Source organism: Microbacterium sp. PM5, assembly GCF_003293595.1.
Classification (GTDB): domain Bacteria; phylum Actinomycetota; class Actinomycetes; order Actinomycetales; family Microbacteriaceae; genus Microbacterium.
Window position 1 is genome coordinate 3,062,819 of the sequence record NZ_CP022162.1, and the last position, 54,174, is coordinate 3,116,992.

The 54,174-nt window shown below is 69.4% G+C and carries 54 protein-coding genes (1 of these 54 running past the window's edge); 45 read left to right on the plus strand and 9 right to left on the minus strand.

The genetic code is table 11. The features are described from left to right. The 9 genes from CEP17_RS14460 to miaA all read left to right on the plus strand — a co-directional run. Positions 1-402, plus strand: partial view of a DNA translocase FtsK gene (locus CEP17_RS14460; RefSeq protein ID WP_112932729.1) — the 3' portion only. 2,292 nt of this gene lie to the left of the window's left edge; only the last 402 of its 2,694 coding nucleotides appear in the window; the start codon falls outside the window, past its left edge; it ends in the stop codon at positions 400-402. A gap of 49 nt (positions 403-451) precedes the next feature. Beyond that, positions 452-1,042 carry a CDP-diacylglycerol--glycerol-3-phosphate 3-phosphatidyltransferase gene (gene pgsA, locus CEP17_RS14465; RefSeq protein WP_112932730.1) on the plus strand — a complete coding sequence of 197 codons (591 nt, stop codon included), beginning with the start codon at positions 452-454 and terminating at the stop codon, positions 1,040-1,042. After that, positions 1,039-1,611: a CinA family protein gene (locus tag CEP17_RS14470; protein WP_036287237.1), complete on the plus strand. Its 573-nt coding sequence runs from the start codon at positions 1,039-1,041 to the stop codon at positions 1,609-1,611. Before pgsA ends, CEP17_RS14470 begins: the two co-directional genes overlap by 4 nt. A 168-nt stretch (positions 1,612-1,779) precedes the next feature. Further along, a complete protein-coding gene (locus tag CEP17_RS14475; RefSeq protein ID WP_005048854.1) occupies positions 1,780-2,100 on the plus strand; it encodes a helix-turn-helix transcriptional regulator in 321 nt (106 codons plus the stop codon). Between the two features lies 1 nt (position 2,101). After that, entirely contained in the window at positions 2,102-2,326 is a 225-nt protein-coding gene (locus CEP17_RS14480; RefSeq protein WP_036287224.1) for a DUF3046 domain-containing protein, read from the plus strand. Between the two features lie 266 nt (positions 2,327-2,592). After that, positions 2,593-3,648: a recombinase RecA gene (gene recA, locus CEP17_RS14485; protein ID WP_112932731.1), complete on the plus strand. Its 1,056-nt coding sequence runs from the start codon at positions 2,593-2,595 to the stop codon at positions 3,646-3,648. A gap of 188 nt (positions 3,649-3,836) precedes the next feature. After that, complete coding sequence (locus tag CEP17_RS14490) at positions 3,837-4,409, plus strand: regulatory protein RecX (protein WP_239498543.1); 573 nt, start codon at positions 3,837-3,839, stop codon at positions 4,407-4,409. 65 nt (positions 4,410-4,474) lie between these two features. Beyond that, a complete protein-coding gene (gene miaB, locus CEP17_RS14495) occupies positions 4,475-6,031 on the plus strand; it encodes a tRNA (N6-isopentenyl adenosine(37)-C2)-methylthiotransferase MiaB (RefSeq protein ID WP_112932733.1) in 1,557 nt (518 codons plus the stop codon). Beyond that, entirely contained in the window at positions 6,028-6,942 is a 915-nt protein-coding gene (gene miaA / locus CEP17_RS14500) for a tRNA (adenosine(37)-N6)-dimethylallyltransferase MiaA (protein ID WP_112932990.1), read from the plus strand. Before miaB ends, miaA begins: the two co-directional genes overlap by 4 nt. 46 nt (positions 6,943-6,988) lie before the next feature. Here miaA and CEP17_RS14505 read toward each other — a convergent pair whose 3' ends face one another. After that, the gene (locus tag CEP17_RS14505; protein ID WP_051039695.1) at positions 6,989-7,444 is read right to left on the minus strand and encodes an ASCH domain-containing protein; all 456 of its coding nucleotides are present in this window, start codon (positions 7,442-7,444) and stop codon (positions 6,989-6,991) included. A 129-nt stretch (positions 7,445-7,573) separates the two neighbouring features. Between CEP17_RS14505 and dapF the strand changes: the two genes are divergently transcribed. Further along, positions 7,574-8,437 carry a diaminopimelate epimerase gene (gene dapF / locus CEP17_RS14510; RefSeq protein ID WP_036322049.1) on the plus strand — a complete coding sequence of 288 codons (864 nt, stop codon included), beginning with the start codon at positions 7,574-7,576 and terminating at the stop codon, positions 8,435-8,437. 98 nt (positions 8,438-8,535) lie between these two features. Here the strand turns inward: dapF and CEP17_RS14515 are convergent, their stop codons facing one another. Continuing rightward, a complete protein-coding gene (locus tag CEP17_RS14515) occupies positions 8,536-9,177 on the minus strand; it encodes a methyltransferase (RefSeq protein ID WP_112932734.1) in 642 nt (213 codons plus the stop codon). Positions 9,178-9,246: 69 nt separating this feature from the next. Between CEP17_RS14515 and hflX the strand changes: the two genes are divergently transcribed. After that, positions 9,247-10,770 carry a GTPase HflX gene (gene hflX / locus CEP17_RS14520; protein ID WP_112932735.1) on the plus strand — a complete coding sequence of 508 codons (1,524 nt, stop codon included), beginning with the start codon at positions 9,247-9,249 and terminating at the stop codon, positions 10,768-10,770. Here the strand turns inward: hflX and CEP17_RS14525 are convergent. Further along, positions 10,758-12,692, minus strand: coding sequence for a prolyl oligopeptidase family serine peptidase (locus CEP17_RS14525; RefSeq protein WP_112932736.1), 1,935 nt, complete (start codon positions 12,690-12,692; stop codon positions 10,758-10,760). The genes hflX and CEP17_RS14525 overlap by 13 nt on opposite strands. A gap of 149 nt (positions 12,693-12,841) precedes the next feature. On the opposite strand from CEP17_RS14525, the gene CEP17_RS14530 reads away from it, so the two are divergent. Continuing rightward, the gene (locus tag CEP17_RS14530; RefSeq protein WP_112932737.1) at positions 12,842-13,819 is read left to right on the plus strand and encodes a methylenetetrahydrofolate reductase; all 978 of its coding nucleotides are present in this window, start codon (positions 12,842-12,844) and stop codon (positions 13,817-13,819) included. A gap of 7 nt (positions 13,820-13,826) precedes the next feature. On the opposite strand, the gene CEP17_RS14535 is transcribed toward CEP17_RS14530, so the two are convergent. Beyond that, positions 13,827-14,834 (minus strand): hypothetical protein, encoded by a 1,008-nt coding sequence (locus CEP17_RS14535; RefSeq protein ID WP_112932738.1) that lies wholly within the window; start codon positions 14,832-14,834, stop codon positions 13,827-13,829. A gap of 2 nt (positions 14,835-14,836) precedes the next feature. Next, positions 14,837-15,502 (minus strand): transcriptional repressor LexA, encoded by a 666-nt coding sequence (gene lexA / locus CEP17_RS14540; RefSeq protein ID WP_036318601.1) that lies wholly within the window; start codon positions 15,500-15,502, stop codon positions 14,837-14,839. Between the two features lie 309 nt (positions 15,503-15,811). Here lexA and CEP17_RS14545 point away from each other — a divergent pair, with 309 nt between their 5' ends. The 6 genes from CEP17_RS14545 to CEP17_RS14570 all read left to right on the plus strand — a co-directional run bounded on the left by CEP17_RS14545 (position 15,812) and on the right by CEP17_RS14570 (position 20,297). Continuing rightward, entirely contained in the window at positions 15,812-16,192 is a 381-nt protein-coding gene (locus CEP17_RS14545; protein ID WP_112932739.1) for a LysM peptidoglycan-binding domain-containing protein, read from the plus strand. A 45-nt stretch (positions 16,193-16,237) separates the two neighbouring features. Beyond that, positions 16,238-17,344, plus strand: a complete 1,107-nt coding sequence (locus CEP17_RS14550) for a histidinol-phosphate transaminase (protein ID WP_112932740.1) — start codon at positions 16,238-16,240, stop codon at positions 17,342-17,344. A 58-nt stretch (positions 17,345-17,402) separates the two neighbouring features. Then, entirely contained in the window at positions 17,403-18,014 is a 612-nt protein-coding gene (hisB, locus tag CEP17_RS14555) for an imidazoleglycerol-phosphate dehydratase HisB (RefSeq protein WP_036318593.1), read from the plus strand. Next, the gene (gene hisH / locus CEP17_RS14560) at positions 18,011-18,709 is read left to right on the plus strand and encodes an imidazole glycerol phosphate synthase subunit HisH (protein WP_112932741.1); all 699 of its coding nucleotides are present in this window, start codon (positions 18,011-18,013) and stop codon (positions 18,707-18,709) included. Before hisB ends, hisH begins: the two co-directional genes overlap by 4 nt. A gap of 63 nt (positions 18,710-18,772) precedes the next feature. After that, complete coding sequence (gene priA / locus CEP17_RS14565) at positions 18,773-19,519, plus strand: bifunctional 1-(5-phosphoribosyl)-5-((5-phosphoribosylamino)methylideneamino)imidazole-4-carboxamide isomerase/phosphoribosylanthranilate isomerase PriA (RefSeq protein ID WP_036318587.1); 747 nt, start codon at positions 18,773-18,775, stop codon at positions 19,517-19,519. Further along, positions 19,503-20,297, plus strand: a complete 795-nt coding sequence (locus CEP17_RS14570; RefSeq protein WP_112932742.1) for an SseB family protein — start codon at positions 19,503-19,505, stop codon at positions 20,295-20,297. The genes priA and CEP17_RS14570 overlap by 17 nt, the downstream gene beginning before the upstream one ends. A 13-nt stretch (positions 20,298-20,310) precedes the next feature. Here the strand turns inward: CEP17_RS14570 and CEP17_RS14575 are convergent, their stop codons facing one another. Continuing rightward, positions 20,311-20,709: a DUF1844 domain-containing protein gene (locus CEP17_RS14575; protein WP_036318582.1), complete on the minus strand. Its 399-nt coding sequence runs from the start codon at positions 20,707-20,709 to the stop codon at positions 20,311-20,313. Between the two features lie 234 nt (positions 20,710-20,943). Here CEP17_RS14575 and infC point away from each other — a divergent pair, with 234 nt between their 5' ends. The 10 genes from infC (at position 20,944) to pheT (ending at position 30,328) form a co-directional block, all read left to right on the plus strand. After that, the gene (infC, locus tag CEP17_RS14580; protein ID WP_082013814.1) at positions 20,944-21,612 is read left to right on the plus strand and encodes a translation initiation factor IF-3; all 669 of its coding nucleotides are present in this window, start codon (positions 20,944-20,946) and stop codon (positions 21,610-21,612) included. 75 nt (positions 21,613-21,687) lie between these two features. Further along, positions 21,688-21,882, plus strand: a complete 195-nt coding sequence (gene rpmI / locus CEP17_RS14585; RefSeq protein ID WP_005048908.1) for a 50S ribosomal protein L35 — start codon at positions 21,688-21,690, stop codon at positions 21,880-21,882. A 30-nt stretch (positions 21,883-21,912) separates the two neighbouring features. Further along, a complete protein-coding gene (gene rplT / locus CEP17_RS14590; RefSeq protein WP_005048911.1) occupies positions 21,913-22,293 on the plus strand; it encodes a 50S ribosomal protein L20 in 381 nt (126 codons plus the stop codon). 75 nt (positions 22,294-22,368) lie between these two features. After that, the gene (locus CEP17_RS14595) at positions 22,369-23,169 is read left to right on the plus strand and encodes an RNA methyltransferase (RefSeq protein WP_036318576.1); all 801 of its coding nucleotides are present in this window, start codon (positions 22,369-22,371) and stop codon (positions 23,167-23,169) included. A gap of 148 nt (positions 23,170-23,317) precedes the next feature. Beyond that, positions 23,318-24,046, plus strand: a complete 729-nt coding sequence (locus tag CEP17_RS14600; protein ID WP_204359899.1) for an amino acid ABC transporter ATP-binding protein — start codon at positions 23,318-23,320, stop codon at positions 24,044-24,046. A 64-nt stretch (positions 24,047-24,110) separates the two neighbouring features. Then, positions 24,111-25,025: a glutamate ABC transporter substrate-binding protein gene (locus CEP17_RS14605; RefSeq protein WP_112932744.1), complete on the plus strand. Its 915-nt coding sequence runs from the start codon at positions 24,111-24,113 to the stop codon at positions 25,023-25,025. A gap of 84 nt (positions 25,026-25,109) precedes the next feature. Beyond that, on the plus strand, positions 25,110-25,757 hold the full coding sequence (locus CEP17_RS14610) for an amino acid ABC transporter permease (RefSeq protein ID WP_036317774.1): 648 nt from the start codon (positions 25,110-25,112) through the stop codon (positions 25,755-25,757). Beyond that, positions 25,754-26,704, plus strand: a complete 951-nt coding sequence (locus tag CEP17_RS14615) for an amino acid ABC transporter permease (protein WP_239498544.1) — start codon at positions 25,754-25,756, stop codon at positions 26,702-26,704. The genes CEP17_RS14610 and CEP17_RS14615 overlap by 4 nt, the downstream gene beginning before the upstream one ends. A 58-nt stretch (positions 26,705-26,762) precedes the next feature. Next, positions 26,763-27,803 carry a phenylalanine--tRNA ligase subunit alpha gene (gene pheS / locus CEP17_RS14620; protein ID WP_036317769.1) on the plus strand — a complete coding sequence of 347 codons (1,041 nt, stop codon included), beginning with the start codon at positions 26,763-26,765 and terminating at the stop codon, positions 27,801-27,803. Continuing rightward, positions 27,803-30,328 (plus strand): phenylalanine--tRNA ligase subunit beta, encoded by a 2,526-nt coding sequence (gene pheT / locus CEP17_RS14625; RefSeq protein ID WP_039416624.1) that lies wholly within the window; start codon positions 27,803-27,805, stop codon positions 30,326-30,328. Before pheS ends, pheT begins: the two co-directional genes overlap by 1 nt. 19 nt (positions 30,329-30,347) lie before the next feature. On the opposite strand, the gene CEP17_RS14630 is transcribed toward pheT, so the two are convergent. Continuing rightward, on the minus strand, positions 30,348-31,478 hold the full coding sequence (locus CEP17_RS14630; RefSeq protein ID WP_112932746.1) for an AAA family ATPase: 1,131 nt from the start codon (positions 31,476-31,478) through the stop codon (positions 30,348-30,350). A 59-nt stretch (positions 31,479-31,537) separates the two neighbouring features. Here CEP17_RS14630 and CEP17_RS14635 point away from each other — a divergent pair, with 59 nt between their 5' ends. From CEP17_RS14635 to CEP17_RS14690, 11 genes are all read left to right on the plus strand, one after another. Beyond that, a complete protein-coding gene (locus CEP17_RS14635; protein ID WP_112932747.1) occupies positions 31,538-32,308 on the plus strand; it encodes an ABC transporter ATP-binding protein in 771 nt (256 codons plus the stop codon). Then, positions 32,290-33,870, plus strand: a complete 1,581-nt coding sequence (locus CEP17_RS14640) for a hypothetical protein (protein WP_112932748.1) — start codon at positions 32,290-32,292, stop codon at positions 33,868-33,870. The genes CEP17_RS14635 and CEP17_RS14640 overlap by 19 nt, the downstream gene beginning before the upstream one ends. Beyond that, a complete protein-coding gene (locus CEP17_RS14645; protein ID WP_112932749.1) occupies positions 33,867-34,847 on the plus strand; it encodes an NAD-dependent epimerase/dehydratase family protein in 981 nt (326 codons plus the stop codon). The genes CEP17_RS14640 and CEP17_RS14645 overlap by 4 nt, the downstream gene beginning before the upstream one ends. Positions 34,848-35,067: 220 nt before the next feature. Then, complete coding sequence (gene argC, locus CEP17_RS14650; protein WP_112932750.1) at positions 35,068-36,117, plus strand: N-acetyl-gamma-glutamyl-phosphate reductase; 1,050 nt, start codon at positions 35,068-35,070, stop codon at positions 36,115-36,117. After that, positions 36,114-37,271, plus strand: a complete 1,158-nt coding sequence (gene argJ / locus CEP17_RS14655) for a bifunctional glutamate N-acetyltransferase/amino-acid acetyltransferase ArgJ (RefSeq protein ID WP_036287164.1) — start codon at positions 36,114-36,116, stop codon at positions 37,269-37,271. The genes argC and argJ overlap by 4 nt, the downstream gene beginning before the upstream one ends. Further along, positions 37,268-38,170, plus strand: coding sequence for an acetylglutamate kinase (argB, locus tag CEP17_RS14660; protein ID WP_112932751.1), 903 nt, complete (start codon positions 37,268-37,270; stop codon positions 38,168-38,170). The genes argJ and argB overlap by 4 nt, the downstream gene beginning before the upstream one ends. Beyond that, positions 38,167-39,447, plus strand: coding sequence for an acetylornithine transaminase (locus CEP17_RS14665; RefSeq protein ID WP_275427298.1), 1,281 nt, complete (start codon positions 38,167-38,169; stop codon positions 39,445-39,447). Before argB ends, CEP17_RS14665 begins: the two co-directional genes overlap by 4 nt. Continuing rightward, entirely contained in the window at positions 39,444-40,367 is a 924-nt protein-coding gene (argF, locus tag CEP17_RS14670; RefSeq protein WP_036317792.1) for an ornithine carbamoyltransferase, read from the plus strand. The genes CEP17_RS14665 and argF overlap by 4 nt, the downstream gene beginning before the upstream one ends. 25 nt (positions 40,368-40,392) lie before the next feature. Further along, the gene (locus tag CEP17_RS14675) at positions 40,393-41,481 is read left to right on the plus strand and encodes a DUF418 domain-containing protein (protein WP_112932752.1); all 1,089 of its coding nucleotides are present in this window, start codon (positions 40,393-40,395) and stop codon (positions 41,479-41,481) included. Positions 41,482-41,912: 431 nt separating this feature from the next. Continuing rightward, positions 41,913-43,349 carry an argininosuccinate lyase gene (argH, locus tag CEP17_RS14685; protein WP_112932753.1) on the plus strand — a complete coding sequence of 479 codons (1,437 nt, stop codon included), beginning with the start codon at positions 41,913-41,915 and terminating at the stop codon, positions 43,347-43,349. A gap of 46 nt (positions 43,350-43,395) precedes the next feature. Continuing rightward, positions 43,396-44,043, plus strand: coding sequence for a SatD family protein (locus CEP17_RS14690; RefSeq protein ID WP_112932754.1), 648 nt, complete (start codon positions 43,396-43,398; stop codon positions 44,041-44,043). Between the two features lie 17 nt (positions 44,044-44,060). Here CEP17_RS14690 and CEP17_RS14695 read toward each other — a convergent pair whose 3' ends face one another. Beyond that, complete coding sequence (locus CEP17_RS14695) at positions 44,061-44,654, minus strand: hypothetical protein (protein ID WP_112932755.1); 594 nt, start codon at positions 44,652-44,654, stop codon at positions 44,061-44,063. A 90-nt stretch (positions 44,655-44,744) separates the two neighbouring features. Between CEP17_RS14695 and tyrS the strand changes: the two genes are divergently transcribed. From tyrS to CEP17_RS14725, 6 genes are all read left to right on the plus strand, one after another. Beyond that, positions 44,745-46,076, plus strand: coding sequence for a tyrosine--tRNA ligase (tyrS, locus tag CEP17_RS14700; RefSeq protein ID WP_112932756.1), 1,332 nt, complete (start codon positions 44,745-44,747; stop codon positions 46,074-46,076). A 28-nt stretch (positions 46,077-46,104) separates the two neighbouring features. Next, positions 46,105-46,875, plus strand: a complete 771-nt coding sequence (locus CEP17_RS14705; RefSeq protein ID WP_112932757.1) for a DUF4184 family protein — start codon at positions 46,105-46,107, stop codon at positions 46,873-46,875. 30 nt (positions 46,876-46,905) lie between these two features. After that, on the plus strand, positions 46,906-47,967 hold the full coding sequence (locus CEP17_RS14710; protein WP_231560343.1) for a LacI family DNA-binding transcriptional regulator: 1,062 nt from the start codon (positions 46,906-46,908) through the stop codon (positions 47,965-47,967). Positions 47,968-48,108: 141 nt separating this feature from the next. Continuing rightward, complete coding sequence (mmsA, locus tag CEP17_RS14715) at positions 48,109-49,656, plus strand: multiple monosaccharide ABC transporter ATP-binding protein (RefSeq protein ID WP_036317820.1); 1,548 nt, start codon at positions 48,109-48,111, stop codon at positions 49,654-49,656. After that, positions 49,653-50,996, plus strand: coding sequence for a multiple monosaccharide ABC transporter permease (gene mmsB, locus CEP17_RS14720; RefSeq protein WP_036317822.1), 1,344 nt, complete (start codon positions 49,653-49,655; stop codon positions 50,994-50,996). The genes mmsA and mmsB overlap by 4 nt, the downstream gene beginning before the upstream one ends. 47 nt (positions 50,997-51,043) lie before the next feature. Further along, entirely contained in the window at positions 51,044-52,165 is a 1,122-nt protein-coding gene (locus tag CEP17_RS14725; RefSeq protein ID WP_036317825.1) for a sugar-binding protein, read from the plus strand. Positions 52,166-52,220: 55 nt separating this feature from the next. On the opposite strand, the gene CEP17_RS14730 is transcribed toward CEP17_RS14725, so the two are convergent. Then, a complete protein-coding gene (locus tag CEP17_RS14730; protein WP_112932758.1) occupies positions 52,221-53,489 on the minus strand; it encodes a CoA transferase in 1,269 nt (422 codons plus the stop codon). Between the last annotated feature and the right edge of the window lie 685 nt (positions 53,490-54,174).

The window sequence follows — 54,174 nt, forward strand, 5'->3', positions numbered from 1 at the left end:
GTCGCCGAGAAGAAGGAGATCGACGCCGACATCGGTGACGACCTCGAGTTGCTGCTGGCGGCGGCCGAGCAGATCATCTCGACGCAGTTCGGCTCGACCTCGATGCTGCAGCGCAAGCTCCGCGTCGGCTTCGCGAAGGCCGGTCGTCTCATGGATCTGCTGGAGTCGCGAGAGATCGTCGGTCCCTCGGAGGGGTCGAAGGCTCGCGACGTGCTCGTCACGCCGGATCAGCTTCCCGAGGTGCTCGCCCGCCTGCGCGGCGACGACCCCCCGGCTACCCACGCGGCGCCGGCGAACGACCCGTACGGGCCGGATGCGGTCGGTGCCCAGTTCGACGGGCTTCCGGTGGTCGATGGCGACGACGGGTCCGAGGACGCGTGGAGCCTCACCGGCCGCGACTGAGCTCGCCTCGGGGCCCGTGCGGACCACCGGCCCCGAGTAGGCTCGCCTCGTGGCGATTCCCCGGCAGCTCCCCAACGCGATCACGATCGTCCGCATCCTGTGCGCGCCGGTCTTCCTCTGGATGCTCCTGGCCGATCAGGGCGGCGACGGCCCGCTGCGGTGGTGGGCAGGTGTGCTGTTCATCGTCGCGATCGCGACGGACGGTATCGACGGCTACCTGGCGCGCAAGTACGAGATCGTCACCGACCTCGGCAAGCTCCTCGACCCGATCGCAGACAAGGCTCTGACCGGCTGTGCCTTCGTTGGGCTCTCCCTCCTGGGCGAGCTCCCCTGGGCCGTCACGATCGTTGTTCTCGTCCGCGAGGTCGGCATCACCGTGCATCGCCTCATCGTCGCGAGCAGTCACGTGGTCGCCGCGGCGTGGATGGGCAAGCTGAAGACCGTCGCGCAGGCGGTCGCGCTCTCCCTCGCGCTGCTGCCGCTGTGGAACGTGGTCGGTGAGTGGGTCCACGTCGTGAACACCGCGACGATGTGGATCGCGGTGGTCCTCACGGTGGCGAGCGGCGTCGACTACGTGGTCACCGAGATCCGTGGAGCCCGAGCCGCCCGCGGCGGCACCGTGACGGGCACGCGTCGATGAGCGCCTCGTCCCGGCGTGGGGGCGCGCACGACGAACATCCGGATGCCGAGGGAGACGACCTCGAGAGCACCCTGGTCTCCGCGGGTCGTCGCAGTAGCGAGCCGGAGCGCCTCGTCGCCCGACTCGCCGACCTCGGCTGGAGCATTGCGGCGGCCGAATCGTTGACCGGGGGACTGCTCGCCGCATCCATCGTCTCGGTATCGGGAGCCTCGCGCGTCTTCCGCGGCGGGATCGTCGCCTACGCGACCGACGTGAAGGCGAGCCTTCTGGGCGTCGAGCAGCATCTGCTCGACGCGCACGGGCCGGTGCATCCCCGGGTCGCCAGCCAGATGGCGGAGGGCGTGCGCCGCGCGCTCGGACGTGACGGCGTGCCCGCCGACGTGGGCGTGGCGACGACCGGCATCGCGGGCCCGCTGTCACCGGACGGCCAGCCCGTCGGCACGGTGCATATCGCCGTCGCCACTCCGCTGGGCTCACGGGTCGAGTCCGTGCTGATCGACGGCGACCGCGCCGCCATCCGCACCGAGACGGCGGCGCGCGCCGTCCGGCTGGTGCTGGACACGCTCTGAGCCCTCAGATGACGCGGGGAATACCGCTCGTGTCGACGCCGTTACATGACAGCGATTCCCATTCATTACCCAGCACGAGAGGGCTATCGTGGCCAGCACGTGGGGTACTGTTGTCCACCCGGGCACCGATACCCGGTGGGAATCTCGAGTAGAGGAGGGGGCCCGAACATGATCCTGGTTCGTCAGGAGATCGGCGAAGTGCTTCGCGACTTCCGCCTGCAGAAGGGTCGTACCCTCCGCCAGGTCGCCGGACGCGCGAGTGTCGCCCTCGGATATCTCAGCGAGGTCGAGCGCGGTCAGAAGGAGGCCTCGAGCGAGATCCTCGCGGCGGTCGCCGAGGCGCTGGACGTTCCGATCTCGACCATCATGCGCGAGGTCGGTGACCGGCTGTCGGTGCTGGAGGGCCTGCAGGTCTTCCCCGACGTCGTTCCCGACGATCTCGCCGGGCTCGAGGACGGCCTCGTCCAGCCCGAGTTGTCGCTGCGCTGACGTGCGGCGCAGCGAGTTCACGCGAGCCGTCGCGGACGAGTTCGGCGCGCGGGCATCGAGCTTGGTCGCCGACCTCGCTCTGCCCGGTGTGGGTCACCGGACCGCAGCCGAAGCCCTCGCTGACGGCGTCGAGCCGCGCGAGATCTGGCTTGCTCTGTGCGACGAGACGGACGTCCCCGCTTCGCGGCGCCACGGCGTCGGACTGATGGAGCCGCGCCGACGCTGATCCGCGACGGACGCGCGGCGTGTCGCGTGATCGAAACTCTGTTCGATGGGCGTAGGCTCCTGCACATGAGGTGACTCGGGACGTTTGTCCACATTCGAGGCCTGTCGCCGACCGATGTCGGAGACCGTCTCTAGCGTGGACACCGTCATCACGACACCTCCGCCTTGTCGCAGCATCCTTCCCGCCGGGAGGGGGCGTGACAGCCTACAGGCGACGGAATCCCGAGGCCGGCAGCGCCGTCCACGGCAGAGCACAAGGAGCACGTCATGCCCTCACCCGCTGACCGCGAGAAGGCCCTCGAGTCGGCCCTCGCCCAGATCGACCGGCAGTTCGGAAAGGGCTCGGTCATGCGACTGGGCAGCGACGACCGTGCCCCTGTCGAAGTCATCCCCACCGGTTCGATCGCCCTCGATGTCGCTCTCGGCGTGGGAGGTCTTCCCCGCGGGCGCATCATCGAGATCTACGGTCCCGAATCCTCGGGTAAGACGACGCTCACGCTCCACGCGATCGCCAACGTGCAGCGAGCCGGCGGCATCGCCGCCTTCATCGACGCCGAACACGCGCTCGACCCCGACTACGCGCAGAAGCTCGGTGTCGACATCGATCAGCTGCTCGTGTCGCAGCCCGACACGGGGGAGCAGGCGCTGGAGATCGCCGACATGCTGGTTCGTTCGGGAGCGATCGATCTGGTCGTCATCGACTCCGTCGCTGCGCTCGTCCCCAAGGCCGAGATCGAAGGCGAGATGGGCGACTCCCACGTCGGCCTGCAGGCTCGCCTCATGTCTCAGGCGCTGCGCAAGCTGACCGGTGGTCTCAATCAGACCAACACGACCATGATCTTCATCAACCAGCTGCGTGAGAAGATCGGCGTCTTCTTCGGCTCACCCGAGACCACCGCCGGCGGAAAGGCGTTGAAGTTCTACGCCTCGGTGCGTCTCGACATCCGTCGCATCGAGACGTTGAAGGACGGCACCGACGCGGTCGGCAACCGGACGCGCGTCAAGGTCGTCAAGAACAAGATGGCGCCGCCGTTCAAGCAGGCCGAGTTCGACATCCTCTACGGCACCGGCATCTCGCGCGAAGGCTCGCTCATCGACTTCGGCGTCGAGCACACCCTCGTGAAGAAGTCCGGCGCCTGGTACACCTACGACGGTGAGCAGCTCGGTCAGGGCAAGGAGAACGCCCGCAACTTCCTGCTGAAGAACCCCGACATCGCGGCGGAGATCGAAACCAAGATCAAGCAGAAGCTGGGAATCGGTCAGCCGCGCGGCGGGGCAGAGGTCGCGCCTGCCGATGATCTGGCCGCGCGCCGACCGGCCTGATGACGACGTCGCGACACGGGGGCGAGTCCGAGCGGCTCGCCCCCGTGATCCCGCTGTTCGGCGGGGATGCCGCCGACGCACGCGTCTCCTCCGCCTCTGCGAACCAGCCACCGGATGAGGCAGGTCCGCGCGACCCGCAACCCGGGTCACCCACCGTGTTCCCTGGTCCGTCCGGGCATGAAGGCGGTGTGGGTGATCTCAGCTGGCATCCGACCTGGACGGAGGAGCCCGTCGACGCGGTGTGGGAGGACGACATCGCGACCGTCGTCGACGATGCGGAGGCCGCGCTGATCAAGCGCTTGCGAACGCGCTCCCTGTCCGAACGGGAGGCATCGCGATTCTTGCGCGAACGCGAGCTCGGCGATGCGGCGATCGACCACGTCATCGACCGCATGAGGAGCCTCGGATATCTCGACGACTCGGCACTGGCGGAGCAGCTCGTGCACAGTGGCGTGGAACGAAAGGGACAGGGGCGCGCGATGCTCGTGCAGACCTTGTCGGCCCGCGGCATCCCGCGCGAGGTCATCGACGAGGCCCTCGATGCGCTGCCTGACGATGATGCGGACCGTGCTCTCGAGTTCGCGCGGCAGAAAGCCCGGACGATGCGCGACCTCGATCGCGATACGGCGTTGCGGCGGCTGTCGGGCCAACTCGCGCGGCGCGGGTACGGTGCGAGCGCGCTGACCGCAGCGCGGCAGGCCCTCGAAGAACTCGGGCGACCGGTTCGGCGTGCGCCGGCGGGAACCGTGCGCTTCGAGTGAGCCGTTTTCCCGGTGCGCGGGGCCTCGGGTTCGTGCATGGTGACGGATCGTAGAATGAACGCATCATGACTTCTCCGTCCGCCGCCCCCACGCTGATCGCGCCCTCGGACGCCGCCGTCGCCGCCGACGGACGTGCCCGGACCTACGAGGTGCGCACCTTCGGCTGCCAGATGAACGTGCACGATTCCGAGCGACTTTCCGGCTCGTTGGAGAGCGCCGGATACGTGCGAGCGGAGGCGGGCTCCGAGGCCGATGTCGTCGTGATCAACACGTGTGCGGTGCGCGACAACGCCGCCGGCAAGCTGTACGGCACCCTCGGGCATCTGAAGAGTCGCAAGGATCGTCACGAGGGCATGCAGATCGCCGTCGGCGGCTGTATGGCTCAGATGGACAAAGAGGCCGTGCTCGAGAAGGCGCCGTGGGTCGACGTCGTCTTCGGCACCCACAACATGGGCTCGCTGCCCAGCCTCCTCGAGCGGGCGCGCCACAACGGCGATGCAGAACTGGAGATCCTCGAGGCGCTCGAGGTCTTCCCCTCGACCCTGCCGACCAAGCGCGACGCCGTGCACAGCGGCTGGGTCTCGATCTCCGTCGGATGCAACAACACCTGCACCTTCTGCATCGTGCCGAGCCTGCGCGGCAAGGAGAAGGATCGCCGCCCCGGCGACATCCTCAACGAGATCCGGCTCCTCGTCGAGGACGGCGCCGTCGAGGTCACCCTCCTGGGTCAGAACGTCAACAGCTACGGGGTCGAGTTCGGTGACCGTCAGGCGTTCGGCAAGCTGCTGCGTGCCGCCGGGCAGATCCCGGGGCTCGAGCGCATCCGCTTCACCAGTCCGCACCCGGCCGCCTTCACCGATGACGTCATCGATGCCATGGCCGAGACTCCTCAGGTCATGCCGCAGCTGCACATGCCGCTGCAGTCCGGATCCGATCGCGTCCTACGGGCGATGCGGCGTTCCTACCGCAGTGACCGCTTCCTCGGCATCCTCGAGCGGGTCCGCGACCGCATCCCGCACGCGGCGATCTCCACCGACATCATCGTCGGCTTCCCCGGTGAGACGGATGAGGATTTCGAGGACACGATGCGCGTCGTCGCGCAGGCACGGTTCGCCAGCGCCTTCACCTTCCAGTACTCGATCCGTGAGGGCACCCCCGCCGCGACGATGCCCGACCAGGTGCCGAAGGTCATGGTGCAAGAGCGGTACGAGCGGCTCATCGCCCTGCAGGAGCGCATCAGCCTCGAAGAGAACCAGGCCCAGATCGGCCGCGAGCTGCAGGTGCTGGTCTCGACCGGCGAGGGAAAGAAGGATGCCGAGACCCACCGCCTGACCGGCCGCGCCGAAGACAATCGGCTCGTCCACTTCGAGCTGCCTCGGGGTTCGGCCGTTCCGCGCCCCGGAGACGTCGTGACAGTGACCGTGACTCACGCCGCTCCGTTCCACCTGCTCGCCGATAGCCCCGACGGAGCGCCGCTGCGCATTCGGCGCACGCGCGCGGGCGATGCCTGGGATCGCACCCAGGCGGAGTCATGCGGCGTGCCGACATCCTCGGGCGTCGCGGGCGAGACGGGCGCACCCCGCGCGGTGTCGCTCGGGTTGCCGACGCTCCGCCTCGGGTGACCGGGCGTCTGTGGGGCGTCGTGGGCGCCACGGGCACGGGCAAGTCCGATCTGTCCCTGCGGCTCGCGGAAGCGCTCACCGCCCGCGGTCGCCCGGCGGAGATCGTCAACGCCGACGCCATGCAGCTGTATCGCGGGATGGACATCGGCACCGCCAAGCTGTCGGTCGCCGAGCGCCGCGGCATCCCGCACCATCTCTTCGATGTGCTCGAGGTCACGGATGAGGCCGCGGTCGCCGCGTACCAGGAAGCGGCCCGTACCGTCATCTCAGAGATCTTCCACCGCGGAGCGGACGCCATCCTCGTCGGCGGCTCGGGCCTCTACGTCTCCAGCGTCGTCTACGACTTCCGTTTCCCGCCGCACGACGACATCCTGCGCGCACAGCTGGAAGCGGATCTCGAAGAGGGCGGCCCCGGGCCGCTCCTGGAGCGTCTGCGCGCACTGGACCCGGCGACCGCCGACCGTATCGATGCGCGCAACGCTCGGCGGATCGTGCGCGCCCTCGAGGTCGCCGTGCAGGGCGACCGCGGTCACGGCGCCGTCCTGCCCGCAGATCCCGTGCTCTGGCACGTGCCGACGACCCTCATCGGTGTGGAGGTCGAGCGTGCAACCCTCGTCGCGCGCCTCGACGAGCGGGTGACCCGCATGTGGCGCGAGGGCCTTCTCACCGAAGTCGCAGCCCTCCGCGACCGCGGTCTCGAGCAGGGCGTGACGGCCAGCCGGGCCATCGGCTACGCGCAGGCGTTGGCGCACGTGGCGGGTGAGCTCGATGCGTCCGAGGCCATCGCCCAGACGCAGGCGCTCACCCGACGCTACGCGCGGCGCCAGGTGTCGTGGTTTCGCCGGTATGCCGACGTGCGCTGGGTCGCGCCCGACGTCGACGCGGTCGTCCTGGCAGCATCGGTGGCGTGAGCGAAGTCCGCACACTCACCGTGCAGCCCGAGCCGCTCCTCGTCGTTCAGTCGGCGTGCTCGGGGGGCCAGACGACGCGGAAGCGTTCGAAGACGATCTCGTCCTCCTCCGACCATTCGGCTCCGCGGGCTGCGGCGACGCGCGTCCAGTAGCGGCGGTGCTCGCGCTGCCAGCTCTCCAGCGATCCGTCGTCCTCGCCCTCGTCGGCGGCGAATGCCGCGTCGCCGCTGGTGAAAGGACCCAACCTCAGTTCGGTCGTGCGCATGATGATGCGCGGTGCGCCGGAGCTGTCGCACGCGATCCAGTGCGATCCGATGCGCGGCACGAGATCGCCCCGAGCGACGAAGTCGGCCACGAGCTCTGCCGTCGCCCGTTTCCGCCCCGACAGCACGATGTCGAGGAGTTCGTCGGCGAGCCGGGCGTTGTCACCGAAGTGCTCGACGGTGTACTCGCCCCCGGCGAGCACCGCTTCGGGCCGCGCGGCGCGGTAGGCGTCCCACATCGCGGCGGCAGCATCGCTGTCGAGGGGGAGCGCGTGAGAGGAGAGAGCGGGTTCTGTCACCCTCAGATCCTGCCACGTCGCTCGCGCGCGGCCGGCCGAGGCGCGGCCTGCAAACCGTAGACTGACCGGGTGGGAGAGTCCATCGCATTCACCAAGGGCCACGGCACCGGGAACGACTTCGTGATCGTGCCCGATGACGAGGGCGCCCTCGACCTGAGCGCCGCCCAGGTGGCGGCCCTGTGCGATCGCCGCTTCGGCATCGGCGGCGACGGCATCCTGCGCGTCGTTCGCAGCGCCCGCATCGCCGAGGGTGCGGCGAGCGGGGACGCCGAGTGGTTCATGGACTACCGCAACGCCGACGGATCCGCCGCCGAGATGTGCGGCAACGGCACGCGCGTCTTCGCGAAGTACCTGGTGGACACCGGCCGTGCCGACATCGACGCCGCACCGCTGCGCATCGGCACGCGCGCCGGCATCAAGACCTTGACGCGCAGCGACCTGGGCTTCGAGGTCGACCTCGGCGTCTTCGCCATCGACGGCGACACCGTCGTGAAGGCGCGGGGACTCGACGTCGCCCGGCCCGGTCAGGGCATCGACGTCGGCAACCCGCACGTCGTCGTGGCGCTTTCCAGCACGGCTGAGCTCGAGGAGCTCGACCTCACCGTGCAGCCGCTGCTGCATCCGGAGCCGGTCGCCGGGGCGAACGTCGAGTTCGTCGTTCCGGCCGACCCGCTCGTGAAGAACGGCGTCGGCAGCATCCGTATGCGTGTCTTCGAACGCGGTGTGGGTGAGACGCTTTCCTGCGGCACGGGTGTCGCGGCGGCGGCCCTCGCCGTTCGTCACTGGGCTGGTCCCGCGGCGCCCGATCACTGGAGCGTCGAGGTGCCCGGCGGCATCCTGGGCGTTCGCATCGTCGCCGAAGGCGACGGCGACCACGTGCTCCTGTCGGGGCCGGCGGCTCTCGTCTACTCCGGCGAGGTGCGCCTGGCCTGACGCGGCGTCGATCGCGGGGGACCCAGGGCGGGTCTGGAAACCCAGGGCGGGTCTGGAAACCCAGGGCGGGTCTGGAAACCCAGGGCGGGTCTGGAGCCTCAGGGCAGTTCGATGGCGCCGGTGCGCACCGCACCGTGACGGCGCACTTTGAGCACGCGGAAGCCGCGTCCGGTCGCCGCGCGCGTCACGGAGTATCCGTTGTCGAACGTCGCCGCCAGCCACCTCTGCAGCGAGTCGGACCCGAGGTTTCGCTGCACGACCAGCCAGGCATCGCTTCGTTCGTCCAAGCGGGGCAGCCACGTCTCCAGAAGACCGTGCAACTCGTTCTTGCCGACGCGGATGGGCGGATTGGAGCGGATGCTGCGGAAGCGGACGTCGTCCGGAACATCCTCGGGACGCACAGCGTTGATGTTGCCGACACCCCATTCCTGCGCGTTTCGGCGCACCAGGTCGAGGGCGCGATCGTTGACGTCCACCGCCCACACCGTGGCATGGGGCGACTGCACGGCGATGCTGAGCGCGATCGGCCCCCAGCCGCAGCCGAGGTCGAGCAGGTGGCCGCCCGGTGGCGGCGGCGGAGTATTCGCGAGCAGCACCGCCGTCCCGCCGTCGACGTGGTCGGGGCTGAACACCCCGCCCGCGGTCGTGACCTCGCCGCTGCGCCCGCCGAGGGACACGCGGATGCGACGGAGGTTCTCGGCGCTGGACGGGGAGGCGCTGAAGTAGTGGTCACTCCCCATCCTGCGAGCGTACCGGAGCCACCCGCCCGCGCGGGAGGCTAGACTGCAAGGCTGACCTGGAAGGAATCCATGACCCACACCACCGAGACCACCGACGAGCACGGCGAAGAGACGCCGCTCGACCCGGTGGATCGCGTGCTGGCACGTGCCGAGGGCCGCTCTGGCGTGCGCGTCTTCGGTAGCGCCCAGGCGCTGCAGGATGCCGCAACCGTCGCCTCCGGTGACGCCGACGGCGATCAGTGGGATCGCGAGGAACGCGCGGCGCTGCGGCGCGTACCGGGTCTGTCCACGGAGCTCGAAGACGTCACCGAGGTCGAGTACCGCCAGCTGCGTCTGGAGAACGTCGTGCTCGTGGGCGTGTACCCCCAAGGGTCGCAGGAGGATGCCGAGAACTCGCTGCGCGAACTCGCCGCGCTCGCCGAGACGGCCGGTGCCGTCGTTCTCGACGGCGTGCTGCAGCGGCGTCCGCATCCCGACCCCGCGACCTACATCGGCCGCGGCAAGGCGGCGGAGCTGCGCGACCTCGTGGCCGCCGTCGGCGCCGACACCGTCATCGCCGACACGGAGCTCGCTCCGAGCCAGCGCCGCGCACTGGAGGACGTCGTGAAGGTGAAGGTCATCGACCGCACCACCGTGATCCTCGACATCTTCAGCCAGCACGCCAAGAGCCGCGAGGGCAAGGCCCAGGTCGAGCTCGCCCAGCTCGAGTACCTGTTGCCGCGCCTGCGTGGCTGGGGCGAGTCGATGAGCCGTCAGGCCGGTGGTCAGGTGGGTGCCGGCGGCGCCGGCATGGGCTCACGCGGGCCGGGTGAGACGAAGATCGAGCTCGATCGCCGCCGCATCCGCACCAAGATGGCCCAGCTGCGCAAGCAGCTGCGTGACTTCGCACCCGCCCGCGAGGCCAAGCGCAGCGAACGCAAGCGCAACACGATCCCGTCGGTCGCGATCGCCGGCTACACGAACGCCGGCAAGTCCAGCCTGCTCAACCGGCTCACGAGCGCCGGTGTGCTCGTCGAGAACGCGCTGTTCGCGACCCTGGACGCGACCGTACGTCGCGCCGAAGCGGCCGACGGTCGCGTCTACACCCTGACGGACACGGTCGGGTTCGTGCGCAATCTGCCTCATCAGCTCGTCGAGGCCTTCCGGTCGACGCTGGAAGAGGTCGGCGACGCCGACGTGCTGGTTCACGTCGTGGACGGCTCCCACCCCGACCCCGCCGCGCAGCTCGCGACCGTGCGCGACGTGATGGGCGACGTGGGTGCGCGCTCGACGCGCGAGATCGTCGTCTTCAACAAAGCCGATCTCGTCGACGACGACACCAGACTCGTGCTGCGCGGGCTCGAGCCCTCCGCGCTGTTCGTGTCGTCGCGCACGGGGGAGGGTATCGCGCAGCTGCGCACCGTCATCGAGGACGCCCTCCCGCTGCCGGCGGTCGAAGTGCGCGCGCTCGTGCCGTACGACCGCGGGGACCTCATCAACGCCGTGCACGAGTCCGGCCACATCCTCTCGACCGCTCACGAAGAGGGCGGCACCGCGGTGCACGCCCACGTCTCCGAGCGACTCGCGGCGGAGCTGGCGCCCTACGCGCTCTGACGTGGTGAGGAGCCTGCCAGGTCTATCGGCGGCACGCCGGGCGTCGTGAACCCGAACACCTGGCCGAGGAACGCGAGCTCGCTCTGCAGCGCGTGCACGACCGCCTCGGCGCCGCGGAACCCGTGCCCTTCGCCCTCGTAGAGCACATAGGCGTGCGGGATATGACGGGCCGCGAGCGCGTCGCGGATCGCTTCGGCCTGCGATGGCGGCACGACGGCATCGTCTGCGCCCTGCAGCAGCAGCACCGGCACCTGGAAGCCGTCGATGTGCGTCAACGGGGAGCGCTGGATGTAGAGCTCCTCGGCCTCGGGTAGCGCTCCGATGAGCCCATCGAGATACCGGGACTCGAAATCGTGGGTATCGGCGGCCAGGGTGCGGGCGTCGCCCACGCCGTAGCGGGAGATGCCTGCGCCGAAAACGTCGGTGCGGGCCAGCGCGGCGAGCACGGTCCAGCCACCGGCTGATCCGCCCTTGATCGCGAGGCGCGCGGGGTCGGCCGCGCCCGTGGCGGCCAGGCCCGTGGCGGATGCCGCGACATCTGCGATGTCGACGACGCCCCATTGGCCGCGCAGCCGCTCACGGTATGCGCGGCCGTACCCCGTCGAGCCCCCGTAGTTCACCTCCAGCACCCCGATGCCGCGACTCGTGAAGAACAGCGTCTTCGCGTCGGCGACGCCGCCCTCGTGGCCGGTCGGCCCGCCGTGCACCAGCACGAGGTACGGCGGGCGTTCCGTCTCGGGTGCCGCCACCCGCGGATGTCGCGGGGGATGCACGAACGCGTGCACCGTGCCCGTCGGGCCTTCGAGCGAGAACGGGCGTGTGTCGGGAAGCCACGCATCGAGATCCTCGCCGTCGACCTCTGCACGCTGCCCGATCACCAGATCGACGCGCATCGTCGCGGCCTCCTCATCGATCTCCACGAGCCAGATCCCGCTCATGCCCGGCGCCAGCCCGGAGATCAGCGCCCGACGCCCCACGACCGCTTCGACGCAGAGCGATGCCGTGGCAGGCAGAGGGATCACGGTCTCGGTGCCCGCGGCGGTGCGCCAGACGAGTTCGTCGGAGCCGTTGGTGCGGACAGCGATCACCCCGCCGTCGGAGGTCACCCCGAACCAGCGGCTGCCGAGCGACCACAGCGGGCCTCCCGTGTCTGCATCGGCCGGCGCGAAAGGTGTCCGCGGCAGATCGGCATCGAGGCGCAGTCTCCAGAGGTTCCATCGGCCGGTCGCGTCGTCCAGGTAGAGCAGGTCGTCCTCGTCACACCACTCGGGCTGGAGCGCTGCCGTGCTGCCGTCGGTCACGTCGGTCCACTCGACCACGGCGCCGTCCTCCAGGCGACCGACACGCAGTCTCGTGCGGTCCCAGGGCATGTCGGGGTGATTCCAGGCCACCCACGCGAGACGGTCGCCGCGCGGCGACAGTGCGGGCTGAGCAACGAAGTCGCTGCCCGCGACGAGATCGCTCGCTCCCTCACCCTGCAGGTCGATGCGCACGATCGCCCGTTCACGGCCCGCCCGTTCGCGGATGGCCAGCAGTATGCCGCCGGACGCGCGAAGCCCGCCGTAGCGGACGTCCGCGTCGTTCGTCAGGCGACGCGGCTCCGAGCCGGGTTCGCGCACCCACACCTGCTGGTCTCGCCGTTCGACGAAGAACAGTCGGCCGGCCTCGTCGACCGCCCAGGATCCCCCGCCGTACTCGTGCACGCCGGATCTGGCGTTCCACGGCGCCGGCAGGACGGGGTGCACCCTTTCGGTGGCATCGCGCCGGAACACCGCGGTGCGGCCGGCCTCGTCGGCCACCGTCTGCGCCCACCACACCTCGTCGCCGACGAGCGCGGCACCGTCGATGCGGGGTGACGACGCGGAAGCCCACGCGGCCGTGAACGGAGAGGGCCAGGATCCATAGGGGTGCACATCGACCATGCCTGCCACGCTACGCGCCTGCGTCAGTCGACGTCGCAGGACACGTCTCGTCACACGCGGGGACGGGCGGCAAGGTGGCTCTACAGTGGTGGCACCGAGGCTGCGGTACGCCGGCTGCACGACCCCGACGCGAGAGAAGGCACCGAGCGATGACGTCTCACGAACCGCACATCGCTGCTGCGCGGGCCGGCGGCGAGGCATCGCCGCAGGTTCCGTTCTCGTTCGAGATCTATCCTCCGCGCACGCTGGCGCAGTTGCCTGCGCTCCACGAGACCATCCGCGTGCTGGCCGAGGCGGGGCCGCGGTTCATCTCCGTGACGTTCGGCGCCGGAGGCTCGACCACCGATCGCTCGCTCGCCGTGCTGACGCATATCCTCCGCGAAACGCGGGTTCCCCCCGTCGCGCATGTGACATGCGTCGGCAGCAGCTATGCCGAGGCGACGACGGTCATCCGCCACTTCCTCGACGCCGGCATCACCCGCTTCCTCGCCGTGCGCGGCGACCCGCCGCTCGGCGTCGGAGAGGACGACATCGTCTTCGGCGATCTGGAGTCGGCGGCTCAGCTCGTGCAGCTCATCGGACGTGTGCACGCGGAGCGGTCGACGTACCGCGAGCGGGAGATCCCGGGCGTTCCGGGAGCGGTTCGGGTCATCGACGGCGACCGCGTCGACATCGCGGTCGCTGCGTTCCCGAACGGTCACCCGCGCTCGCGTCATCGCTACGAGGACATCGACGCGCTTCTGGCCAAGCAGGCCGCCGGGGCGACGTCAGCCATCACGCAGCTCTTCTTCCACGCCGACGAGTACCTCGACTTCGTCGCTCGTGCCCGGGCGGCCGGGGTGGTCATTCCGATCGTCCCCGGAATCATGCCGATCACCTCGCCCGGGCGCCTGCGCCGTGTGCTCGAGCTCACCGGAGACGCGCGCCCCGACTCCCTCGCCGCGGCACTGGAGTCCGCTCCGGATGCCGCGGCGCAGCGCGAGGTCGGTCTCGCCCATGCCGCCGCGCTCGCCCGGGCCGTGGTGGCTGGCGGCGCCGAGGGCGTCCACCTTTACGCCTTCAACAATCACGAGACCGTTCTGGGTGTGCTGCGCACCGCGGGGCTGATCCCTGAACGGCGCTCGTAGGGGGCATTCAGTCGGAGGACGCGGTTGCCGCCGCGCGGCGAAGCCCCCAGCGGCGCCACGCATGGCGAACCGCCACCGCCGGCGTCGATGGACCGGCGAGCCACGCGCCGGCGGCGACGGCGAGCGCGATCGCCAGAGCTACGCCGGACGCGCCGACCACCGCCGATAGCAGCTGATCGTAGATCGCGACGGCTGCGGCCGGTGTCAGCGCCGTTCCGGCGGCGGCGGTCGACACCGCCGCGCGGCCGACCGCCGCTGCGATCAGCAGTGCTCCGAGAGCCGCCGCCGCCCCGAGCGCCGCCCACCGGAGGGTGTCGACGCGTCGCCGAGCGAGCGCAATCCCGGCGAGGAACAGGATCGCGGTGGCGACCGGCATCCACCATCCCGCGTTCACGCCGAGCGCATAGCCCGTTCGGACGGCAGCGAGGGCATCCCCGGAGCCGATGATCACGACGTGGTCGACCGAGGGGATGAGCGTCGCCCACGCGACGTCACGCGCGCTCAGGCGTTCCTTCACGCCCGCCACGACGGCGCCGACCTGCACACCGAGTCCGGCATCGGTCTGCACCACGAGGCCGGCGCCATCGGCGGTTGCGGCGAGCGTCAGCGCGCGGTGAGACTGCCGAAGAACCTCGCCCCAGACCGCTGCGAAGGCGTCGGAGCGAATCGCTTCGGCGATCGCGTCGTGCACGAGAGTCTGCACGGCCGCAGCGGCGGGCGCCTGCAGTCGTCGCAGGGCGTCAGCAGCCCGATCGCCGACGCCGAGGGCGATGATGCCGTCGACGATCGAGCCGGCGAGAGCGCTCGTGTCGAGCTTCGCGTCGACGGCGTCGGTGGATGCCGCGATCACCGCGTCCTGGACGACGGCCGAGCGGGCCAGCGGCGCAAGCGTCGCGGTGAAAGCCTCTTCATCCACCAGCTGCACCCTCGCCCACACGCTCAGGATGGACAGCGGCAGGCAGACGACGGCCAGGACGACCGCGACGGCCGACACGACGGCGCGCGCCCGCGACATGCTCAGACCGCGCGCAGGACGGCCACGACGCGACCGAGAACCACGGCGTCGTCGCCGAGGATCGGCTCGAAGGAGGAGTTGCGGGGGAGCAGCCACGTGTGACCGTCCCGCTGTCGGAAGGTCTTCACCGTCGCTTCGCCGTCCAGCATCGCCGCCACGATGTCGCCGTTGTCGGCCGTCGGCTGGGAACGCACGACGACCCAGTCGCCGTCGCAGATGGCGGCGTCGATCATCGACTCGCCGCTGACCTTGAGCATGAAGAGATCCCCCTTGCCGACCAGCTGACGCGGCAGCGGGAAGATCTCCTCGACCTGCTGATCGGCCGTGATCGGTACGCCTGCCGCGATGCGCCCGACCAGGGGGACGAGCGCGGCGTCACCGAGCGCGGGGGTGAGGTCGGCGGGGTTCTCCGCGGCGGCACCCGGCAGGTCGATGAGGACCTCCATCGCGCGCGTCTTGCCGGCGTCGCGGCGCAGATAACCGCTCAGCTCCAGCTGGTTGAGCTGGTGCGTGACGCTGGACAGCGACTTCAGGCCCACGGCGTCGCCGATCTCGCGCATGCTCGGCGGGTAGCCGAAGCGCGCGATGGAGGTCTGGATCACCTCGAGGATCTTCAGCTGCTTGTCGCTGAGGCTCTTACGCCTGCGTGTCTGAGGCTTGTCGGCCATGTCGCGCGCTCCTTCGATCGCGTCCCCGGAAGGCAGCGCCTTCGAATGTCGGAGGTTGGTGATGGGGTCATCTTGTCGAAACCGTATCCGGTTTTCGCACGGTCGTCCGGCACGTGTACGCGTGTCGGGTTCGATTCATCTGCGAGAACGGCAGGGCTTGACACTCGAACACTATCGAAGATAGATTCGGAACAGAGATTCGCATCCACCTCTCCCGGCCGAGAGGCGGATGCGAATCTCGAATCGAATCTTCGAAGTGACGCTTTCAACTCGACGCCCCGGAGCGGGACACGTTTCAAGGAGGAACTCATGACCACGATCGACATCCTCGGCGCTTCGCCCCGTGGCCGTGTCATCGCGGCGGCCCCGGTCACCCGTCTGCGCCTGACGGTTCGCGGTCGCCGGGTGCTCGCCTTCCTCGCTTCGGTCCCGGTCGTCGTCGCGCTCGGCATCGGCATCGTGTCCGGAGGCGGTGCGCTGGCCTCGAACGAGGGGGCGTCGGGAGTCACGTTCACCCATGTCACGGTGCAGCCGGGCGATACGCTCTGGTCGATCGCGCGCGCGGTCGCTCCCGACGTCGACCCGCGGGACGCGGTCGACGCGATCGTGCGGCTCAATGCGCTGGACTCGGGCAGCCTCGACGCCGGGCAGAGCATCGCGATCCCGGCCGAGTACTCCGCCGGTCGCTGAGCGGCCGCTGACCGACCTCGTCCGGGTCTCGCGGCGACCCCTACGATGGTGAGGGTGAGCGTTCGACTCGATGACCTTCCTCTCAGAGATGACCTGCGCGGCCTCACGCCGTATGGGGCCCCGCAGGCTCCGCTGCCCGTCGCGCTGAACGTCAACGAGAACACTCATCCGGTGCCGGAAGCGGTCGCGGACGACATCCTCGACAGCATCGCGCGCGCTCTTCGGGAGGTGAACCGCTACCCGGATCGTGAGTTCACCGCCGTGCGCGAAGGCTTCGCCGAGTATCTGGGTCACGGCCTCTCAGCCGCGCAGATCTGGGCCGCGAACGGATCCAACGAGGTTCTGCAGCACCTCCTGCAGGCGTTCGCCGGCCCCGGACGGACGGCGTTCGGTTTCGCGCCGACCTATTCGATGTATCCGTTGCTCACTCGCGCGACGGGTGCGACCTACGTCAGCGGGACGCGTGGCGTCGACTACACGCTCGCCCCCGACGACGCCGCGGCCCAGATCGACCGTGCGCAGCCCGACGTCGTGTTCCTGTGTGCGCCGAACAATCCGACGGGAACGCCGCTGGGTCTCGATGTGATCGAGGCGGTCTACGACGCGGCGCCGGGCATCGTGATCGTCGACGAGGCCTACCAGGAGTTCGCTCCCCGCGATTCCCGGTCCGCGCTGACGCTGCTGGCCGACCGGCCGCGCCTCGTGGTGTCGCGCACGATGAGCAAGGCCTTCGCTTTCGCGGGCGCTCGCGTCGGCTACCTCGCGGCCGACCCCGCCGTCATCGACGCGCTGCGTCTGGTTCGACTGCCCTACCACCTCAGCGCGCTGACCCAGGCAGCAGCCTCCGCCGCGTTGCGTCATGCGCCGGCCATGCTCGCCATGGTGGACGAGATCGTCGCTCAGCGTGACCGGATCTCTGCGACCCTCGATGCGCTCGGATACCGTCCCTTCGAGAGCTGGACGAACTTCGTGCTCTTCTCGGGTGTGGAAGATCCGGCGACGACGTGGCAGGGGCTCTACGACCGCGGTGTTCTGATCCGCGACGTCGGGATCGCCCACAGTCTGCGTGTCACCGCCGGCACGGAGGAGGAGTCCACGGCCTTCCTCGATGCGCTCGCGTCGCTTGGACCGGGCGGTTCCGGCGCGCACTGACCGTCACCGTCGGGGTAACACGCCGAGGCCCCGTGCGGGCTCTCGGTAGACTCGGCTCATGAGCACCCCGGCCTCCCGCACGGCATCCCTGCGACGCGCGACCAGCGAATCCACGGTCGAACTCGACCTCGATCTGGACGGCACCGGGCACAGCCGCATCGACACCACGGTGCCCTTCTTCGATCACCTGCTCACGGCGTTCGCGAAGCACTCGCTCACCGATCTCACCGTGCGTGCCTCCGGAGACACCAACATCGACGCGCACCACACCGTCGAAGACACCGCGATCGTCCTGGGACAGGCGATCCGCCAGGCCCTCGGCGACAAGAGCGGCATCTCGCGCTACGGAGACGCCCTCGTTCCGCTGGACGAGGCGCTGGCGCAGGCGGTCGTCGACATCAGCGGGCGTCCCTACCTCGTCCACACCGGTGAGCCCGTCGGGTTCGAACACCATCTCATCGGCGGCCACTTCACCGGGTCGCTCGTGCGCCACACCTTCGAGGCGCTCGCGTTCAACGCCGGTGTGACGATGCACGTCACGGTGCTCGGTGGACGCGACCCGCACCACATCGCCGAGGCCGAGTACAAGGCCGTCGCTCGCGCCTTCCGACAGGCGAAGGCGCTCGACCCGCTGGTCCACGGCATCCCCAGTACGAAGGGGGCCTTGTGACCGACGCCGCCTCCGCCCCCCAGACCGGTGCCGATCTCGACGACCGTCCCCTCGTCGCGGTGCTCGACTACGGGTCGGGCAATGTCCACTCCGCCGTCAAGGCGCTCGTCGCCGCTGGCGCCGATGCGCGGCTGACCGCAGATCGCGGACTTATCGACGACGCCGCCGGCCTCGTCGTCCCCGGTGTGGGAGCTTTCCGCGCCGTGATGGAGGCGCTGCGCGCGACGCGCGGCGACGAGATCATCGAACGCCGTCTCGCGGGGGGATTGCCGGTGCTCGGCATCTGCGTGGGCATGCAGGTCATGTTCGAGCACGGCGTGGAGCGCGGCGAAGACACCGAGGGACTCGGTGAATGGCCGGGGGCGGTCACCGAGCTCGATGCGCCGGTGCTTCCGCACATGGGTTGGAACACGGTCCGGGCCGGTGAGGGCTCGACGCTGTTTCGCGGCTTGGAAGACGAGCGGTTCTACTTCGTGCACTCCTATGCCGCCCAGCATTGGTCGCTCGAGGTCACGCGCCCGTTCCGTGAGCCGGCCCTCACCTGGTGCGATTACGGCACGCCGTTCCTCGCGGCGGTGGAGAACGGGCCGCTGTCGGCGACCCAGTTCCACCCGGAGAAGAGCGGCGAGGCCGGCATCCGCCTGCTCGCCAACTGGATCTCCTCGCTTCCGCAGGAGCTCACCCGCACCCGGTAGTAGTCTCTCTGCTTGTGTGTCCTCGTGTCCGCACGTCGCGGCCACTGAACCTTTCCTGGAGCCATGAACGATTTCGCGTCGACCCCCGAACTGATCCTTCTGCCCGCCGTCGACGTCGCTGACGGCAAGGCTGTGCGCCTGACTCAGGGCGAGGCCGGCACCGAGACGAGCTATGGCGATCCCGTCGATGCGGCGTTGGCGTGGGCGCGCGATGGCGCTCAGTGGATCCATCTCGTCGATCTGGATGCCGCCTTCGGGCGCGGCAACAACTCCGCGGTGCTGCGCAAGGTGATCAAGCAGCTCAAGGGCGTGCAGGTGGAGCTGTCCGGAGGAATCCGCGACGACGCGACACTGGAAGCCGCACTCGAATCGGGCGCGACCCGCATCAACCTCGGCACCGCCGCGCTGGAGAACCCCGAATGGGCAGCGGATGTGATCGGTCGCTACGGCGACGCGATCGCGGTCGGGCTCGACGTGCGCGGCACGACGCTGGCCGCGCGCGGATGGACACGCGACGGCGGCGACCTCTGGCAGGTGCTCGAGCGCCTCGAGGACGCGGGATGCAGCCGCTATGTGGTCACCGACGTCACCAAGGACGGCACGCTGAAGGGTCCGAACCTCGAGTTGCTGCGCGAGGTCACCACGCGCACGGTCAAGCCGGTCGTCGCCTCGGGCGGCATCTCGAATCTCGACGACATCGCCGCCCTGCGGGAGCTCGTTCCCCTCGGCGTCGAGGGCGCGATCGTGGGCAAGGCACTCTATGCGGGGGCCTTCACCCTCGCCGAGGCGCTGGATGTCGCCGCAGGCTGAGCGTCCCGACGACGCCGCGGCGCACACCTGCGCTACCGACTCTGCCGGCGTGCCGTGGGCGGGGCGCTCCTTCGAGGCCAATCCGCACGCCGGTGACGACGGCTCTGCTGATCCCGCGCTGCTGTCGGCGCTGCGTGCGTTCGGCCGAGGCGAGGGCGATGCGCGCGCGGTCGTGGACGCCTACCGCTCCGCCCGGTTGCTGATCCCGTTGGTCGCCGAGGCCGGCGACGTCGGAATCGCCCCGTCCGGTCACACCGTCGACAAGACGCAGGAGCTCTCCATCGTCACGGTTGCCGCGCCCGACGGACGGCGTGTGCTGCCCGTCTTCACGTCGGTGCGCACGATGGCGGCGTGGGATCCGAAGGCGCGGCCGGTGCCGGCCGACGGCGTCCGCACCGCCCTGGCCGCCGCTGCCGACGACACCGACCTGATCGTGATCGACCCGGCATCCGAGACCGAGTTCGTGCTGCGTCGCCCCGCGGTATGGGCCCTCGGGCAGGGGCTGGCGTGGGAACCCGCGCACACTTCGCCGGAGGTGTACGCGGGGCTGCAGGAGTCGGTCGGCTCCGAACTGGGCGTGCTGGATCTGTCGGTGGCGCCGGGCGATCCGCAGGCGCGTCTGCGCGGCCCGGAACTCATCGTGCGCCTGCACTTGGTCGACGGGCTCGACCAGTCCCAGCTGGACGCCACCCTGCAGAGGTTGGCGGCGCGGTGGGCCGCCGACGATCGCATCGCCGTGCTGGTCGATTCCCTGACGGTCAAGCTCGTCCGCGGCTGATCGCCGCGGCGTCTCACGTGACGGGGCCGGTCCACTTCTCGCCCGGGCCCTTGCCGATCGGGTCGGGGATGACGGATGCCTCCCGGAACGCGAGCTGCAGCGAGCGCAGGCCGTCACGCAGCGAGCGCGCGTGCATGTCGCTGATCTCCGGTGCGCCGGCCGTGATCAGCCCCGCGAGGGCGTTGATGAGCTTGCGCGCCTCGTCGAGATCCCGTTGCGTCTCCGGGTCGTCCGCGAGGCCGGTCTTGACGGCGGCCGCGCTCATCAGGTGCACGGCTGCGGTCGTGATGACCTCCACCGCGGGAACGTCGGCGATGTCGCGGGTAGCGGCGGCGGAGGCGCGCTCCTGTTCCTCCCATCGGGCGAGCCGTTCGGCGTCGTGCGGGTCGGGGGTGGAAGGAATCGTGTCCACGTGCTGCTCTCTGCTAGACTGTGCGGGCGCCGGAGTGTTCTGCTCCGGAACGAAAGAGGATCACATCCCACCCGCGCTTGCCGCTCCAGGCTACCGGGTCACGCACTCCGCCTCGTCCGTCGAGGTCGCCGCACCGAGCAGTCGGGGCGGGTGAGGGTGCAGGAACGAAGCCGACGTGCGCGTCGTGCGGGGTGGACGTGACGATCTTCCGCCCGAGACACACCCCTGTGTCCGGTGGCACCCACCCGTACGACTAAGGAGTTCCGCATCAGCGATCCCCGCACCAATGACCGCATCCGCGTTCCCGAGGTCCGCCTCGTCGGACCCGCGGGTGAGCAGGTCGGCGTCGTCCGCATCGAGGTCGCCCTGCGCCTCGCTCAGGAAGCAGATCTCGACCTCGTCGAGGTCGCCCCCAACTCGAAGCCGCCCGTGGTCAAGATCATGGACTACGGCAAGTTCAAGTACGAGGCTGCGCAGAAGGCGAAGGAAGCGCGCCGCAACCAGGCGAACACGGTTCTCAAGGAGGTCCGTTTCCGTCTGAAGATCGAAGCGCACGACTACACGACCAAGCTCAAGCGCGCCGAGGGCTTCCTGCAGGCCGGCGACAAGGTCAAGGCCATGATCCTCTTCCGTGGTCGTGAGCAGTCGCGCCCGGAGCAGGGTGTGCGGTTGCTGCGCAAGTTCGCCGAGGACGTCGCGGAGTACGGCACCGTCGAGTCGAACCCCACGATCGACGGTCGCAACATGGTCATGGTCATCGCCCCGCACAAGAACAAGTCCGAGGTGAAGACCGAGCAGAACGCCCAGCGTGCTGCCAACAAGGAGGCGGCACGCCAGGCGCGCAGCGCCCCGGGCGCCGAGCCCGAGGTCGCCCCCGCCGCCGAGCCCGCTCCCGCGGAGTAAGGCCGCAGGCCGGAGGCGCAGCCTCCCGGCCCCCAGAGCTCCCGCCCCGCGGGAACCACAACGAAGGATAGAGACATGCCGAAGCAGAAGACCCACTCGGGTGCCAAGAAGCGCTTCAAGGTCACCGGTAGCGGGAAGATCAAGAAGCAGCAGGCGAACCTCCGCCACAACTTCGAAGGCAAGCCCACCAAGCGCACGCGCCGCCTGTCGGCGGACAAGATCCTGGCTCCCGGCGACGCGAAGGTCGCCAAGAAGCTCCTCGGCATCTGAGCGCTGACGCAGACGAGAAAGTAGAAGAAAATGGCTAGAGTCAAGCGGGCCGTCAACGCCCACAAGAAGCGTCGCGTCATCCTCGAGCGCGCATCCGGTTACCGCGGACAGCGTTCGCGCCTGTACCGCAAGGCCAAGGAGCAGGTCACCCACTCCCTGGTCTACGCGTACCGTGACCGCCGCAAGCGCAAGGGCGACTTCCGCCGCCTGTGGATCCAGCGCATCAACGCCGCGGCCCGTCAGAACGGCATCACCTACAACCGCTTCATCCAGGGCCTCGGCCTCGCCGGCGTGCAGGTCGACCGTCGCATGCTCGCCGAGCTGGCCGTCAACGAGCCGGCCACCTTCGCCTCGCTCGTCGAGACGGCGAAGAAGGCGCTGCCGGCGGACGTGAACGCGCCCAAGGCGTAATCACTGCCCACACAGCACGAGAAGGGGTGTCCTCCCAGCGGGGGACACCCCTTCTTCATTCCCTAGGATGAGATCGTGCTCGAAAACCCTCGCTCTCCACGTGTGCGCGCCGTCGCCAAGCTGACCAAGCGCAGCGCCCGACAGGAGACCGGGCTGTTCCTGCTGGAAGGACCCCAGGCGGCCCGAGAGGCTCTCGCCTTCCGCCCCGACACCCTCGTCGAGCTGTTCGCCACGCCCACGGCGATGGAGCGTCATCAGGACATCCGTGATGCCGCGGGAGACGCCGGCCTCGAGATCGTCTTCACCACCGAGGCGGTGCTCGACGCGATGGCCGACACCGTCACCCCGCAGGGCATCGTCGCCGTGGCACGACAGTCGCCGACGTCGCTCAAGGACATCTTCGCCGCCTCGCCGACGCTCATCGCGATCTGCGAGGAGGTGCGCGACCCCGGCAACCTCGGCACCATCATCCGCGCCGCCGATGCCGCTGGCGCGGACGCCGTGGTGCTGACCGGGCGGACGGTCGATCCGTACAACCCGAAGGTGGTGCGCGCCACGACCGGTTCGCTGTTTCACGTGCCCGTCGCCGTCGGCGCGGAGCTGTCGGCAACCGTCGAGCGCGCGCACGCGGCCGGCCTGCGCGTCGTCGCGGCAGACGTCGGGGGAGAGGACTTCCTCGCGCGACGCGACGCGCTGTCCGCGCCCACTGCCTGGCTGTTCGGCAACGAGGCGCGCGGTCTCGACGACGATGCGCTGGCTCTCGCCGACCTCTCGCTGAGACTTCCGATCTACGGTCGTGCCGAGTCGCTGAATCTCGCCACCGCAGCCAGCGTGTGCCTGTACGAAACGGCATTCGCGCAGCGCGGCGAACGCTGACGCGTATTGTTCCGGGTCGGTGACGACTCGGTCAAGATCCTGTGTATAAGTCGGGCGCCGTCCACAGGATCTGCCTAGGCTGGCCCACATGTCTCATTCCAGCCCGGCTCCCGCGACGTCGAACATCACGGTCCGGCGGGGGGATCCCCTGGTCGTCGTCACCGGTGTCGAGAAGCACTACGGCGCGTTTCACGCGCTCAAGAACATCGATCTGACCGTGAACCGCGGGGAGGTCGTCGTCGTCATCGGCCCATCCGGTTCGGGTAAATCCACGCTGTGTCGCACCATCAACCGTCTGGAGACGATCACCAGCGGCACCATCACCATCGATGGCAAGGAACTGCCGAAGGAGGGCAAGGCGCTTGCCGCACTGCGGGCCGATGTGGGGATGGTCTTCCAGTCCTTCAATCTCTTCTCGCACCTGACGATCCTCGAGAACGTCACGCTCGGTCCCATCAAGGTCAAGAAGATGAAGAAGGCGGATGCCGAGGCCGAGGCGAAGATCCTGCTCGAGCGCGTCGGCGTCGGGCATCAGGCATCGAAGCTGCCGGGACAGCTCTCCGGCGGCCAGCAGCAGCGTGTCGCGATCGCCCGCGCGCTGGCGATGAAGCCCAAGGTCATGCTGTTCGACGAACCGACCAGTGCGCTCGACCCGGAGATGATCAACGAGGTTCTGGACGTCATGGTCGGTCTCGCTCAGGACGGTATGACGATGATCGTGGTCACACACGAGATGGGCTTCGCACGAAGGGCCGCCGATCGCGTGGTCTTCATGGCCGACGGACAGATCGTCGAGCAGGCCAGCCCCGACCAGTTCTTCACGGCGCCCACGAGCGATCGGGCGAAGGACTTCCTCTCCAAGCTGATCACGCACTGACGAAGACGTCCGCGCCCCGCACCGGCGCGGTCAACGAGAGATGGATACGAAACAGGAGGATCACATGCTGAAGAAGAAGAGAATCGCCGCCAGCGTCGCTGGGGTCGCGCTCGCCGCGCTCGCCCTCACCGCGTGCAACAGCGGCACGCCCGGTGCAGAGCCGGGCTCCACCGGCGGCGCGTCGGGTGCCGCGGACAATCCCTGGACGGTCGCCACCGACGTGACGCTCGACGGCAGCCCCACGTTCGAGAAGATCAAGAATTCCGGCACCGTCACGGTGGGCGTCAAGGAGGATCAGCCCGGCCTCGGCTATCTGGATCCGGTGACCAACACGCGCAGCGGCTTCGACGTCGACATCGCGCGCTGGATCGCCGCATCGCTGGGGGTTGCCGAGGACAAGATCCAGTTCCAGCCGATCGCCTCGGCCAACCGCGAGCAGGCCATCGTGAACGGGGACATCGACTACTACGTCGGCACGTACTCGATCACCGACAAGCGCAAGCAGCAGATCTCCTTCGCCGGCCCCTACTTCATCACCGGTCAGGGTCTGCTGGTCGCGGCCGACAACGACAAGATCACCGGAAAAGACGCGCTGACCGCAGAGGACACCGTCTGTTCGGCGACCGGGTCGACCTCGATCCAGCGGATCAAGGATGAGACGCCGGCCAAGACGAAGGAGTACGACACCTACTCGGCCTGCGTCGAGGACCTGAAGAACGGCCAGGTCGATGCCGTCACCACCGACGAAGCGATCCTCATCGGCTACGCGGCGCAGAGCCCCGACCAGCTCAAGGTGGTCGGCGAGCCTTTCAGTGAGGAGCGCTATGGCGTGGGTATCGCGAAGGGCGACACCGCGCTCCAGGCGTTCATCAACACGATGTTCACCGACGGTGGCACGACCTGGCAGGCCATCTTCGACAAGAACCTGGGCGCCTCCGGCGTGAAGGCGACGCAGCCCCCGGTCGACGCCGCGAGCTGAGGCATGCCGGCGGCAGCGACGAGTGCGCTGCCGCCGGCATCCGGTATCCAGACGACGACAACGAGAACGATGGAAGGCGGCGCGGTGGAGATCATCACCAACAACCTCGATCTCTGGGGTGAGGCGCTCAGAGGGACGATGGTGCTGTTCGTCGGAGGCGGCATCCTCGCACTGGTGCTCGGCTTCGTCGTGGGCGCCATGCGCGTCTCGCCGATTCCCGCGGCGCGGGCGGTGGGCGCGGTCTACGTCAACTGGATCCGCAACACCCCGCTCACCCTCGTCATGTTCTTCTTCGCGTTCTGCCTGCCGATCCTGCTGCGCGAGCGCATCGACGCGGTCCTGCTGGCCACGCTCGCCCTCGGGGTCTACACGGCGACCTACGTCGCCGAGACGCTGCGCTCGGGCATCAACACCGTTCCGGTGGGCCAGGCAGAGGCCGCGCGCGCACTCGGGCTCACGTTCGGTCAGGTGATGACCCTCGTCGTCTTGCCGCAGGCCACGCGCTCGGTCATCCCACCCATGATGAGCGTGCTCATCGCGCTGTTGAAGAACACGACCGTCGCCGCGGGCTTCTCGGTGCTCAACCTCGGCTCGGTCCGCAGCAACCTCAGCGAGCGCGGCGAGAACCAGCTCGTGACGCTGCTGTGGGTCATGGTCATCTTCGTCGCCCTCGTGCTGCTTCTCGCATGGCTGCAGCGGGCGATGGAGCGCAGATGGAAGGTCGCGCGATGAGCTCCGTCCTCTACGACGTCCCCGGACCGAAGGCGATCGTCCGCAACCGCGTTCTCGGGGTTCTGACGATCGTCGTGATCGCGGCGGCGGCGGGATGGGTGATCTGGCGCTTCGCCGCCACCGGTCAGTTCGCCGCCGAAAAGTGGGAGATCTTCACCTACGCCACGATCTGGCAGCGTCTGCTCGACGGGGCCCTGGCCACGCTCGCCGCCTTCGCCGCCGCGGCGGTGGGTGCCCTCGTGCTGGGATTCATCCTCGCGATCGGGCGCCTGTCGGATCGTGCCTGGGTGCGGATCCCGGTCGGCTGGGTCACCGAGGTTCTGCGCGCCGTCCCGGTGCTCGTGTTCATGATGCTGCTCTATTACGGCCTGCCCGTCGTCGGCATCCGGATGGAGCCCTACTGGGCGGTCGTGATCGCCCTCGTCGCGTACAACGGCTCGGTGCTCGCCGAGGTCATCCGTGCCGGCGTCGAGTCGCTGCCGCGCGGCCAGAGCGAGGCGGGTTACGCCATCGGTCTGCGCAAGGCCGGGGTGCTACGACTCGTGCTGCTGCCGCAGGCGATCCGAGCCATGATGCCCGTCATCGTCGCCCAGCTCGTCGTCACCCTCAAGGACACAGCCCTCGGCTTCATCATCACGTACCCGGAGCTGCTGTATGTCATCAAGCTGCTCGGCTCGAATGCGGTGTACAGCTCGCCCCTCATCCAAACGGCCATCATCGGCGGCACGATCTACGTCGCCATGTGCCTGGCGTTGAGCTACGTCGCGTACCGCATCGAGCAGCGTACGAAGCGTCGTCAACAGCAGCAAGCGGCAGAAGGCGGGGCGCTGCACCACCCGGTGGGGGCGACGACCGATACCCAGCTGATCGGTCTGCAGCAGTCGAGCGATCGCTCCACGGGCAACGAGGGCGGCGGACCGACACGTCTGCCGCGCCGTCCGCGCTGATCGGCGGGCGACCAGCGCGGCAGGGATGGCTGTCCGCCCCCCGGTAGACTCCTCTCTTGTGTCTGACGCACCCGAGATCACTCCAGAGAACGTCGATGCCGCCGTCGTCGACGCGCTTTCAGCCATCGCCGCGGCAGGCTCGACGATCGAGGTGAAGGCCGCGCGCGCCGCTCACGCCGGCGAAGGCTCGCCCCTGGCGCGGCTGAACGCGCAGCTGCGGCATGTGCCGAACGATCAGAAGGCGGCCTTCGGCAAACTGGTGGGGCAGGCGCGCGCTCGTCTCACGCAGGCCCTCGCCGCCCGTGAGGAAGAGCTCGCCGCTGCGGAGTCCGCGGCCCAGCTCGAGTCCGAGCGCATCGACATCACCGCCGTCTCACCGCGGACGCGTGTCGGGGCTCGGCATCCGGTGTCCCTGCTGCAGGAGGAGATCGCCGACCTGTTCGTCGGCATGGGGTGGGAGATCGCCGAGGGCCCCGAGCTCGAGCACGAGTGGTACAACTTCGACGGCCTGAACTTCGACATCGATCACCCGGCACGCCAGCTGCAGGACACCTTCTTCGTCGACCCGATCGCGCGACACCTGGTGCTTCGCACGCAGACCAGCCCGGTGCAGATGCGATCGATGCTCGAGCGCGACGTGCCGATCTACGTGCTCTCGCCCGGGCGCGTGTATCGCACCGACGAGTTCGATGCGACCCACCTGCCGGCCTTCCACCAGTTCGAAGGTCTCGTCGTCGACAAGGGCATCACGATGGCGAACCTGAAGGGCACGCTGGATCACGCGGCGAAGGTGCTGTTCGGCGCCGAGGCGAAGACGCGCTTTCGCACCAACTACTTCCCCTTCACCGAGCCGTCGGCAGAGCTGGATCTCTGGCACCCCACCTTCAAGGGCGGCCCGCGTTGGATCGAGTGGGGCGGATGCGGAATGGTCAACCCGAACGTGCTGCGCGCGGCCGGGATCGACCCCGAGGTCTACTCGGGGTTCGCGTTCGGAATGGGCATCGAGCGCACGCTGATGTTCCGCTCGGACGTGCAGGACATGCGGGACATGGCCGAAGGCGATGTCCGTTTCAGTGAGCAGTTCGGAATGGTGGTCTGATGCGCGTCCCTCTGTCGTGGCTGCGTGAGTACGTCGAGCTTCCCCAGGACGCCACGACCGACGATGTCTTCGCGGCGCTCGTGTCGGTCGGCTTCGAGGAGGAAGAGGCGATCGGCTTCGAGATCAGTGGACCGGTCGTCGTCGGCCAGGTGCTCTCCTTCGACGCAGAGCCGCAGTCCAACGGCAAGACGATCCGGTGGTGCCAGGTGGACGTCGGTGCGGCGAACGGCGGCGTCCGTGGCATCGTCTGCGGCGCGTCGAACTTCGTCGAAGGCGACAAAGTCGTCGTCTCGCTGCCCGGCGCCACCCTGCCGGGGCCCTTCCCCATCTCCGCGCGCAAGACCTACGGTCATGTCTCGGACGGCATGATCGCCTCCGCGCGCGAGCTCGGGCTGGGTGACGAGCACAACGGCATCCTGCGGCTCGTCGAACTGGGCCTGGACCCCGAGGTCGGCACCGACGCGATCGCTCTGCTGGGCCTCGACGACGTCGCCGTCGACATCAACGTCACTCCTGACCGTGGCTACGCCCTGTCGATCCGCGGGATCGCCCGCGAATACTCGCACGCGACCGGTGCCGCCTTCACCGACCCCGCCGCGCACGCGTGGGACGACGTGCAGCCCGGCTCGGGGTTCGCCGTCGTCGTGGACGACCGTCTGCCGCTGCGCGGACGCGTCGGAGCCAGCGAGTTCGTGGCCCGCGTGGTCCGCGGCGTCGATCCGACTCGGCCGACGCCGCCCTGGATGGTGGCGCGGTTGACCCTCGCCGGTATCCGCTCGCTCGGCATCCTGATCGACATCACGAACTACGTCATGCTCGAGCTCGGCAACCCCATCCACGGGTACGACCTCGACAGACTTCAGGGCGGCATCACGGTGCGCCGCGCGCACGAGGGCGAGAAGCTGACCACCCTCGACGGCAAGGAGCGCACGCTCAGCGCCGAGGACCTCCTCATCACCGACGACTCCGGCCCCATCGGTCTCGCCGGTGTGATGGGGGGCGGCACCACCGAGATGACGGATTCGACGCGCAATGTGCTCGTCGAAGCCGCGATCTTCGACCCGGTCACGATCGCCCGCACGGCACGCCGTCACAAGCTGCCGTCGGAGGCCTCGCGTCGTTTCGAACGCGGAGTGGACCCGCTCCTGCCGTTCGTGGCGGCCCGTCGCGTCGCCGACCTCATGGTCGAGCTCGCCGGCGGCACTCTCGACGCCGACCTCGGGGGTGCGCTGTTCGGCGAGGTCTTCGTGGGCGGCATCGAGCTGCCGCGCGCCTTCGTACCGCAGCTGATCGGCGTCGACTACACGGATGCCGAGATCACCGACGCCCTGGAGATGGTGGGCTGCGAGGTGCTGCCGGGCGACGAGCTCGATGGTGCGACGGACGGCTGGCACGTCATTCCCCCGACGTGGCGTCCTGACCTCACCGACAAATGGACGCTCGCCGAGGAGGTGGCCCGTATCCACGGGCTCGAGCGCATTCCGTCGGTGTTGCCCACGCCGCCCTCCGGCCGCGGCCTCACGTCTGTGCAGAAGGGGCGGCGCCGGGTGGCCAACGCGCTCGCCGCTGCCGGCTTCGTCGAGACGCCCTCGTTCCCGTTCTCCACGGCGGAGGCGAACGCCCTGCACGGGTCGGCGTCGGGGGAGCCCGTGGCATCGGTCAAGCTCGCGAACCCGCTCGACGGTCAGGCGCCGTACCTCCGCCGCTCCCTCGTGCCGGGGCTGCTGCAGGTCGCGCACCGCAACCAGTCACGCGGCTTCGGCGACCTCGCCCTGTTCGAGACGGGACTCGTGTTCACCCCGGAAGAGGGCGTGACGTATGGAACCGACACTGTACCGCCGTTGGCGGTGCGCCCGGACGACGAGACGATCGCCGCGTTGAACGCCGCCCTGCCGCCGCAGCCGCGCCACGTCGCGGTGCTGCTGACGGGTGACATGGTCGCCAAGCAGCCCGGTCATGCTCCGATCCCGGTCGACCTCTCGGACGTCCTCGGCGCGGTCCAGACCATCGCCGCCGGAGCGGGAGTGCGCATCGAGGTCGCCCAGGGGCAGCGCGCCGCGCTGCATCCCGGCCGCGCGGGAGTGCTGACGGTCGCCGGTGACGAGGTGGGCTACGTGGGCCAGGTGCTGCCGCAGGTGGCCGCCGACGCGGACCTGCACGGGGAGGTCTACGTCGCCGAGCTCGATCTCGACCGCGTGCTGCGCCGTGCCGGTGCCCCCGACGTGGCGCCATCGCTGTCGGGGTACCCGGCGGCGACCCAGGACGTGTCGCTGGTCGTCGGCGAAGACGTGGTCGCGGGCGACGTCGAGTCGGCGTTGCGCGAGGGTGCGGGCACGCTGCTGGAGGCGGTCCGACTCGTCGACGACTACCGCGGAACGGGCCTCGTCGAAGGTACGAAGAGCCTCACCTTCGCTTTGCGCTTCCGCGCGCCGGATCGCACGCTCACGGCCGCCGAGGCCACCGACGCGAAGCTCGCCGGAGTGGCCGTCGCCGCGGAGCGCTACGCGGCGAGCATTCGCGAGTAGCCGGGGGTTCGCGGTTCGTTCACCGCGACCCCCAATGCCACGCGGGTACCTCCATGAACCCCTGCCCGACCACGGCCGTGCCGTTCTGATCCTTGCGGAGCTCGACGCGCGCTGCGGCGGGCAGCGCCTCGACCAGCTCCCGCGCGTGCGAGACGACGAGCACCTGCGTGTGCGCGGCGGCGCGCTGGATCAATCGGGCCAGCGGCGTCAGCAGTGACACGTGCAGACTCGCCTCGGGCTCGTTGAGCACCAGCAGCGGGGCGGGCCGCGCCGGGAGCAGGGCCGCGCACAGCAAGAGGTAGCGCAGCGTCCCGTCCGACAGCTCGGCGGCATCCAGCGGACGCAGCAAGCCGTTCTGGTGCAGGACGAGGCGAAACAGGCCCTCGCTCGACTCGATCTCGACGCGAGAGCCCGGAAAGGCGTCACGGACGGCGCGTTGCAGGGCATCGCCGTGGCCGGCATCCACGATCGTCGCCCACGTGGCTGCCAGGGTTGCCCCGTCGTGCGACAGCGTCGGAGTCCGGGTGCCGACCTGCGGTCGGCGGGCCGGGGCCTGCGCATCCACGCGGAAATGGTCGTAGAAGCGCCATCCGCTCATCGTGCGCCGCAGCGCCAGCAGTTCGGGCGCCGTGTCACCGTCGGCAAGATCGGTCACGATGCTCTCGTAGGGCGCGAGGCGCTGGTCGAGGTCGGTCCATCGACCGTCGCGCACGCGGGTCGCGTGCCGTCGCCGGTCGATCAGCAGCGCTGCGGGCTTCGCCACAGGGCCGGCGAAGACCTGCTCGCGCTTGATCTCGGGGTCACGGGCGAACGGGTTGGCGACGGAGGGGTCCGATTGCGGGATGCCGAGGTCGATGAGGTAGCCGAGTTCGTCCGAGGAGAAGCCCAGCATCAGGGCGATCGGTCCGCGGCGCACCGTGCCTTGGGTGCCGCCGTTCTCCGGACCCGCCCAGAGCACGGACGACAACCCGCCTTCGCGCGCCACGGCGCCGACGACCTCGCCGCGCGCCGAGGCTGCGAGAAGACGCAGAGCGCGGTAGAGGTTGGACTTGCCCGACCCGTTGGGGCCGGTGACCACGGTGAGCCCGCCCAGGGGCACCACGACATCCCGGAGAGAGCGATAGCCGGCGACGGCGAGGGTCTGCAGCATGCGGTCATGGTGCCAGAGCCTTCCGACACCCCGCAGAGGTCGGGCTAGGCTCGGTGGGGATGACTGATACGCAGATGGTCCCCGCCCTGCAGCTCGCAGGCCTCGTGAAGCGCTTCGGAGACAAGACCGCGGTCGGCGGCGTCGACCTGAACGTTCCCGCCGGCTCGTTCTACGGGCTGGTCGGGCCCAACGGGGCCGGAAAGACGACGACACTGTCGATGGCCACCGGCCTGTTGCGACCCGACGCCGGCGGCGCCTGGGTGCACGGCGTCGACGTGTGGGCCGACCCCGTGCGCGCCAAAGCCCTCATCGGCAACCTCGCTGACGGCGTTCGTCTGTTCGATCGGCTCACGGGCGAGCAGCTCATCACCTACACGGCGATGATGTTCTCGGTGCCGCGCGATCAGATCGCGCCTCGCGTGGCCGACCTGATCGCTCTGATGGACCTCGGCGAGGCCGCCGGAACGATCGTCGCCGACTACTCCGCGGGCATGACGAAGAAGGTCGCGCTTGCGTGTGCACTGGTGCACGCGCCGCGTCTCCTGGTGCTCGACGAGCCGTTCGAATCGGTCGACCCGGTCTCGGCGGCCAACATCGAGGACGTCTTGCGCTCCTACACGTCCTCGGGCGGCACGATCATCATCTCCAGCCACTCGATGGACCTCGTGCAGCGTATGTGCGACCACGTCGCCGTCATCGCGGCCGGTCGCGTCCTGGCCGCCGGAACGGTCGACGAGGTGCGCGCGGGTGAGAGCCTGCAGGACCGTTTCCTCTCGCTCGTGGGAGGTCGCCACACGTCGGAAGGACCGCAGTGGTTGCGACAGTCCTGAGGCTGAGGTACCGCATCCTCGGCAACACCCTCGCGCGTCGCCCCTGGCAGCTGGTCGGCTTCTGCTTCGGCATTCTCTGGGCGCTCGGCATCCTCACGTCCGTGGTCGCGGGCCTCGTCGCCGTCGCGGTGTTCCAGAGTCTGGACGGCGCGCGCGCCGTCGCCATCATCGGCGGATCGGCACTGCTGCTGGGCTGGGTGCTGGGCCCCGTGCTCGTCACGGGCATGGACACGACGGTGGATGCCGACAAGCTCGCTCCGTTCCCGCTCAGCACGCGGCAGATCATGCTGGCCCTCACCGCCACCGGTCTCACCGGCATCCCCGGCATCGCCACGTCGATCGCGGCGCTCGCGACGCTCGCACTCTGGTTCCGGTGGCCGCTCGCCGCGGGCACCGCGCTTGTGTGCGTCGCTCTGGCAGTGCTGACGTGCGTCGTGGCGTCGCGGCTCGTGTCTGCGCTCTCACGCGGGGTGGGGGGAAACCGACGCGGGCGCGAGTTCATCGGCACGATTGTGCTCGTCCTGCTGATCATGGCCGGTCCCATCGTGACCGGCACGCTCGCCCTGACCTCGACGGCCGGCGTCCGCGAGCGCATTCCGCAGATCGCGGGCGTGCTCGGATGGACGCCGATCGGCGCCGCGTGGGCCGTTCCCGCTGACGTCGCGGCCGGGCAGTGGGCGGCTGCGGCCGCGCGTCTGCTCATTGCGGTGGCGACCCTCGGCGTGCTGTGGCTGCTGTGGGCCCGCGTGCTTCGCGGTGCCGTGACCGCGCCCCGGCAGCGAAGCGCCAAGGTCGCCCGCTCGGGAGCGCTCGGGCTGTTCGGGCGAATGCCGACCGGGGGCGTCGGAGCGACGTGGGCGCGGTCGCTGACGGCCTGGCTGCGCGACCCGCGATACCTGCGACAGCTCTTGATCGTGCCGCTGTTCCCGCTGCTGTTCGCGTTCACGGGCGGCATCGACGGCTTCATGTTCTCCGGCTCCGCGGTGCTCGTAGCCCTGGTGCTGTGCCTCGCCGGCTACACGGACGTCTCCTACGACGGCACGGCTTTCGCGTCGGTGCTCGCAACCGGCATCCGCGGGCGCGACGATCGTCTCGGCCGCATGCTCGGGGCGGCGAGCATCGGCATCCCGCTCGTCGTCCTGCTGGCGGTGGTCACGACGGCGGTGAGCGGGCGTCTCGCGCACCTGCCCGGCATCCTCGGGGCCTCGCTCGGTCTGGTCCTCGGCGGCTACGGCGTCTCGGCGGTGTCGTCCGCGCTGCTCGTGACGCCGGTCGCCGCGCCGGGCGACAGCCCGTTCAAGAGCGTGCCCGGCCAGACGTTCCTGACCGGCCTGCTCGTGTTCGTCGTGATGGGCGCCTGCCTCGTCATCGGAGCGCCGGCCATCGCGTTCGCTGTCGCGGGCTTCATCACGGGTGCGCCGGTCTGGGGATGGGTGGCGCTCGTGGTCGGCATCGTCGTCGGCGGCGGTGCCGCCGCCCTGGGGGTGTGGCTCGGCGGACGGACGCTGGATCGCACCGGTCCTGACCTTCTCCAGCGCATCAAGGCTTTCCCGACGACATGACCGATGTTCTGATCCTCGGCGGGACCGGATGGCTGTCCGGGCGCATCGCGGAGCGCTGGCGGGATGCCGGTGCCGCCGTGACGGTACTCGCCCGCGGCGGCCGCGATGCGCCGGCCGGCACCCGGCTGGTCGTCGCCGATCGGGAGCGCGACGATGCCTACACCGCCGTCGCGGATCGCGAGTGGGACGAGGTCGTCGACATCTCCTCCACCGCCGACCACGTGCGTGCCGCGACCGCCGTGCTCGCGGAGCGGACGCGGCACTGGACGTACGTGTCGAGCGTCTCCGCCTATGCGACAGACGACGTGGCGGGCGCCGACGAGTCCGCCGCCCTCGCCGTCGCCGCCGAACCCGGCGACCCGTACGACTACCGGCGCGAGAAGGCCGCCGCCGAGCACGCCGTGCGGGCGGCGCTCGGTCACCGCGCGGCCGTGGTGCGCCCGGGGCTCATCGTCGGCCCGGGTGACCCCACCGATCGCTTCGGCTACTGGGTCGCCCGCTTCGCCGCCGCGGCGGCCGAGCCCGTGCTGATTCCCGACGCTCCCGGCGCGCGGGTGCAGGTGATCGACGTCGACGACCTGGCCGATTTCGTGGTCGTGGTGGGCGCGGCGCACTTCACCGGTGCGGTCAATGCCGTCGGCGACAGTCTTCCGCTGGAGGCGGTGCTCGCCATCGCTCGCAGCGTCGCCGGTCACACCGGCCGCCTCGTCGGGGCCTCCGCGCCGTGGCTCGTCGCGCACGGCGTGGGGTACTGGGTGGGGGAGCGATCGCTGCCGCTGTGGCTGCCCGACGACGTGCCCGGTTTCGCGACTCGCGCCAATGGCACCTATCGCATTCTCGGCGGACGCCACAGGCCGCTGGAGGACGTGCTGCGGCGCGTGCTCGCCGATGAGCGCGAACGGGGACTGGACCGTCCCCGCTCCGCCGGGCTCACGCGCGCCGACGAGCGAGAGCTTCTCGATGCCCTTGCGCAGTGACGGCATCGATTTGCGGCGACGACGCGCCGCGCGATAGCGTCTCCGCATGCACGCCGCCGCTCCCGTCACCGTTGCCACGGTGCTGCGCGCGCGCCGACGTCAGGACGGCCGCCGACTCTAGGCGACCCCGCGAGCTCCCTGTCGTCGTGACGGGTCGAGTCGCCGGTGTCGCCGCTTCGAGCCCACCGTTTGCCGACTCACGTCACAATAAGGTTGAACAATGACCCTTTCGGTCGCCGTCTCCGGCGCTTCCGGCTATGCCGGCGGCGAGATCTTGCGCCTCCTCGCCGCCCATCCCGACGTCCACATCCGCACCGTCACCGCGCACAGCAACGCCGGCGATGCGCTCATCCAGCATCAGCCCCACCTGCGTTCGCTGGCCGACCTCACCCTGCAGCCGACGACGCCCGAGGTGCTCGCGGACCACGACGTGGTCTTCCTCGCGCTCCCGCACGGCCAGTCCGGTCAGTACACCGACGCGCTCGCCGAGACGCCCCTGGTCATCGACGCCGGTGCCGACCACCGTCTGACCTCGCCGGCGGCGTGGGACGCGTTCTACGGCGGCGCCTTCCACGAGCCGTGGACCTACGGTGTGCCGGAGCTGATCGTCGGCGCCGGCGGGCAGAAGCAGCGTGAGCACCTCGTCGGCGCCTCCCGCATCGCCGCCCCGGGCTGCAACGCCTCCACGGTGGCGCTGAGCCTCGTCCCCGGCGTCGCGGCTGGCGTCATCGACGCCCGCGACATCGTCAGCGTGCTGGCCGTGGGGCCCTCCGGGGCGGGTAAGAGCCTGAAGACGAACCTTCTCGCATCCGAGATCCTCGGCACCGCGAACCCGTATGCCGTCGGCGGAACGCACCGCCACATTCCCGAGATCCAGCAGGCGCTCACGGCGGCCGGCGCTTCCGAGGCCCGCATCTCGTTCACGCCCGTGCTGGTGCCGATGGCTCGCGGCATCCTGGCCACGTCCACCGCGCCGATCGCGGACGGCGTGACGGATGCCGAGATCCGTTCGGCCTGGGAGAGTGCGTACGGCGGCGAGACGTTCGTTCACCTGCTGACCGAGGGGCAGTTCCCCCGCACGGCGGACGTTCTGGGCGCCAACACCGCCCTCGTCGGACTCGCGGTCGACCGCGCCGCGAACCGCGTCGTCGTCGTGACGGCCGTCGACAACCTCGTCAAGGGCACCGCCGGTGCCGCCATCCAGTCGATGAACATCGCCCTGGGCCTTCCGGAGGCCACGGGCCTGACCGTGAACGGAGTGGCACCGTGAGCGTCACCGCCCCTGCAGGATTCGCCGCCGCCGGCGTCGTGGCCGGTCTCAAATCGACCGGCAGGCCCGACGTCGCCGTCGTCGTCAACCGCGGCCCGCTGAAGGTCGGAGCCGCCGTGTTCACCAGCAATCGTGCCAAGGCCAACCCGATCCTGTGGTCGCAGCAGGCCATTCAGGACGGCACTGTCGAGGCGATCGTGCTCAACTCGGGCGGCGCCAACTGCTTCACCGGGGCGTTCGGCTTCCAGACCACTCATCAGACGGCTGAGAAGGCCGCCGAGCTGCTGAGCATCAGCCCCGGCGACGTGCTCGTGTGCTCCACCGGGCTCATCGGCACGGGCGACGAGGTCTTCCGCGGCAAGGTCCTTGCCGGTACCGAGGCGGCGATCTCCGCCCTCTCGGACGACGGCGGCGACCACGCGGCGCGCGCCATCATGACGACCGACACCGTACCCAAGACCGCTGTCTTCGCCGGTGACGGGTGGACCATCGGGGCGATGGCCAAGGGTGCGGGGATGCTCGCTCCGGGCCTTGCCACGATGCTCGTGGTCATCACGACCGACGCGGTGCTGTCGGCCGACGAGGCCGATGCGCATCTGCGCGCCGCCACCCGGGTGAGCTTCGACCGACTCGACTCCGACGGCTGCATGTCGACCAACGATCAGGTGACGCTGATGGTCAGTGGCGCGAGCGGCGTGACGCCCGACGCGGACGCGTTCCGTGCGGCTCTCGTCGAGGTGTGCACGAGTCTCGCTCGGCAGCTGCAGGCCGACGCCGAGGGCGCCAGTCACGACATCACCATCCGCGTCGTGGGCGCGGCATCCGAAGACGACGCCGTCGAGGTGGGCCGCTCGGTCGCACGCAACAACCTCTTCAAAGCCGCGATCTTCGGCAACGACCCCAACTGGGGCCGGGTTCTGGCGGCGATCGGCACGACGCAGGCGGCCTTCGACCCGTACGCCGTGGACGTGAGCTTCAACGGGGTGCGACTGTGCAGCGCCGGCGCCCCCGACCGCCCGCGCGAGGAGGTCGACCTTACGCCGCGCGCGACGGACGTGCTCATCGACCTCAAGGAGGGCGACGCGGCGGCGACGATCTTCACGAACGATCTGACGCACGACTACGTCCACGAGAACAGCGCGTACAGCTCATGACCGAGAAGATCCAGCACACCACCCCTGAAGAGGCCGCCGAGAAGGCCGCCGTCCTCATCGAGTCCCTGCCGTGGCTGCAGCGCTTCCGCGACCAGATCATCGTCATCAAGTACGGCGGCAACGCGATGGTGTCCGAAGAGCTGCAGGATGCGTTCGCGCAGGACATCGCCTACCTTCGGTTCGTCGGCGTCAAGCCGGTCGTCGTGCACGGCGGCGGCCCGCAGATCTCGCAGATGCTCGACCGGCTCGCCATCCCCAGCGAGTTCAAGGGCGGATACCGGGTGACCTCCACCGAGGCGATCAGCGTCGTTCGGATGGTGCTCACCGGCCAGGTGAATCCGCAGCTGGTCGGGCGCATCAACGCGTTCGGCCCCTTCGCCGTCGGTGTGTCTGGCGAGGACGCGGGGCTCTTCCAGGGCCGGCGGCGCGGTGTGGTGATCGACGGGACCGAGCACGACCTCGGCGCCGTCGGCGATGTGGTCCGTGTCGACCCGCAGCCGGTGCTCGACCAGCTCGCCGCCGGTCGCATCCCGGTGGTCTCGTCGATCGCGCCCGACCTGGACAACCCCGGGCAGTCGCTGAACGTCAACGCGGATGCGGCGGCGGCGGCTCTGGCCATCGCGCTGGGCGCGGCGAAGCTCGTCGTGCTCACCGATGTCGCGGGCTTGTACGCCGACTGGCCGAACCGCGACTCGTTGGTCTCGCATCTGACCGCCGACGAGCTGCGCGCGATGCTGCCGCGGCTGGAGTCGGGCATGATCCCGAAGATGCAGGCGTGCCTCGACGCCGTCGACGGCGGCGTCGACACGGCGGCGATCATCGACGGACGCCAGCCTCATTCGGTGCTGGTCGAGGTCTTCACGGAACAGGGAATCGGAACAGAGGTGGTGGCGCGGTGAGCGGCGTACAGGAGCAGACGACGGCAGCGACGATGTGGCAGGAGGACGCCGGGCGCGACCTCGTCCGCAACGCCGGCGACCGGATGGCTCTGTTCGTCCGCGGCGAGGGGTCGTCGCTGTGGGACGCGGACGGACGCCGCTACCTCGATTTCCTCGGCGGCATCGCCGTCACCTCCCTCGGTCACGCTCACCCCGTCTTCGTGGAGGCCGTGTCGCGCCAGGCCGCGACGCTGTCGCACGTGTCGAACTTCTTCGCGACGCCGCCGCAGCTGGCACTGGCAGCCGAGCTCAAGCGCCTCACGGGCGCGGGCGACACCGGACGCGTCTACTTCGCCAACTCGGGAGCCGAGGCGAACGAGGCCGCGTTCAAGCTCGCGCGCCTGCACGGAGCGGTGACGGATGCGCGTGCCGCGCGCCCCCGCATCCTGGCACTGAAGGACGCGTTCCACGGGCGCACGATGGGCACGCTCGCCCTCACCGGCAAACCGTACATGCAGGCACCGTTCTTGCCGATGGTCCCGGGCGTCGAGTTCCTCGACTCGACCGTGGAGGCCCTCGAGGCCGCGATCGGCGACGACGTGGCGGCCCTGTTCGTCGAGCCGATCAAGGGTGAGGCCGGTGTCGTGCCGCTGCCGGAGGGGTACCTCGCGGCAGCGCGTGAGATCACCGCGCGTCACGGTGCGCTGCTGATCGTCGATGAGATCCAGACGGGTGCGGGTCGAACCGGCGCCTGGTTCGCCTTCCAGCACGAGGGGATCACGCCCGACGCGATCACGGTCGCCAAGGGCATCGGCGGCGGCTTCCCGATCGGCGCGCTCATCACGTTCGGCGCCGCCAGCGACCTCTTCTACCCGGGCACCCACGGGTCGACCTTCGGGGGCAATCCGCTTGCGACGGCGACCTCCCTGGCCGTGCTCGGTGAGATCGATCGCGCGGGGCTCGTCGCCAACGCCGCCGTCCGCGGCGAGCAGCTGCGTGCCGCGATCGATCAGATCGACTCGGTGCTGATCGACGGATGCCGCGGGCGCGGTCTGCTGCTGGGCGTCGCGCTGCGGCATCCCGTCGCCGGTGCCGTCGTGGCCGCCGCGCAGCAGCACGGTCTCATCGTCAACGCCGCCAATGACAGCACGATCCGCATCGCGCCCGCGCTGACGATCGGCGACGTCGAGATCGACGAGTTCATCGACCTGTTCACCCGTTCCCTCGCGACCGTCGCCGACGCCCTCGTGCTCGATGCGTCCGACACCCACCCCTCGACCCCGGAGGCCTCCGCATGACCCGCCATCTGCTCCGCGACGACGACCTCAGCCCGGCCGAGCAGGCCGAGATCCTCGATCTCGCGGTCTCGCTCAAGAAGGACCGCTGGAAGCTGAAGCCCCTCGAGGGCCCGCAGACCGTGGCGGTGATCTTCGACAAGAGCTCGACCCGCACGCGCGTGTCGTTCGCGGTGGGTATCGCCGATCTCGGCGGCTCGCCCCTGGTGATCTCGACGGCGAACAGCCAGCTCGGCGGCAAGGAGACGCCCTCCGACACCGCGCGCGTTCTGGAGCGGCAGGTCGCCGCGATCGTCTGGCGCACCTACGCGCAGGCGGGGCTCGAGGAGATGGCGCGCGGCACGACCGTGCCGGTGATCAACGCGCTCAGCGACGACTTCCACCCCTGCCAGCTGCTCGCCGATCTGCTCACCATCCGCGAACACAAGGGTGAGCTGAAGGGGCTGACCCTCACGTTCTTCGGCGACGGCACCTCGAACATGGGCCACTCCTACGTGCTGGCCGGCGTGACGGCGGGGATGCACGTGCGCGTCGCCTCGCCCGCCGCCTACGCTCCTCGCGCCGATGTCGTCGCCGACGCCGAGCGGATCGCTGCGACCACAGGAGGCTCGGTCACGCTCTTCACCGATCCCGCCGCGGCCGCCGCCGGCTCCGACGTCATCGTCACCGACACCTGGGTGTCGATGGGCAAGGAGGAGGAGAAGATCCAGCGCGTCCACGACCTCGGCGGGTACAAGGTCACGCAGGCGACGATGGAGCTCGCCGATCCGGACGCGATCTTCATCCACTGCCTGCCCGCCGACCGGGGCTACGAGGTGGATGCCGAGGTCATCGACGGACCGCAGAGCGTGGTCTGGGATGAGGCGGAGAACCGACTCCACGCCCAGAAGGCTCTTCTGGTCTGGCTGCTGCGTCAGCAGTGACCCGGATGCGGACGGCGGGACGACGATGACGGCCCTCCGTCCGCTCCGAGCGCGCACGCTGGATGACGCGGGCCGGCTCGCCGGCGTCGATCTCGCGCGGGGCCTGGCCGTCTTCGGGATGTTCGCCGCGCACCTGCTGGTGACCCCGCACTTCGATGCGGCGCAGCCTGCGACCTGGGTCGATCTCGTCAACGGGCGGTCTTCGATCCTGTTCGCGACGCTCGCGGGGGTCTCGATCGCTCTGATGAGCGGCGCGCGGGCGAGCGCGGGCAGCAGCCCCGCGTCGGGCCGGACGCTCGTCGTCGCGCGGCGCCGACTGGTCGTGCGTGCGGTGATCATCTGGGGCATCGGGATGCTGCTGAACGCGACGGGCGTGCCGGTCTACGTGATCCTGCCGGCGTACGGCATTCTCTTCCTCCTCGCGGTGCCGCTGCTGCGCCTGTCGGCATCCACCCTCTGGGTGCTCGCTGCCGTCGTCGGTGTCGGCGCGCCGTGGCTGCTGCCGCTCGCAGATCGGGTTCTCGTGGCCGCCGGGCCCGTCGGCGGTGATCTCGTTCTGCTGCTGGGCTGGCACTACCCCTTCCTGCTGTGGGCGGCCTTCCTGATCGCGGGCCTGGCAGCCGCACGCTCCGACCTGCGCTCCCCGCGCACTCTCGTCGCGCTGGCCGTCGGTGGTGCGGCGTGCGCGATCGCGGCGGCCGCGGCATCCACGGTCATCGACGTCGACGAGGATTCCTTCCTCGGACGTGTGCTGGCCGACGGCGCCCACTCCGGTGGCATGCTCGAGGCGGTCGGGTCGGGCGGCTTCGCGCTCGCCGTCGTCGGCCTGTGTCTGCTGATCTGCCGCACGCCCGCGCGCATCGTGCTGCTGCCGGTGCGCGCGGTGGGGTCGATGCCGCTGACCGCATACGTCGGCCAGATCGCGGCGTGGGCCGTGTGGGCGTCGTTCGCTCTGGGCGACGTCGGAGATCTGTCGGGCTTCCGCGCCCTGCAGCCGTTCTGGCCGTTCGTCGCGGCGACGCTCGTGTTCTGCACCGTGTGGGCGCTCCTCCTCGGCCGTGGTCCCGTCGAGCGCGCCGTGGCATACGCCACGCGGGTCGTCATCCCCGGCTGAGCTGCTCAGCGGCGGCGGGAGCAGCGTCGCGCCGCGGCGCCGCAGTCGCAGCGGTAGTGGCAGCTCCCAGATCACCGCCGCCGTCACGTGGGTGAATAGGACGCCGGGGACCGCTCGTGTCGCATCCGCTTGCGCGGCGCGCTGGATCGTCAGACGCAGACGGGCGCCTTCGTTCGCCGCCGGCGGACGCGATCGCACGCCGCGGAAGGGCGTGGCCAGGTCGCGTGCGCGAATCCGGCGCGGTGACACCCCGGCATCCATTGCCTGCGCGACGGAGAACGAGTCCGGAAGGCTATCGGGCAGCGGCGACGGGCGACGACTCATCATCGCAGGATGGCGCTTCTCTTCGTGCGCGACCTCCTCGGGCGACCGGATCTGTGCACACCTGGCGTGCAGCGGAGTGTCGGTGCGGCGCTCGCTAGGCTGGTGCGGTGAGCGAAACGACACCGCACGGCACGAACGACGGCGCACTCTGGGGGGCACGCTTCGCGTCGGGACCCTCACCCGAGCTCGCGACCCTCAGCCGTTCCACCCACTTCGACTGGGTGCTCGCGCCCTACGACATCGCCGGGTCGCACGCGCACGCGGCGGCGCTCGCGGCCGCCGGGTATCTCACCGCCGACGAAGAGGCACGCATGCACGCGGGGCTCGATGCCCTGGCGGCGGCGGTCGCCGACGGCTCACTGGTCGCCCAGCCGGCCGATGAGGACGTCCACGGCGCTCTGGAAGCCGCTCTCATCGCCGAGGTCGGTCCGGCGCTCGGCGGCAAGCTCCGCGCGGGTCGCAGCCGCAACGACCAGATCGCCACCCTCGTGCGGCTGTACCTTCTCGATCACGCGCGCGTGATCGCCCGCGATCTTCTTCGGGTCATCGACGCCATCGTGTCGCAGGCCGAGGCGCACGCGGAGGCCATCATGCCGGGCCGCACCCACCTGCAGCATGCGCAGCCGATCCTGTTGGCCCACCACCTGCAGGCGCATGGCTGGCCCCTCGTCCGCGACCTCGAGCGCCTCCGCGACTGGGCGGCGCGCGCGTCGGTCTCGCCGTACGGCGGGGGAGCGCTCGCCGGTGCGACCCTGGGCCTCGATCCCCAGCTGGTCGCCGATCGGCTGGGCCTCGCCCGGCCGGCGGAGAACTCCCTCGACGGCACGAGCTCGCGAGACGTGGTCGCCGAGTTCGCCTTCATTGCAGCGATGATCGGCGTTGATCTCTCCCGTTTCGCGGAGGACATCATCATCTGGAACACCCGCGAGTTCGGCTTCGTCACGCTCGACGACGGCTACTCCACGGGCTCCAGCATCATGCCGCAGAAGAAGAATCCCGACATCGCCGAACTCGCTCGGGGCAAGGCGGGCCGCCTGATCGGCAACCTGTCGGGTCTTCTGGCGACGCTGAAGGCCTTGCCGCTGGCCTACAATCGCGATCTGCAGGAGGACAAGGAACCGGTCTTCGATTCGGTCCTCACGCTCGAAACGGTGCTGCCCGCGTTCGCCGGCATGGTGGCGACGATGCGGTTCGACACGGCGCGCATGGCCGGCTTGGCCCCGGCCGGGTTCTCGCTGGCGACGGATGTGGCCGAGTGGCTCGTGAAGCAGGGCGTGCCTTTCCGCGATGCGCATGAGATCTCCGGGTCGCTGGTGCGTGCGTGCGAGGAGCGTGGAATCGGCCTCGAGGATGCCGACGACGCTCTGCTCGCGGAGGTGTCGACGCATCTGACCCCGAGCGTCCGCGAGGTGCTGACGATCGAAGGTTCGGTCGCGAGCCGCACCGGCGCCGGCGGCACGGCCGGTATCCGTGTGTCCGAGCAGCGTGCCGAGCTCATCGCCCGCTCGCAGAGCGCCGCACGGAGCCTGATCGATCTCGAATAGCAGCTAATAACTGATATCTTGCCAATATCAGCGATATGCTTCTTCCATGAACGTTGCGGTGATCGCCGACATCGTCGGATCGCGGAGTCTTCCCGATCGGGCTGCCGCCCAACGCGCTCTGGAAGAGACGATTGCCCGTGCGGAACGTGACGTTCCGCTGGCCGAGCGCCCCCTCACCGCCACGGTGGGGGACGAGCTGCAGGGCGTATACCCGTCTCTGGATGCCGCCATGGCGGCCCTGCTGCTGGTGCGGCTCGCGTTGCCCGACGATCTCGACTGTCGCTTCGGCATCGGGATCGGGGCGCACCGCGACGTCCCCTCCCGGGTGGGCACTCTCGCCGAGGGGCCGGGGTGGTGGGCCGCGCGTGAGGCGATCGATGCCATCCACGCCGCGCAGGCGCGCACCATCCCGGGCGCCCGCACCTGGGTCGTCGCCGATGCCGGCGCGACGGTGGATGTCCGGATCGCCAATGCGTATCTCCTCGCTCGGGACCAACTCGTGACCGCGATGACGGCGCGCACTCGGCGACTCGCCTACGGCCGGATGCTCGGTGCGACGCAGTCGGAGCTCGCGGCCGCGGAGGGCATCACCCAGTCGGCGGTGTCCCAGGCCCTCGGCGCCGCCGGAGTCGCCGCCCTCGTCGAGGGATACGCGCAGCTGCGCGCGGACGCGTCGCCGACGTCCGAGGTCTGAGCCGCGCGGCGATCACCTCACCAGACCGCGAGCCAGACGACCCCCGCGACGGCGCACGCCCACAGCAGACTCGCCATCGTGCCGACGATGAACCTCTCGCGCGCGGCCGGTGTGGCCAGCTCCGTGAATCGTCCGACGCCCTTCAATGCCACGACGATGGCGACGGCGCCGGGGAAGCCGGCGAGGATGCCGAGGGCCGCGCACGCCCGCTCGAGGTAGCCGATCGTCGTGCCGCCGCGCAGGATCTCCTCTTCGCGGACCGCTGCGCTGTCGCGACCGGACATCATCTCGACGAGGATGCCGCCGCGTGGACCCTCCGCCGTGCGGCCGCCGTCGGCGATCGTGAGCACCCAGCGGGTGAACGGGTTGCCGCCGACGATGGCCAGCGCGGTGCCGAGGACGGCCAGCACAGCCGAGGCCAGGACGGGAAGGCGCGCCGGCAGGATGCTGAGAGCGACGAGCGCGAGCAGGACGATCGCCGCCGCGGCGATCAGAACCGGGCCCCGCGGGCGCCGCAGGGAGATCACGACGAGGATCAGGGCCGCGCACAGCGCGATGAAGAGCACGATGACGCCGATCAGCGTGACGATCGCCTGGGTGTCGGGATCCATGTCGTCAGTCTCCCACGGCGTCCTGACGTCGCAGCGGCGGCGCCACCGGCATGATCGGGGCGCGGCATCGGCCGCTGATAACCTGGGCGCGTGTCTGAAACCGTCTCCGTGAGTGCTCCCGCGCCCGCGCGTGCACTGGCTCCCGCCAACGACCCCTCGTTCGAGAACGTCTGGGACGAGATCGTCTGGCGAGGCCTGGTGCACGTGTCCACCGATCAGGACGCCCTGCGCGTTCTGCTGGCCGGCGAGCCCATCACGTATTACTGCGGCTTCGACCCGACGGCACCGAGCCTGCACCTGGGAAACCTCGTACAGCTGCTGCTGATGCGCCGTCTGCAGCTGGCTGGTCACCGCCCGCTCGGTCTCGTCGGCGGATCGACCGGACTCATCGGCGATCCCCGGCCCACGGCGGAGCGGACTCTCAACACGAAGGACACGGTCGCCGAGTGGGTGGGCAACCTGCGTGCCCAGGTCGAGCGCTACCTGAGCTTCGACGGCGACAACGCCGCGCGCATGGTCAACAACCTCGACTGGACGGCGCCGATGAGCGCCATCGACTTCCTCCGCGAGATCGGCAAGTACTACCGCGTCGGCACGATGCTGAAGAAGGATGCCGTCGCCGCGCGCCTGAACTCCGAAGCGGGCATCAGCTACACCGAGTTCAGCTACCAGATCCTGCAGGGGATGGACTACCTCGAGCTGCACCGCCAGTACGGCTGCGTGCTGCAGACGGGCGGGTCCGATCAGTGGGGCAACCTCACCAGCGGCACCGACCTCATCCACCGCGTCGAAGGGGTGTCGGTGCACGCCATCGGCACGCCCCTGATCACCAACAGCGACGGCACGAAGTTCGGCAAGAGCGAGGGCAACGCGATCTGGCTGGATGCCGAGATGTGCAGCCCGTACCGGATGTACCAGTTCTGGTTGAACACCGACGACGCCGATGTCATCGAGCGACTGAAGATCTTCACCTTCCTGACGCGCGCAGAGATCCAGCAGTACGAGGAGACGGTCGCGGCGGAGCCGTTCCGCCGTGCCGCGCAGAAGCGTCTCGCGCTCGAGGTGACGACGACCGTGCACGGGCCGGAGGCCACGGCCGCGGTGATCGCGGCATCCGAGGCCCTCTTCGGTGCCGGCGATCTCGGCGCCCTGGATGCCGCCACGCTGCGCACCGCGTTGGAAGAGCTGCCGCACGCGACGATCGTGGGGGGCACCACGGTCGCGCAGGCGCTGGTGGAGACGGGACTGTGTGCGAGCCTCAGCGAGGCACGGCGATCGATCGCGCAGGGCGGCGTCAGCCTCGACGGGACCAAGGTCGACGACGAGTCCGCCGCCATCACGGGGGCGCTGCCGGGCGGAGTCGCGGTGCTGCGCCGCGGCAAGAAGACGCTCGCCGGGCTCTTCGTCGCACCTGCGGCCTGACCCGGCTCGACACCGCGCCGGAGGCCGCATGCCGTTCACTGTCTCGCACGCCGTGGTGGCGTTGCCGTTCGTCCGCACGCCGCTGCTTCCGGCCGCGATCGCGATCGGCGCGATGACGCCGGATCTGCCGCTCTTCGTCCGCGGCACGCCCGTGTCGTACCAGCTCACTCATACGAATCTCGTGGTCTCGACGGCGATTGCCGCCGTGCTGACGGTCATCTGGTACGTCGTGCTGCGTCCCGCCGTGCGGTCGCTGTCGCCGCGATGGATCGCAGCTCGGGTGCCGGCCGCGTGGGACCGACCCGGTGTGCCGCAGTGGTGGTCGCGGCGTCCGGCGTGGCAGTCGGCGGCGCTCGCGGCCCTCTCGCTGTTGCTGGGGGTGGCCACCCACATCGCCTGGGATGCCTTCACGCACGAAGGGCGATGGGGAACCCGGCTGCTTCCCGCACTCGACGCGCAGTGGGGGCCGCTTCTGGGGCTCAAGTGGCTGCAGTACGGCTCCACTGCGTTCGGACTGATCGTGCTCGCTCTCGCCGCCGCGCTGTGGCTGCGTGGTCGCCGTGCGGAGTCGGCGACCACCGGCATCCCGCCGATCGTTCGATATCTGTGGTGGCTCTCGCTGCCCGTCGTGCTGCTGGCGGCATGGCTTCTCGGCCTCGCCGTCTACGGTCCTTTCACTCCGGCCTGGACGGTGCAGCACCTGGCGTATCGGGTGCTGCCGCCCGCCTGCGCCATCTGGGGTGCAGCCACCCTCGTGCTGTGCGCGGTCATCGCCGTCCGCGGGCGTCGCGCGGCGTGACGCGTTGCGCGTCACCGCGGTAATGTGAACGTGCACATCGAAGGCGAGGGCACCGTGTCGGCTGGCGAGGAGAAAGCACGCAGCGCGAGCATCCGCGATGTCGCGCGCGCCGCCGACGTCTCGTATCAGACCGTCTCACGCGTGCTGAACGGTCACCCGTCGATTCGACCCGAGACCAAGCAGCGGGTGCTCGATGCCATGGCCGACCTGCGCTACCGTCCGAATCAGGCGGCCCGCGCCCTCGTGACCAGCAGATCGCAGACGCTGGGGGTCGTGCTGGGCTCGCGGGGCGAGTACGGTCCGTCGTCCAGCCTGGCCGCCCTCGAGGATGCCGCGCGCGAGCGCGGGTACTGGGTGAACTCCGCCTACCTGCGCGACACCCGCCCGGAGACGATCGCCGCCGCCGTGGAACATCTGCGCCGACAGTCCGTCGAGGGCATCATCGTGCACGCCCCGCAGGTGCGGGTGTTCGATGTGCTCGCCGAGCTCGATGTCGACATCCCCTACCTCGGGCTGCACAGCGCCGAGCGGGGGATCGCCGAACTCGCGGAGGATCAGGTGCGCGGCGGCATGCTCGCCACCGAGCATCTGATCTCGCTGGGACACGCCGAGATCGTGCACGTGGCCGGTCCGCAGGATTGGATCGAGGCGGAGAGCCGCATGCAGGGCTACCTGCGCGCCCTCTCGGACGCCGATCTGCCGACGCGTCCGCCGATCCTCGGCGATTGGACCGCGGATTTCGGCTACCACGCCGCCGTGGAGCTCTCGCGCCGCCTCGACTTCACCGCCGTCTTCGCTGCGAACGACGCGATGGCACTCGGGATGATCCACGGCTTCCGCGATCTCGGCATCGACGTGCCGCGCCAGGTGAGCGTCGTCGGCTTCGACGACATCCCCCTCGCCGCGCATGCGTGGCCGCCGCTGACGACCGTCCATCAGCAGTTCGCGGGGCTGGGGGAGCGTGCCATGGCCGCTCTGCTGCGCGCGATCGGCGAGCCGGACGTGCCGACGGATGCCGTGAGCGGCATGAATCTGGAGCCCTCGCTCGTGGTGCGAGAGTCCTGCGCCGTCGCCATCACGGCGAAAAGATGACGCTTCGATAACGGCCCCCTCCCGTGATTGACAACCTCGTTCCGAGGGTGCACGATGTTCAAGCGATGTGAACGGTCACATTGAGCTTCGGAACGAAGCCCGCTCAACGAAGACAAGCTGACGACGAGGAGGTCGCGCACAATGCCGGATGCAGTGCCGATCCTGGAGATGCGCTCCATCACCAAGGAGTTCCCGGGTGTGAAAGCGCTCAGCGACGTGTCCATCACGGTCGCCGCGGGCGAAGTCCACGCGATCTGCGGCGAGAACGGCGCCGGTAAGTCCACGCTCATGAAGGTGCTCTCCGGGGTGTACCCGTACGGCACGTACAGCGGCGACATCTGGTACCGCGGCGAGGTCGTCCAGTTCAGGGACATCCGCGCGAGCGAGCACGCGGGCATCGCGATCATCCATCAGGAGCTGGCGCTGATCCCCGAACTCTCGGTGACGGAGAACATCTTCCTCGGCAACGAGATCGAGCGCGGCGGCGTCATCGACTGGGCACAGGCGCGGCTCCGAGCCGTCGATCTGCTGGCGCGCGTGGGACTGCGCGACGACCCCGACACGCAGATCAAGCATCTCGGTGTCGGCAAGCAGCAGCTGGTCGAGATCGCGAAGGCGCTCGCCAAGGACGTCAAGCTGCTCATCCTCGACGAGCCGACCGCCGCGCTGAACGAAGACGACTCGCAGCACCTGCTCGATCTGATCCTCTCGCTCAAGGGCAAGGGCATCACCTCGATCATCATCAGCCACAAGCTCAACGAGATCGAGCAGATCGCCGACTCCATCACGATCATCCGCGACGGCCGCACGATCGAGACCCTCGATGTCGCCTCCGGCACCGTCGACGAGGACCGCATCATCCGCGGCATGGTCGGCCGCTCGTTGGAGAGCCGGTTCCCGGACCGCACGCCGCACATCGGCGAGGTCTTCTTCGAGGTGCGCGACTGGACGGTGCGCCACCCGCAGATCCCCGAGCGGCTCGTCGCCAAGCACTCGAACCTCTACGTGCGTCGGGGCGAGATCGTCGGCATCGCCGGCCTCATGGGCGCGGGGCGCACCGAGCTCGCCATGAGCCTCTTCGGCCGCTCCTACGGCATCTACGAGTCGGGCCAGATCCTCATCGACGGCAAGGAAGTCGTCATCAAGGACGTCCAGTCCGCGATCGATCACGGCATGGCCTACGTCAGCGAAGACCGCAAGGTGCTCGGACTCAACCTTCTCGACACGATCAAGCGCTCCATCGTCGCGGCCAAGCTCAAGAAGATCGCGCGCAACGGCGTCATCGATCCGTACGCCGAGAACGACATCGCCGACGACTACCGCAAGAAGCTGCGCATCAAGACGCCGAGCGTCGATGTCGGCGTCTCGAAACTCTCCGGCGGCAACCAGCAGAAGGTCGTCCTGGCCAAGTGGATGTTCACAGACCCGGAGCTGCTGATCCTCGACGAGCCCACCCGCGGTATCGACGTGGGGGCCAAGTACGAGATCTACGCGATCGTCCAGCAGCTGGCCGCGCAGGGCAAGGGCGTGATCCTGATCTCCAGCGAGCTGCCCGAGCTGCTCGGCATCTCCGACCGCATCTACACGATCTTCGAGGGGCAGATCACCGATGACCTGCCCGTCGCCGACGCAACCCCCGAGAACCTCATGCGCAGCATGACCTCCGCACGACAGAAGGCACAACGATGAGCACCGAGACGGTACCCACCAAGCGTTCAGGCGGCATCTCCGACCTGAAGAAGATGTTCGGCGGGGGAACCTCCTCCCTCCGCCAGTTCGGCATCCTGGCGTCGCTGATCGCCATCATCCTGATCTTCCAGATCTGGACCGGGGGCACGACGCTGTCGCCGCAGAACCTCATCAACGTCGTCAGCCAGCAGTCCTACATCCTGATCCTCGCGATCGGCATGGTGATGGTCATCATCATGGGACACATCGACCTGTCCGTCGGCTCGGTCGCGGCTTTCGTGGGCATCATCGTCGCCAAGTCGATGAACGAGTGGAACACGCCGTGGCCCCTCGCGATCGCGATCGGTCTGGTCGTCGGTGCCCTCGTCGGTGCGTGGCAGGGCTTCTGGGTCGCCTATGTCGGCGTCCCCGCGTTCATCGTGACGCTGGCCGGCATGCTCATCTTCCGCGGCGGCAACCAGTGGATCGGCCAGTCGACCACCACGCCGGTGCCCCCGGAGTACAGCTACATCGGCTCCGGCTACCTGCCCGAACTTCCCATCGCGGTCGACTTCAACGTGCTCACCATGCTCTTGGGCCTCATCGGCGTCGCATGGATCGTCTACAACGAATGGCGGCTGCGTCGCCAGCAGGCGAAGATCGGCGCCGACTCGGCTCCGCTCTGGGTGTCGGGCGTGAAGGTCGTCATCCTCTCGGCCGCGATCCTCTGGGCCGCCTGGCTGTTCGCCACGGGACGCCCGGGCACGAGCTTCCCGATCTCGGGCGTGATCCTGCTGGTGCTCGTTGTGATCTACTCGTTCGTCACCAACCGCACGGTCTTCGGCCGACACATCTACGCCGTCGGTGGCAACCGCCTCGCCGCGGCCCTCTCGGGTGTCAAGGACCGCCGTGTCGACTTCTTCGTCATGATGAACATGTCGGTGCTCGCCGCCATCGCGGGCATGATCTACGTCGGCCGCGCCACGGCATCCGGGCCCCAGGACGGCAACGGCTGGGAGCTCGATGCGATCGCCGCGGTGTTCATCGGCGGCGCGGCCGTGTCGGGTGGTATCGGCACGGTGATCGGCTCGATCATCGGCGGCCTCGTCATGGCGTTCCTCAACAACGGGCTCCAGCTGATCGGCGCCGGCGCCGACTCGGTGTCGATCACGAAGGGGCTCGTCCTCCTGCTCGCGGTCGCCGTCGACGTGATCAGCAAGCGCCGCGGAGGCCCCTCCATCATCGGTCTGCTCACGCGTCGACGTGACCGGGCCGCCGTGGTGGTCACAGAAGTTCCCGCCGTCATTCCGACGTCGGGCACGAACGAGTCGAGCCAGCCGGCTGACCTCCCCAAACGGTAGGTCCGGGACCGACTCGCCTCACCCTCACCAGAGAAAGTGATGAATCAATGAAGAGAATCGCTCTTGCGGCAGCCTCCCTGGCCGCCGTCACGGCACTCGCGCTCACGGGCTGCTCGAGCTCCGGGCGCGGCGGCGACGCGACCGCATCGGCGGGCGCGGCGGCAGGCTTCGCGGCCGATGCCACCATCGGCATCGCGCTGCCGGACAAGACGTCGGAGAACTGGGTTCTCGCGGGCGGCCTGTTCGACTCCGGCCTGAAGGAGGCCGGCTTCAAGGCCGACGTGCAGTACGCCCCGGCGTCCAACACGGTCGCCGAACAGCAGAACCAGATCTCGGCCATGATCACCAACGGCGCCAAGGTCATCGTCATCGGCGCCAAGGACGGCAAGCAGCTCGGCACGCAGCTGCAGCAGGCGGCGGATGCCGGTGTCACGGTGATCGCCTACGACCGTCTCATCGAGAACACGCCGAACGTGAACTACTACGTCGCGTTCGACAACTTCAAGGTCGGCGAGCTGCAGGGTCAGGCGCTCCTCGACGGCCTGCAGAAGCGTTCGGGCCACGGCGCGCCGTGGAACGTCGAGCTGTTCTCCGGCTCGCCGGACGACGCCAACTCGGCGGTCTTCTTCAACGGCGCCATGAAGGTGCTGCAGCCGAAGATCGACGACGGCACCCTGAAGGTCGTGTCGGGTCAGACCGACATCCAGCAGACGGCGACCCAGGGCTGGAAGGCCGAGAACGCGCAGAGCCGTATGGACTCGCTGCTCGCGGCCAACTACACGTCGGCGACCATCGACGGCGTCCTCTCGCCGAACGACACGCTTGCTCGCGCCATCATCACCTCGGTGAAGCAGGCCGGAAAGAACATCTCGCAGTTCACCGTCACCGGTCAGGACTCCGAGGCCGAGTCGGTCAAGTCGATCATGGCGGGGGAGCAGTACTCCACCATCAACAAGGACACCTCGCTGCTGGTGGCCCAGACCATCAAGATGATCCAGTCGCTCCAGAAGGGCGAGACGCCTGAGGTCAACGACACCACCCAGTACAACAACGGTGTCAAGGTCGTCCCGGCGTACCTGCTGCCGCCGGTCATCGTCACCAAGGAGAACGCGGCCGAGGCTTACGCCAACAACCCCACCCTCCTGGCCCTCGTGAAGGCCGCGCAGTAAGCGACCCGCACGCCCACGACGGCCCCCGTTCTTCGGAGCGGGGGCCGTCGACGTGTCATCGGGGGAGCCAGACCGGATCGGCGGAGCCCCACGGTTCCGGCGGCGTGAACCTCGTCGGGGCTCCCGCGTAGGCCACGGCCGATCCGGCGGTGACGATGTCGTGGCCGTCGACGACGAACCGCTGGAGGTAGCGCGAAGGATCCGCCGGTTCGGCGAGCTGGCCCGCCCGATCCCGGGTCATGCCGAGCAGTTCCGCGGCGACGCGTCGGAGCGAGGTCTCGACGAGCCAGCTTCCTCCGACCTCGAGGCGACGACGCCTCGCCGCGATCACACCGGCGGCCAGTGCATAGCCCGCGGTGTGATCCAACGCCTGGGCGGGAAGCGCACCCGGGGTGATGCGGTCGCGGGATTCGATCCACGCGATGCCGGATGCCGCCTGCACGAGGCTGTCGAACCCGCGTCCGCCCTCGCGGCCCCATGCACTGAGTCTGGCCACGATGACGCTGGGATGCCGTGCGCATAGCGCTCGGGGGTCGAGCCCGAGCCGGGAGAGCGCCTCGGGGCGGTAGCCGAGAACGACGACGTCCGCGCCGGTGAGCAGACCGTCGAAGCGTCGCCGATCGTCGGCGGCATCGAGATCGAGGACAGCGCTGCGCTTGCCGTGACCGGTGTCCAGATGCTGCGCGGCGATCTCCGGCATCCGGGGCGGATCGATGCGGAGCACGTCGGCGCCGAGAAGTGCGAGTGTGCGGGTCGCCACCGGGCCCGCGATGACACGGGTGAGATCGAGCACGCGTACTCCGCGCAGGGGAGAGGAGGCGTCGACGGCAGTCGTGGCGATCGGGCCGTCCGCCACGCGGAGCACGGTGGCCAGAGGCGAAGCGCGAAGCCGACCGTCCGCGACGGGATCCTCGTGCCGCACCTCGACACACAGACCTCCGGCCCGCGTGATGATCCCGACGGCGTCGCGGGTGGACAGCGCGCTCAACCGTGCACGCGCGCGGTCGAGATCGTTTGCACCCGGCGCCGCGCCGGTGAGGCCGAGCACGTCGCGCAGCGCACGCTCGTGGTGCGGGTAGTTCGCATGCGTGCGCACCCAGCCGTCCCGTGTGCGGAAGAAACCCGACAGCGGGGCGAAGCCGATCTCCGCCTCGCCGTCTCGGCGGAACCACCGCTCGCTCGTGTACGCCATGGTGACCGCCTCGGCATCCACAGCCGTCACGGGTACGCGGACCAAGGTCGACGCCTCCGCGATGACGGCGGCGACGGCGTCGGTCGCAAGAGTGCCGACGGGCAGCCGCGCGCGCAGTGAACGAGGCTCCATGGGGAGAGCCTACGGTGACATCCCGAGCGCGACACGCCCGGGATGTGGGGGTGATTTGCCGGATGGTGGTGTGCCGCGTAAGTTATTACTTGTTCGCCCCACAGGGAAGAGCGAAGGGCCGGAAGGCCTCGCCCCCTCAAGCGGAGAACCGAACCCCATCCCAAACCTCTCGGTAGAGAGAACAGGACTTCTGGTCTAGGATGGAAACCTCCCTCCTGCACTCCGTTTCATTCGGAGGACGGTGGTGGGTTGTGGCAGTCGCGAAAGCTGTACTGCCGGCGTGGCAAGACTGTCACTCCAGTCGTGTTCCTTAGCGGGCGCGACGGCGGAGACACCTTGCCCGCGAAGAGAAGTCGCCCCGCGATGAAGGCCGAGAGGCCGGAGCACGGGAGCGTCCGATCCTTGAGAACTCAACAGCGTGCACTTGTCAAATGCCAAATTACCTCGTCCCTGCCTTTGTGGTGGGGTGAGATTCCTTTGGATCAAAGTCCGGTATTTCGGTGCCGGCATTATGGATTGTCAGTGATGGCATCCTTTTTGGTCAGTTTCGAACTCGCTGCATTGTCGTTTTCCCGATGGTGTATGCATTTTTTCTTTTTGGAGAGTTTGATCCTGGCTCAGGATGAACGCTGGCGGCGTGCTTAACACATGCAAGTCGAACGGTGAAGCTCAGCTTGCTGGGTGG

Coding starts and splice junctions, on each gene's coding strand:
- CEP17_RS14470 (WP_036287237.1), top strand. CDS start 1,039: ATGAGCGCCTCGTCCCGGCGTGGGGGCGCGCACGACGAACATCCGGAT.
- CEP17_RS14475 (WP_005048854.1), top strand. CDS start 1,780: ATGATCCTGGTTCGTCAGGAGATCGGCGAAGTGCTTCGCGACTTCCGC.
- recA (WP_112932731.1), top strand. CDS start 2,593: ATGCCCTCACCCGCTGACCGCGAGAAGGCCCTCGAGTCGGCCCTCGCC.
- miaB (WP_112932733.1), top strand. CDS start 4,475: ATGACTTCTCCGTCCGCCGCCCCCACGCTGATCGCGCCCTCGGACGCC.
- CEP17_RS14505 (WP_051039695.1), bottom strand. CDS start 7,444: ATGTGGGACGCCTACCGCGCCGCGCGGCCCGAAGCGGTGCTCGCCGGG.
- CEP17_RS14515 (WP_112932734.1), bottom strand. CDS start 9,177: ATGGGGAGTGACCACTACTTCAGCGCCTCCCCGTCCAGCGCCGAGAAC.
- hflX (WP_112932735.1), top strand. CDS start 9,247: ATGACCCACACCACCGAGACCACCGACGAGCACGGCGAAGAGACGCCG.
- CEP17_RS14525 (WP_112932736.1), bottom strand. CDS start 12,692: ATGGTCGATGTGCACCCCTATGGATCCTGGCCCTCTCCGTTCACGGCC.
- CEP17_RS14530 (WP_112932737.1), top strand. CDS start 12,842: ATGACGTCTCACGAACCGCACATCGCTGCTGCGCGGGCCGGCGGCGAG.
- CEP17_RS14535 (WP_112932738.1), bottom strand. CDS start 14,834: ATGTCGCGGGCGCGCGCCGTCGTGTCGGCCGTCGCGGTCGTCCTGGCC.
- lexA (WP_036318601.1), bottom strand. CDS start 15,502: ATGGCCGACAAGCCTCAGACACGCAGGCGTAAGAGCCTCAGCGACAAG.
- CEP17_RS14545 (WP_112932739.1), top strand. CDS start 15,812: ATGACCACGATCGACATCCTCGGCGCTTCGCCCCGTGGCCGTGTCATC.
- CEP17_RS14550 (WP_112932740.1), top strand. CDS start 16,238: ATGGTGAGGGTGAGCGTTCGACTCGATGACCTTCCTCTCAGAGATGAC.
- hisB (WP_036318593.1), top strand. CDS start 17,403: ATGAGCACCCCGGCCTCCCGCACGGCATCCCTGCGACGCGCGACCAGC.
- priA (WP_036318587.1), top strand. CDS start 18,773: ATGAACGATTTCGCGTCGACCCCCGAACTGATCCTTCTGCCCGCCGTC.
- CEP17_RS14570 (WP_112932742.1), top strand. CDS start 19,503: ATGTCGCCGCAGGCTGAGCGTCCCGACGACGCCGCGGCGCACACCTGC.
- rpmI (WP_005048908.1), top strand. CDS start 21,688: ATGCCGAAGCAGAAGACCCACTCGGGTGCCAAGAAGCGCTTCAAGGTC.
- rplT (WP_005048911.1), top strand. CDS start 21,913: ATGGCTAGAGTCAAGCGGGCCGTCAACGCCCACAAGAAGCGTCGCGTC.
- CEP17_RS14605 (WP_112932744.1), top strand. CDS start 24,111: ATGCTGAAGAAGAAGAGAATCGCCGCCAGCGTCGCTGGGGTCGCGCTC.
- CEP17_RS14615 (WP_239498544.1), top strand. CDS start 25,754: ATGAGCTCCGTCCTCTACGACGTCCCCGGACCGAAGGCGATCGTCCGC.
- pheT (WP_039416624.1), top strand. CDS start 27,803: ATGCGCGTCCCTCTGTCGTGGCTGCGTGAGTACGTCGAGCTTCCCCAG.
- CEP17_RS14630 (WP_112932746.1), bottom strand. CDS start 31,478: ATGCTGCAGACCCTCGCCGTCGCCGGCTATCGCTCTCTCCGGGATGTC.
- CEP17_RS14635 (WP_112932747.1), top strand. CDS start 31,538: ATGACTGATACGCAGATGGTCCCCGCCCTGCAGCTCGCAGGCCTCGTG.
- CEP17_RS14645 (WP_112932749.1), top strand. CDS start 33,867: ATGACCGATGTTCTGATCCTCGGCGGGACCGGATGGCTGTCCGGGCGC.
- argC (WP_112932750.1), top strand. CDS start 35,068: ATGACCCTTTCGGTCGCCGTCTCCGGCGCTTCCGGCTATGCCGGCGGC.
- argB (WP_112932751.1), top strand. CDS start 37,268: ATGACCGAGAAGATCCAGCACACCACCCCTGAAGAGGCCGCCGAGAAG.
- argF (WP_036317792.1), top strand. CDS start 39,444: ATGACCCGCCATCTGCTCCGCGACGACGACCTCAGCCCGGCCGAGCAG.
- CEP17_RS14675 (WP_112932752.1), top strand. CDS start 40,393: ATGACGGCCCTCCGTCCGCTCCGAGCGCGCACGCTGGATGACGCGGGC.
- CEP17_RS14690 (WP_112932754.1), top strand. CDS start 43,396: ATGAACGTTGCGGTGATCGCCGACATCGTCGGATCGCGGAGTCTTCCC.
- CEP17_RS14695 (WP_112932755.1), bottom strand. CDS start 44,654: ATGGATCCCGACACCCAGGCGATCGTCACGCTGATCGGCGTCATCGTG.
- CEP17_RS14705 (WP_112932757.1), top strand. CDS start 46,105: ATGCCGTTCACTGTCTCGCACGCCGTGGTGGCGTTGCCGTTCGTCCGC.
- mmsA (WP_036317820.1), top strand. CDS start 48,109: ATGCCGGATGCAGTGCCGATCCTGGAGATGCGCTCCATCACCAAGGAG.
- mmsB (WP_036317822.1), top strand. CDS start 49,653: ATGAGCACCGAGACGGTACCCACCAAGCGTTCAGGCGGCATCTCCGAC.
- CEP17_RS14725 (WP_036317825.1), top strand. CDS start 51,044: ATGAAGAGAATCGCTCTTGCGGCAGCCTCCCTGGCCGCCGTCACGGCA.
- CEP17_RS14730 (WP_112932758.1), bottom strand. CDS start 53,489: ATGGAGCCTCGTTCACTGCGCGCGCGGCTGCCCGTCGGCACTCTTGCG.